Here is a 57,513-nt window from a genome sequence, read left to right on the forward strand (position 1 = left end):
CCATTTCTCGAACTACCGTTCACTCGAAGAGAACTTGTTTCCTTGCGTCTGCAGGCGAGCGAATCAGTCGCAGAGGAAGGTCTAGACAAAACATATGCGGTTATCCAAAAATTTACCGCAAATGGCATGGATGAATTGATCAGGGAGCTAATTAATGATGAGCTGGAAAATAACGCGGGTTGAAGTTTCAAGCTTCAAAGCTTTTAAGCACATTCGGCTGGATTTAGGTTCTTCATCCCTGCTAACCCTCGACGGGCCGAATGGGTATGGAAAGACCAGTGTTTTCGACGCACTTGAGCTTTTGCTGACCGGGCAGATAAAGCGAATTCATAATCTTTTCTCCACGCTGATGACAGCGAATAAAAAAAATTATGATGACAGTCTTTTTTGGAATACTAGGGCCGGAAAAAAAGATCTATCAATTAAAGTTGAGTTCATAAGTGGTGACCGAAAGTTAGTTCTATCGAGGCACGCAACGATCAAGGAACTGGAAACCAAAGCAAACAACCGAGCAGACAAGTTTCAGCATTTCTTTCTATATGAGCTGCCCGATTTCGAATCCGAAGCTTACACGGACGTCAACAAGCGAACCAACGACTTCCTCGATCAAACTTTCGGCAATAATTTCAGAGAGAATTTTTCATTTCTTAATTATCTCGAGCAAGGCCAGAACAAGTTACTCCATACACGGGTAGATGAGCGCAAGGATGCTCTTGGCAACCTATTCAATATTAGCGACATCGCCGCAGAAATTGATAACTGTCGCTCGATGTCAACTAGACTCACGAAGTTCATAGGCGATGAAGCCCGGAAATCCAAGGAAGACACGCTAAAAGCCGAATGCAATGCCTTGCGTGAAATGGTTCAAGCAAATCTCGGCAGTGTTCAATATAAAAAAATATCTAATGTTGATCCCGAACCAGCTTGGGACAGAGAAATACCATTTCCCACTTATGATGCCGGCACTCATGCCCAATATAGTGAATCGTTGCGCAAACTGAGCGAAATGCTCCCCCATAAAGCAGCCGTTCGCATAAGGATCGACAATGAAGCTGTTGAAGCTGACATCAAATTGCATGGGGAATCTCTAGGTGGCCTAGCAAGATTAGGTACGGATATAAGCAAGCTAGAAGAGCTTGACAATGTAAAAACAGAGATCGACAAGCTTGCGCAAGCCACGGCCATCATCAAAAAGGGGGCATCGGCTATTTCTGCAGAGCAAGCTCGTACGCTACCAGGATGGCAAGTAGGTCGGCTGAAGTGGTTTGAGGAGCAAATCGCGACACGCGATCAGCTCCAAATAAAGAACACTGCCAATGAAAGCGTCGCCGCTGAACTCTCTCGTCTGAAACAGCAGCTCGTCGAAGAGCACGCCAAGATTTATCCTGAGGATGAGGCCTGTCCCCTTTGTGGTAGCGACTGGAAATCTCACGCCGCTATGCTTGAAGCTATTGGGGAAAGATCCCAGAAGATCAGCGATGCACTCAGCAAGGATGGTAGAGATTTTGTTTCGCTAATCACCTCGATGAGTAGCGAACTCTCAGCTATTCAAATCCACATCCAAGGCCGCGATGCGATCCTAAAGCCTGTGTACAACGATGCGGTTCATAAAGCATTGATAGCAGTTAGATCCCGCCTGCCCACGATCCAGCAGCTAGGTGAACGACTTCGATCTGAGGGCATCTTTATTAACTTTGGGTTCAGTGACGAAGAAACAGTCGTAGCGGCACGTCTCGAAGGTCTAAGAAATTCGATGCTGGCCAAACAAAAAGTCGAGACCGTAGATCTACCAGACGATTGGCGCCAGACTATCAGAGAAGTCTTTAAGGACTTTCAAGATTTCTATATCTTCAACTCTCAGGAGTTGAAAGATAAAGAGCTCTATATAAAAATCAAGGCTAATGAAGCTCAAAGTAACAGACTTCAGCAGTGTCTTGATGATCTTCAAGAACTTCAACGAGAGAACGAGGCAGCTAACAAAGCAAAAGATAAAGTGATCAAGCTGCGCACCACGCTAGAGAAGGCGGAACAAAGGTATGCTGATCAAACCATCTCAGAAATCGAGCTCATTTTTCACATTTACAGTGGGCGACTCATCCAAAACTATCAACGAGGCCTCGGTCTTTTTATTGAAAGTAGGGATGGTAAACAACTGCGGTTCTTAACGGCTGAAAAATCCGACCACGATGCAGTAATGTCCATGAGTACAGGCCAAGTGTCGGCCCTTAGCCTTGCTTTCTTCCTGTCCCTCAATAAGGTCTACGCTGATGTTCCATTAATCCTTATAGATGACCCGTCTCAGTCTCTAGATGATGTAAATATTGCCTCCTTAACCGATTTGCTTCGTTGTGAGCTGAATCATTGCCAGCTCATCGTATCCTCCCACGAGGAGGATATATCAGCATACATGCGATATCGTTTTGATCGTGCCGGTTTGACGACGACATCTCTGCACATGCAGAGATTAGCAAAAGAGGCGTCTTAACAGGGACGACACTTGTTGATTAAACAGTACGTAAGAATCAACAAGCTTGCACAATTCTTTTTTGTGGGGAAGCCGAGTGCATAGGCTTGGCGTGCATCTTTTTGAAGTCTTCAGCAATTTTCTGAGGCTGGTTGCCCTCCCATCCTCGCGGGCGAGTTGATAGTAAATATGACACGGATAATGCAATAGCTATGACAGAATCAATTAATGCGACATTTCATTATCGCTGCGTTTATGCAGTCGAAGGAGTCATTGATCCTGACCCGGGATTGAACCATCAACTACTGCAAAACGAAAACGTTGAGGTGCGAATTCTCGGGTCAAGCGCTTATGAACAACTAGTCGAGGTGATTATTTCCCAACTGGAACAAAAAGGAAAGGAAGATTCAGGCGAACGAGCGAGAAAGAAACTTGAGCTTCGTCGAAACAGCTTGATCCATCAGGCGGGCCGCCGCGCTATAGTTTGCGTTGAATCAAGTCTACCTGCCGATGTTATCAAAAATTATCATGAAGATAATTCTGAGCTTCCGGCTTATACAAAATCCCCGCTAAAACAAAATGCTGAACGCGCCTTTAAGGTGACCTCAGCAGCAATCACATTAGCAAGAGGGAGTCATCTCTCCAGGAATTATGATTTTATTAATGAGCAGTATTACATCAGAGATCATCAGTCCAGGGTAATCTGCTGGCTGCATCCCACTTCAGTCTCCGATATAGGCCCGATGTCGGAACTGAATATTGCTGAGATCCATGTTGCTGAAAAATTGGCGTCCACACTCTATGGCGATTCAGAAATAACAAAAATACTCGACCTCTACTCAGATTCTCTAACGCCATACAAGAGCGGCCATCTCTACGCGTTTATCGCTGCATGGACTGCACTGGAGATGTTCATTGCTAAGCAATTTAAAGAAATTCAATCGAGCATAACCATAAGCATCAATGGCGCTGAAGCGAATAAGGAATTCTCTGATCGCATGATTTCCGTCATGACGGATAAGTATCGCTTGGTAGACAAGTTTTCTGCTTTATCTGGCTATTACGGCGATACGAATGCGGATAAGGACTTGGAAGAATTAAAGAGTATAAAGAAGATTAGAGATGACTTCTTCCATACAATGAAAGGAGATGTAGCAGATTTGCCATTAAATCGGATCAGGCTATTGATTTCAAAGTATCTTCAGATCTATTTTGAACGAAATCACGATGAATTTGTTTTTCAGAGAGCTTCTGAAGCATAAGTGGTCAGAATGCTGAGCCAGATTGCCGCCCACGAATTGCGCGGCACGCTGGGCTCAGCTTATTCGGCCGCTAGGACTTCTCGCTAGACTGTCGCTGCTCGATCTGCAAACGCGCCCGCTCGGTCGCCTGCTGCAGCTTCTCGCCCAGCACTGCTCGCGGCGGCAAGCTGGTCAGGTACTCGGCGACGTGGATGCCTGACTTGTCCAGTTCCAGCAATTCGATCTGTTCGCGCTTCTTGCCAGTGCAAAGGATGATCCCCAGCGGCGAGGCTTCTTCCGGCTCCCGCTCGTGCTTGTCCAGCCAGCGCAAGTAAAGCTCCATCTGTCCCTTGTAGACTGCCTTGAACTCGCCGATCTTCAATTCCACCGCCACCAGCCGCCGCAGCTTGCGGTTGTAGAACAGCAGGTCAAGGTGGAAATCCTCGTCGTCGATCTGGAGGCGCTTCTGCCGGGCGACGAAGCAGAAGCCCGCACCCAGTTCCAGCAAGAAGGCTTCCATTTCGCGAATGATGGCCGCCTCCAGATCGCTTTCCTGCCAGCTATCCCGCAAACCCAGGAAGTCGAGGATATACGGGTCGCGCATGACCAGTGCCGGCGTCATACGCTGCGCATCGCGCAGTGCTGCCAGTTCCTGCGCGATGGTTTCCTCTGGTTTCTGAGACAGCGCTGTGCGTTCGTACAGCATCGAGTCGATGCGCTCGCGTAGCGTCCGCACGCTCCAGCGCTCGGTGCTCGCCATCTGAGCGTAATAGTCCCGCTGAAGGGGGTCTTTCAGCGGCAGCAAGGCCACGAAATGCGACCAGCTCAATTGTCGTGACAGTGTCACGACAATTGGCTCCTGGGGGTAAGTGGCCGCGAACTGCACCATTCGGCGCAGGTTCTTGTCCGCGAAGCTGCGCCCGTAGTCGCGGACAAGCTGCTCGGCCAGGGACGGCAGGATCTCCTCGCCGTACTCGGCACGCTGTCCAGCCAGCACCTCCGTATGGATGCGCTGGCCTATGCGCCAGAACAGCAAGGTCAGCTCCGCATTGACCGTCGAGGCGACGCGCTGGCGCGATGCTTCGATCAGTGCCCGAATGTCGCCCAGCAGCACCTCCGGCGCTGCTGGGGGAGAGTTGGCAACCTTGCGCCTCCTCATGCTGTCACCTCCGCAGGCAATTGCATGGCACCGGTGATCGCTTTGCGCCGGTTCGCCACCAACTCGGCGGCCTCCCGCACGGGCTTGTCTTCGGTGTGGACGTAGCGCATAAACATCGCCACGGTCTTGTGCGCCGTCAGCGCCATACCGACCTTCACCGGGATGCCAGAATTGGCAATATCCGTCGCCGAACGGTGACGGATGCCGTGCGTGCCCACATGCGTCACGCCTGCAGCTTTGAGAGTACGGCTCCAACCGTTGTAATACTCGCCGTCGGTCAAATGCCGATCAGGGTGACGCGGAGACGGTAATACATGGGGCGTCGTAGCATTGCGAGCCGCCGTCGAAAGAAGCCGATAGGCTTCTTCGCTCATGGGCTTGGACATACCGCCTGTCTTGCTGTCAGGCCACACCACCCGCCGGTTTTCCAGATCAATCCAATCCCATTGGAGTGAGACGATCTCAGAAAGGCGAGCGGCAAACTCGAATTGCAGGCGGATGGCCAACGGGATCACAGCATGGTCCAGCCCTTCCGCCTCCAATTGGTCAAGGTAGCGAAACAACTTGCCCATTTCCTCGTCGCTGATGAGGTGAGTCGCCTTGCCATTCGGGTACATGGGTACATGGCGACATGGGTTGGTGCCGTCAGGACGATAGCCCCATACCTCGGCCAAGTTGAACATCTTGCGCATCACGCTGAACGTGCGGTTCGCATCGGCGGGCTTGTGCGCCATCTTCTTCATCATCGAAGCCACGTCAGGCCGCTTCAGATCCTGCACCTTCATGCGGCCAAGCATTGGGATGATGTTGCGATCAATGACGCTCTGGTAGCCTTCCTGCGTGCTCGGCTTGTTGCGCTGGCTGGAGTAATCCTCCATGAACTTGATGCACAGTTCCTTGACCGTGGGAGCCTGACGCGCCGCAGCCTTCTCTGCAGCAGGGTCGCCACCTCGGCGCACTTGCGCCAGCCACTCCTGCGCCAGCGACCGGGCCTGTTCGACGGTCAGTTCCCCGTACAGACCCAGGGCGGGTTTGCGCCGCTCTCCGGCGTTCGTGCGGTACTGGAGCATGAACACCTTGCGGCCTGCCGGGGTGATCTTGCACAGGAAGCCAGGAACCAGGGTATCGCGCAGTTCGACTGGCTGCGCCTGGGCTTGTGCCGCATCGACTGCGGACTTGGTGAGTTTGATTTTCGCCATGATGACTCCTCGGAAAGCCCGGTTTCCAGGAGCCTGTTGGGAGCCAAGCGGGTGGAAGCCGGGTCAAGTTTCAGAAAGCACCGGCATATGATGAAACCGCCTAAGTTATTGATAAACCTGCTGTATCAGACTATGGCGTAGTCCAGCGAAGTTCGGTGCTGGAGTCATGGTGAAATAAAAAAGAGCTGCCTCCGGGCAGCTCTTTGCATTGGGGTGCCAGGTGCTCAATCCAGCAAGTCGGAGTAGTCGCCCTTGTCGTAGCCTTCGATGGCCTTCCAGGGCTGGGCCAGCGGGGCGGGCAGCTTGCTGGCGGTGACCACGATGCGCTCGGTGCCGTGGGAGTCGCTGCGTTCCACGCGCCGGGCGAACTGGTTGGCCACGTCCCAGTCGATGACGGTGGTCTGCTCGCCTGCCGTGCCGCGGTAGCGCTGCACGCCGTTGTGCGGCTTGCCCACGCGCTCCATGCCTTGCAGCGCGGTGGGAGGCACGATCCAGTAGACGTTGTCGAAGGAGCCGCCGTAGCCCACGTTGCCGTGGTGGGCCAGGTCCACGCTGATGACGCGGCGCAGCTTGGCCAGGATGACTTCCACGCCGACCTTGCCGTCATCGGCGCGGCGGATGGACAGGGGTGCGGCGCGGGCCTCGTCGTGGGCATGGCCGGCGTGCGGGCCGTGGGCATGGTCGTGGCCGTGGTCCTGGCTCTGGCGCAGGGCGGCGGGCATTTCGCGCTCTATCCACAGCCGGGCCTTGCGGCGGTAGACGCGGTTGGTATAGACGCTGCTGCGCTGCACGCCGTCGCTGCCCACGCTCATGGCTTCATAGGTAATGCGCAGGTCGGCTTCGGGCGTGGCCTGCACGGCCGCCGTGGTGCGGGCCACGGAGTCGGTGGCGGCTGCAGTTGCGGGTAGGGCCGTGGGTGCGGTCGCAGGTGCATTTGCAGGCGCAGTCGCAGGCGCGGACTTGGCGGGTTCGGCAGCCCATGCCGCGGTGACGGAGCAGGCCAGCAGCGCGGCGGCGAGGAGGTGGCGCGCCGCGTGCGGCGTAGAGATGGAAGACGTCATGGAATCCAGCCAATGCGAAAAAACCGGGGCCGGGCACACGCATGTGCCACGGCTCCGGCCAGGGGTTGGCAAGCAGCCAACGAAGGAGGAAACAATTACAGGCCAGCGGCTTCGCGGACCTTGGAGAACACCTTGGTGTTGTCCATCGTGCCCTTGAAGATCCTGGCGCCCGCGCCGCCGGCGAACAGCATCACATCGCCGCCGCCATGGGTCTCGGAGCCCGGCGTGCCCAGGTTCAGGCCGACTTCCTGCAGGTAGTTGTCGTCCGTGGTGTCCAGGTTGCTGATGTCTTGGCGCTCCGTGCCGCGAATCGGAGCGATCCAGGGCTTGTTGCCATCTTCGGCATTGACCTGGCTGGAGGCCGTGGCGTTGGGACGTCCGCCGTTGCCGAAGGCCAGCGTGGTGTAGGGCTTGCCGTCCTGGGCCTTGGCCATCTGGCCGCTCTGGTAGTCCTGCACCTTGCCCAGGATGGGGTTGCCGATCCTGGAGTAGCCGTTGAACACCATGTTGTGGTCGTGATCGGCGGTGACGACGATCAGCGTGTTCTTCAGGCCCGGGTCCTTCTTTTCCATGTAGGCCATGGCGGTCTCGATGGCGCGGTCGAAGGCCAGCGTGTCTTCCAGCGCGCGCTTGGCATTGGTGCCGTGCAGTGCGTGGTCGATGCGGCCGCCTTCCACCATCAGGAAGAAGCCCTTGTCATTGCGGCTGAGCACGTCCAGCGCCTTGCCGGTCATGTCGGCCAGGCTGGGCTCATCCAGCTTTTGCTTGACGCGGTCCAGCTCGTAGGCCATTTCGCTTTGCGTGAACAGGCCCAGCAGCTTGGGGGCCTTGGTCGCGTCCAGGGCCGACAGCTCGCTGCCCTTGGCGACATAGGCGTAGCCCTTGGCCTTCATCATGTCCACGAGGTTGGCCGTGTCCGTGCGCTTGCTGCTGGGGTTGACCGACTTGGGCAGGTAGTTGCGCTGGCCGCCACCCATGAGCACGTCGATGCCGTCGCCCAGCTTGGCGTTGTAGTTGGCATGGCCGGGCACGGACTGCTCGGCAATGCTGTTGTAGCCGTTGCGGTTGCAGATGTGGGCGTAGGTGGCAGCCGGCGTCGCATGGCCCACGCGCGTGGTGGAGATGGCGCCCACGGCGCGGCCCTTGGCCTTGGACAGCTCCAGCAGGGTCTGCGCGGGCTGGCCGTTGCCGGCCGGGCAGGTGGTGTCCTCGCCGTTGATGTACTGCTGGCCGTTGGCCGCATAGGCCAGGGTCTCGGCCGACATGGAGATGACTTCGTTGTTCATCTTCACGCCGGTCATGTAGGCCGCCATCGAAGGCGCGCTATCCGTGGTCTGGCCATCGCGCGAGAAGGTCTTGATGCGGCTGGCGTAGGGCAGGGACTGCATGGTCAGCGTGGCGCGCTCGCTGCTGGCCAGTGACGTGGGATTGGCAGCCAGCTGCTTCTCACCCTTGTAGATGCGCGCGGCGGTCACGGTGACCGGGCCCATGCCGTCGCCGAGGAAGAAGATGACGTTCTTGGCCTCGCCGGCCGCATGGGCGGCAGGTGCCAGCAGCGCCAGCGCGCCGGCCGCAGCCAGGGCGAGGGAGGTCTTTTGGAGGATCGGATGCATGTGGAATTCCTTGAGTGCCTTGATTGCAGCGTGCGGCATCACAAGCCGATGCTCTTCTTGATCAGCGTGAAGACGGTGGTGTTGTCGATCACGCCCGAGAACGTATCGGCACCCATGCCTTGCGCGCCCAGGAACACGTCGCCGCCGCCGTGGGTTTCGGAGGCCAGGGGCACCACGGCCTCCTGCAGGTAGTCGGGGCTTTCCAGCGAGGCCGCGTCGATGGGACCACGCGTGGCCAGGCGCCTGGGACCGTTGCCGAAGCCCAGGATGGTGTAGGGATTGCCGTCCACATCGGTGGAGGCCTTGCCGTCCACGTAGTTCTTGACCAGGCCCAGCACGCCGGGCTTGCCGGCCTCGGTCTTGCCGGTGCGCGCGGCATAGCCGTTCAGGTGCAGCGTGTGGTCATGGTCGGCCGTGACGACGATCAGCGTGTTCTTCAGGCCCGGATCGAGCTTGGCCATCTTGTCCAGCGCGGTCTGGATGGCGTTGTCGAAGGCCACGGTGTCCTGCAGCGCGCGGCGCGCGTTGGTGGCGTGCAGCGCATGGTCGATGCGGCCGCCTTCCACCATCAGGAAGAAGCCCTTCTTCTTGGCCGACAGTGCGTCGATGGCCTTGCCCGTCATCTCGGCCAGGCTCGGTTCCTTGGTCGCATCGCGGTCCAGGTCATAGGCCATGTGGTCCTTGGTGAACAGGCCGGCGATCTTGCTGCCGTCCACGGGCAGCTTGTCGAACTCGCTCTTGTTGGCGGCGTAGCTGTACTTTTGCGTCTTGAACTCGGCGACCAGGTTGCGGCTGTCGTTGCGGCGGCCGCCGTCGGCCTTGGGCGTGAAGTAGTAGGAACCGCCACCCAGGATCACGTCCACGCCGTCGCCGAGCTTGCTGTTGTAGCCGGAGCCGCCGGGCACCAGGGCCGCGGCAATGGTGTTCTCCGCATCGCGGTGGCAGACGTGCGAATAGGTGGTTGCCGGCGTGGCATGCGTGATGCGCGCGGTGGAGACCACGCCCGTGCCGTAGCCGGCGGACTTCATCTGCTCGAGCAGCGTGGGAACGGCCTGGCCGTTGCCGCTGGGGCAGGTGCTGTCGTAGTTGGTGTGATAGGCCTTGCCCGCAGCGTCCGTGGCCTTGGTGTCCGGCGTCATGGAGATGACTTCGTTGTTCATCTTCACGCCGGTCATGTAGGCGGCCATCGAGGGCGCGCTGTCCGTCACCTGGGCGTCGTTCGAGAAGGTATGGACGAAGGCCGTCTCGGGCAGCTTGTCCATGGTCAGCTCACCGTCTTCGCCCACGCTGTAGATGCGTGCGGCCGTCATGGTGGTGATGCCCATGCCATCGCCCAGGAAGAACAGCACGTTCTTGGTCGGAGCGGCTGCGGACGAACCGTCGCTGCCGCCACAGGCGCTCAACAGCAGCGAGGCACCAGCCAGCGCGCTGCACAACATCTTCAATTTCATGCGGATATCCCTCTGTAGGCAGGGGACCCCGCAGCACGGCCGCGCCCTCCCCCTGTTGATTGACCCGTGCACTGTAGGAGCGGCCTGTGACGAGCCCGTGACAGCAAGGCAGCAGCGGCAGGCGTATCGTTGCGGGGATGCGCTGCCAGCCGGGGAGCACCCGGCCACCCGCGCGACTGAACAAGGAACCCCATGGACCAGAAAGCCCAAGCCCCGATCGCCTCGCACGCCACGGATGCGCCGCCCAAGCCGGTGCTCGACTACCCGTTCGAGGCGCCACCGCAGCGCGGGCAGACGCTGGAGGTGGCACCCGGCGTGCTCTGGATACGCATGCCCCTGCCCTATGCGCTGGACCACATCAATCTCTGGGCCATCGATGACGGCGAGGGCTGGGCCATCGTCGATACGGGTGCGCGCACCGACGAAGGCGTGGCCACCTGGCGCGCGCTGTTCTCCCAATCCACCGATGGCCGCTCGCTGACGCGCGTGCTGGTCACCCACATGCACCCCGACCATGTGGGCCTGGCCGGCTGGCTGACGCGCAAGTTCCATGTGCCGCTGTACATGACGCGCCTGGAGTACCTCAACTGCCGCGTCGTGGTTTCGGACTGCAGCCGCGAGGCGCCGCCCGACGCCATCGCCTTCTACCGCCGCGCCGGCTGGAGCGAGGGCGCACTGGAGTCCTACCGCGCCCGCTTCGGCAACTTCGGCAAGCACATCCACGCCCTGCCCGACAGCTACCGCCGCCTGCGCGATGGCGAGGAACTGCACATAGGAAAACACCTGTGGCGCGTGGTGGTCGGCAGCGGCCACTCGCCCGAGCACGCCAGCCTCTACTGCCCCGATCTCAAGCTGCTGATCTCGGGCGACCAGGTGCTGCCGCGCATCTCGTCCAACGTCTCGGTCCATGCCATGGAACCCGACGCCAACCCCATGGCCGACTGGATGGAGTCTCTGGAAAAGGTCAGGCGCGAAGTGCCCGACGATGTGCTCGTCCTGCCCGCGCATGGCGATTGCTTTCGGGGCCTGCATGCACGGATCGATTCACTGGCGGCAGGCCAGGAACGCGCCAACGCCCGCTTGCTGGCCGCACTGGCCGAACCGCGTCGCGCCGTCGATGTCTTCGGCGCACTGTTCTCACGCCCCATCAGCGAATCCAGCCCCGCCCTGCTGGGCATGGCCACGGGCGAAAGCCTGGCCTGCCTCAACCACCTGATGCATGCAGGGCAGGTGGAGCGCAGCATCGATGGTGAGGGGATTGCCTGGTACCGGGCGATGCCCGGTGCCGCAGCGATCGGCTAGGAACCGATCAGGCGGGAACGGCCTGTGCGGGGGCCGGCAGATGAGGATAGCGGTGCGCCAGCGTCTGCTCCAGCCCGAACTGCGCCAGCAGGGCATGCAGCCGCTCGGCCGAGCTGCGCTTTTTCTGCCCGGTATGGCGCGCAATGATCAGCTCGTTCTTCATGCTGTGCTCCCAGCCGACCAGCTCGGTCACGGTGACCTGGTAGCCGCAGGCTTCCAGGTACAGGCAACGCAGCACGTTGGTGAGCTGGCTGCCCATTTCACGCGTGTGTATGGGATGGCGCCACAGTTCTGCCAGGGGCGTGCGCGTCAGGCTCAGCGCCTTGGTCTGGCGCAGGCAGGCAGCGACCTCGGCCTGGCAGCAGGGCACCAGCACCATGGCCTTGGCCTTTTTCTCCAGGCCGAAGGCGATGGCGTCGTCGGTGGCGGTGTCGCAGGCGTGCAGGGCCGTGACCACGTCGAATTGCGCAGGCATGAAGTCGGCATGCGTGGATTCGGCCACCGACATGTTGAGAAAGCCCATGCGGTCGAAGCCCAGCTCGGCGGCCAGCTTCTGCGACGCCTCCACCAGCGGCGCGCGCGTCTCTATGCCGTAGATGTGGCCGCGCCCCAGCGGCTTGAAATACAGGTCGTAGAGGATGAAGCCCAGGTAGGACTTGCCGGCACCGTGGTCGGCCAGGGTGACCGCATGGTCGTCGGCCGACAGTTCTTCGAGGATGGGCGCGATGAACTGGTAGAGGTGGTAGACCTGCTTGAGCTTGCGCCGCGAGTCCTGGTTGATCTTGCCTTCGCGCGTGAGGATGTGCAGCGCCTTGAGCAGTTCGATGGACTGGCCGGGCTTGAGGCCCAGCTGCTCGGTCACATCCTGCTCGGGTTTCGCGGCAGGCTTGCCCTGGCGCGCCTTCATTCGGCTGCGCCCTTGGCTGCATGCACCACGGGGCAGCGCGCGCCCACGCCCAGGTCCAGCCAGCCTTCGATGCCGATCTTCTCCAGCGTCTCCATGTTGCGCTCGTAGATGGACTCCGCCTCGGGGAATGCTTCGACCGCCTTGTCTATGCTGTCCTCGCGCAGCAGGTGCAGCGTGGGATAGGGCGAGCGGTTGGTGCAGTTGGTGACGTCGTCCGCTTCGGTGCCCTCGAACTGGAACTGCGGATGGAACGAGGCCACCTGCAGGATGCCTCCCAGGTCCAGTTCCTCGACCATGGCGTCGGCCACTTCGAGGAAGTCGTTGAAATCCAGGAAGTCCTGCAATGCGTGCGGCAGGATCAGCAGCGTGGTGTCGCGCTTGTCGGGCGAAGCCTCGGCCAGGGCTTCCAGCTCGCGGTGCAGGTCCGCCGCCACACCCTCGGCGTCGGTGGCCTGGCTGACCGTGTAGTGGATCTGGCCCTTGATGTGCACGCCCTTGGCGAAGGGACACAGGTTCAGGCCGATCACGGCCTTTTCGAGCCAGTGCACCGTATCCTCGATCACGGTGACAGGCGGAAACTCGGCCGCGCGAATCTCGTGGTTGGTATCGGTCATGGCTGTGCCCTTCAAAAATGCGAACGGGGGCACTGCGCCCCCAGACATTGCGAAACCGTCCAGGAACCCTTCCCTGCCCTGTCACGCAGGGTCCGCATTCTAGCCGCGCCGCCCGGGCGATGCCGGTGCTCGGATTTCTCAGCCCAGCAGGCGCAGGCCTGTCAGCAGCTCATGCTCCCGGGCAGCGTAGCGATCCGTCATCCCGGCGATGAAGTCGGCCACCACCCGCGCACGCGCCGATACATCCTCGGCCAGCATGGCCCGCTGCACGAAACGCGGCTTCATGCGATCGGGCTCCACCATGTAGGCCGCAAACAGCTCGGTCACGACCTGCTGCGCGCCATCCATGGTCTTCATCACCTGTTCATGGCGATAGAGATTGCGGAACAGGAACTGCTTGAGCTGCAGCGACTGCTGCCTCATGGTATCGCTGAAGCCCACCAGGGGGCCAGCCTGTGCGCGCACCTCATCGACCGAACAGGGCCGTGCCTGTGCAATGCGTTGCTGCGTGGCGGCGATCACGTCATAGACCTGGTCGCTGAGCATGCGGCGGATGCTTTCGTACAGCAGGCGCCGCTCGGCCAGGGGCATGCCCAGCTGAGGATGCTCGGCCAGCGTTGCATCGTGATAGCGCGCGAACAAGGGAACGGCCTCGCACAGCTGGGCCATGGTGATCAGGCCGGAGCGCACACCATCGTCCACGTCATGGGCGTTGTAGGCAATGGCATCGGCCAGATTGCACAGCTGGGCCTCCAGCGAAGGCTGCCGGCCCAGCAAAAAACGCTGTGCCACGCCACCGGGCTCCCGCGCCTCCAGGTGTTCGGCATTGGTGCGCGAGCAGTGCTTGAGAATGCCCTCACGCGTCTCGAAGCTCAGGTTGAGCCCGTCAAAGGCCGGATAGCGCTCCTCCAGCCGGTCCACCACGCGCAGGCTTTGCAGGTTGTGCTCGAAGCCGCCATGCGGCTGCATGCAGGCATTGAGCGCGTCCTGGCCCGCATGGCCGAAGGGGGTGTGACCCAGGTCGTGGGCCAGGCAGATGGCTTCGACCAGATCCTCGTCGAGCTGCAGGGACCTGGCGACCGAGCGGCCCAGTTGGGCCACCTCCAGCGAATGCGTCAGCCGCGTGCGGAACAGGTCGCCTTCATGGTTGACGAAGACCTGGGTCTTGTAGACCAGGCGCCGGAAGGCCGAGGAATGCACGATGCGGTCCCGGTCGCGCTGGAAGTCGCTGCGCGTGGGTGCGGGTGCTTCCGCAAAACGCCTACCCCGGCTGAACGCCGGGTTGCAGGCATAGGGGGCCAGGGCCTGTTTCTGCATTCGATCGCCTCATCATGCTGACGAGGCCACTCTAGCAGTTCCTGCTTGGCCCCCGCACTGCGGATCAGGCGCAGCAGGCGTTGATGACCTCGCGCACCAGCGCGTCGGGTGCCGAACGCATGATGGCCTTGCCAGGGCCGTCGATGAGCACGAAGCGGATCTCGCCCGCCTCGGACTTCTTGTCCACGCGCATCAGTTCCAGATAGCGCCCGGCATTGTCGGTTTCGTCCAGGATGGCGCCACGCACGGGCAGGCCCGCACGCGTGACCAGCACACGCAACCTCTGCACAAAGGCCGCATCCACCAGGCCAAGGCGCTGCGACAGCTCGGCCGCCATGACCATGCCGGCGCCCACGCCCTCGCCGTGCAGCCAGTTGCCATAGCCCATGCCGGCTTCGATCGCATGCCCGAAGGTGTGGCCGAAATTGAGAATGGCGCGCAGCCCAGCCTCTTTCTCGTCCTGCCCCACTACCCAGGCCTTGATCTCCACGCTGCGCTTGATGGCATGTGCCAGCGCCGTGCGGTCGCGGGCGAGCAAGGCATCCATGTTCTCCTCCAGCCAGGCCAGGAAGTCCATGTCGGCGATCGGCCCGTACTTGATGACCTCGGCCAGGCCGGCGCTCAGCTCGCGCGCCGGCAACGTGTCCAGAGAGGCCAGGTCGCAAACCACCAGCTGCGGCTGGTAGAAGGCACCGATCATGTTCTTGCCCAGAGGATGGTTGATGGCGGTCTTGCCACCCACCGACGAATCCACCTGCGACAGCAGCGTGGTGGGCACCTGCACGAACGGCACGCCACGCATGTAGCTGGCAGCAGCAAAGCCGGTCATGTCGCCGATGACGCCGCCACCCAGCGCGAACAGCACGGTCTTGCGGTCGCAACCGCCGGACAGCAGGTCGTCAAAGATCAGGTTCAGCGTCTGCCAGTCCTTGTGGGCTTCGCCATCGGGCAGCACCACGGTACGCACGCTGCGGTAGCGCTGTTCCAGCACGCGGCGCAGTGCGGGCTCATAGAGCGGCGCGACCACATCATTGCTGACGATCACGGCCTGGGCCGCAGCAGGCAGGGCGGCATAGGTCGCGGCCTGGTCCAGCAGGCCGGTGCCGATGGTGATCGGATAGGAACGGTCACCCAGGTCTATGGTCACGACCTGGGCGGCAGGCAAGGAGGAAGCGGTGGGCAAGATGGTGTCGCTCCAAGGCAAAAAGAGTGAAAGGAATTGCGCGACACGGCAGCGCGCCCGGCAACCGCCGATCTTAAAGAAAAAGGCCCCGGCAAGTGCCGAGGCCTTTGGCGTTCCAACTGACTGTGCTCAGGCCAGTTCCGCCTGCATGCGTATGCGCTGGGCGGCCTGCGCCACAGACAGACCCGATGTCTGGATCACGAAGTGAGCCGTCTCCAGATAAAGCGGCTCGCGCTGCAGCAGCAGCTCCCGCAGGCGCAGCGCCGGGTCTTCCACCTGCAGCAAGGGCCGCGTCACATCGTTGCGCAGCCGAGCGGCGATGTCCTCCGGCGTGCAGTCCAGATAGAAGACCTGGGTGCGTGCATGCAGATGGCGGCGGTTTTGCTCGCGCAGCACCACGCCGCCGCCCGTGGACAGCAGCAGGCTGGATGTGGAGGCCGACAGCTCGTCAATGACCTGCGACTCCATATCTCGAAAAGCCTGCTCGCCCTCGCGCTCGAAAAACTCCCGGATGCTGCAGCCTATGCGCTGCTCGACCACATGATCCGCATCCACAAAACGCATCGACCACAGGCGCGCCAGCTGGCGCCCTATGGTCGATTTGCCGGAGCCGGGCAGGCCGATCAGGGCCACCCGGGTTACCAAGCCTGAAACATCCATCTGCTGTTACCGCATGGGCCATGGGAAATCGAAATTATCTCCCATGGCCACCTGGCAGAACTTTTATGGCGTTGTGGGCGTTGTGGGCGTTGTTGCCGGCTTGGCCACCGTGATGGTCATGTTCCTCGTGATCACAGTGTTGTCGGCATCCGTGACACGCACGATCATGTTGAAGGTGCCATCCGCCGTTGGAGTACCCGACAAGATGCCGTCGCTGGACAACGCCAGCCCTTCGGGAGTGCCACCCAGACTCACCCACGTGTAGGGAGCGCTGCCGCCGGTTGCCGACAGTGCGTATGCCAGGGCCACATCACGGACGCCAGAGATGGTAGGCGCCGTGAAGGCCAGAGGTGCCTTGGCCGCAATGGTCACGGTCACGGTCTTGTCAACCACGGTGCCCTGTGCGTCCTGCACACGTACCAGCATGTTGAAGGTTCCGACCACGGTCGGCGTACCGGACAGCACGCCGTCGCTGCTCAGGCGCATACCGTCTGGAACACCACCCAGTGTCGACCAGCGATAAGGAGGAATGCCGCCTGTTGCTGCAAAGCCGTACACCAGAGGTTGGTCCTTGACACCCGAAATGCTCAAGCCATCAGCCAGGGCCAGAGGCGTCTTGGCGATCTCATGGTAGACACCCACAACGGTATAGGCCCTGATGGGATCCTGGATGCCATTGCTGACATCGTTGTCCCGGCGGTCCACGGTGGTTTCCAGCACGATGGCGCCGCTATCGGGTCCACTGGAAAGCGACAGCTGTGCAATGCCGTTGAGCGAATTGACTTGCAACGAAGAGCCAGCCTTGGATCCAGAGATCAGGCGCGCACCTTCATAAGCCGAGCTGGGCAAAATCCGAACCTGCACATTGGGACTGGTGCCAGTGACCGGCTGATTGCGGTCGTCGACCACCTTCACTTCCAATGCGACGTTGTTGCGCAGATTGGAGAGGTTGTCTCGGGAGCCCAGATAGCCAGGCGTCTGGGTCACGGCCAGCGTGCTGGCGGGAATTCCCTGCGCTGCACCGCCGACAGTGACGCTGGCAACAGCACTCACCTGGCGCTTGTCACGAGGATCCGTCACCGTGCAGGTCACGCTTGCCACACCGGCCTTGTCGATTGCGTGCAAATGGAAAGTGGCACTGCCAGAGTTGGAACCCAGCACAATGGAGCGGCTGGGCGATAGAACTCCTTTATCGTCCTTCTTATCCGTTCCGTCCAGATAATACAGAACTGCTGAATCAAGGCCTGCAGTCACCGCACATTGGAAAATACCGTCTCCGCCAGGAATCGGCATGCTCCCTTGCCGCGCCTCGACATACATCGTTGTTGTATATGCTGCATCCGCACCAATATTAGGACCAGTATTTCCCAGATTCACCGGAAGCTGCGTTTTATCCGCACGCAACGAAATGGTGTAAGGCTGACTAGTCTCACCAGCACTCCCTCCACCACCCCCACACCCGGCCAGACCGAGTGCCAGCATGGCACCGAACATGATTTTTTGCATGATTATCAATCTCCTACTACATTCAACGAGCACTTCGGATGTCAGCCAGCATCTTCGGCGTAATAAATACCAGCATCTCCCGTTTCTGGGACTCTCTCACGCGGCTTTTGAAAAGATTACCGAGTACAGGGACATCACCCAAAAAGGGAATCTTGTTTTCCGTGTTGGTCTCCTCCATTTCGAAGATGCCACCAATCACAACAGTTCCGCCATTCTGAACAAGAACCTGGGTACGCACATGCTTGGTATCGATGGCGACACCCTGCAGCGTGCTCTCGCCACGCGAATCCTTGTTGACATCCAGATCCAGGATGATATCGCCTTCAGGAGTGATCTGAGGCGTGACCTCCAACTTCAGAACAGCCTTTTTGAAGGCAATGGTCGTCGCGCCATTAGGCGCCGTCACAGAATACGGATACTCAGTACCTTGCTCGATCAATGCCTTGGTCTGGTCGGCCGTCACCAGCCTCGGGCTGGAAATGATCTTGCCCTGACCGTCGGATTCCATCGCAGAGAGCTCAAGTGTGAGGAATCGATTGGCAGCAGCATTGAATATCGACATGGCAAACGTTCCTGAGTTCGTAACGTTTGAGAGCCTTCCAGGCAGATTAACAAAGCTTCCAGATGTATTCACAGACTGCCCGCTTGCGCCAGCGGAAGCATTGGCATTATCAAATCCCGTCCCGATCGCTACACGATTGTCCCCACCGATGCTGTATCCCCCATCGCCACCGCGCTGAGCTCGCAAATCCCCCCCGCCAAGACGCACACCCAGAGCACGGCCAAATGTGTCGCGGGCTTCAACAATGCGGGCTTCAATCAGCACCTGCCGAACAGGCACGTCCAGCGTTGCAAGAAGCACCTTCACCTCCTCCAGCTTCGTAGGTGTATCGGTCACGAACAGCTGATTGGTTCGGGGCTCAGAAATCGCAGAGCCACGCTCAGACAGGAATCTGGTGGAAGCTCCACTCGCCCCACCGCCGCGAGAATTTGCGCTGATCTGCTGAAGAATATCGACTGCTTTCGCATAATTGAGTTGAAAGCCCTGGGTTTTCAGCGGCTCCAGCTTCTGAATCTCCAGTGCAGCCTCGTAGTCACGCTTGGTACGGGCATCAATCTCATCCTTGGGTGCAATCCAGAGCACCGAGCCGGACTTGCGCATGCCCAGGCCCTTGGCATCCATGATGATCTGCAGCGCCTGATCCCAGGGAACATCCTTGAGGCGCAAAGTCAATGCCCCGGAAACCGTGTCCGAGGTCACGATATTGAAGTTCGTGAAATCGGCGATCACCTGCAACAGCGACCGCACTTCAATGTTCTGGAAATTCAGAGAGAGCTTTTCACCGCTGTAGCCAGGCCCCTGCGTCAGCTTGCTCACATCCACCCTTTTCTGGTGGACTTCGATCACAAACTGGCTGTCGCTTTGATAGGCGCTATGCTCCCAGTCTCCTACGGGGGCAATGCGCATGCGGACAGACTCACCCTGCTGCACCGATGAGATGGTCTGCACCGGCGTTCCGAAATCCCCGACATCCAGCTTGCGTCGCAGCCCTTCAGGCAAGGAGGAGCGCAGGAAATCGACCACCAGTTCCTTGCCTTCGCGGCGCAGATCCACTCCAACCTGGCTATTGCTCAGGCCCACGACGATACGGCCCGAACCATCACTGCCGCGGCGGAAATCAACATCCCGAATAGGCTGGATGTCACTACCAGCAGCCGTCTTGGCTTCAAACACTCCCTGCTGCGCGGAAGACCGCACCGATGCAGACGCTGCCACCGGATCCAGCAGGATCAGCAGCGCCTTGCCCTGGCGTTCAGTACGATAGGAAGTCGCTGCCTTCAGATTCAGCACCAGGCGGGAGCGGCCCGATGCCTCCACGATATTGATGGAGCGCAGGTTGCCCTGATTGAGCTCGACCACGGATTTGCCCGTGCCATTGGTGGCACCAGGAAAGTCCAGTGCGATGCGCGCCGGAGACTGGATCGCAAATCCCGTGGGGTCGGCTGCCAGCGCTTCGGAAAGCTCGATGCGCACCACCTCGGTGCCCCCTTGAATCGAGCCGGAGACCGACTCTATCGCGGACTGCGCCCATGCCATGGAGCCGAGCAGCCAACCGCCTACGGCGATTCCCCAGCGCGCCTTGTGCAACATGCTTCGATGTGTGCCCATCATTTCCTTCCCTCCTGCAACTCCAGTGTGCTATTTCTCTCTATCCAGTCTCCGCTGCCGTCCTGGACGATTTCCCGCAACTGGATGGAAGTCTCCGTGATCCGGGTGATCTTTCCGTAGTTCTGTCCCAGGTAATTTCCTGAGCGAACTTGGTACAGCAAGGTCCCTACCTTGATCAGCGCCGTGGGCACACCCTTCTTGTCCAGGCTGCCCACCATCGTCATGGCATCCAAGGGCTCTGCTTCCAAAGGCTCCTTGCGGCGATTGAGCTCTGCGGCAATCAGGGTGGTATTCGCATTGGTCTGTGCGGATTCCTTGCGCAGCACCTGCATCAGCTTCAAGGGATTGAAAGGATCCATGCCATCAGCTCCCAGGTACGCTTGGGGCGTAAAAGCTTTGGGCTCCTCCAAAGGCTTGACACGGGGCTTTGCATTGGCTTTCTCCTGAGCCACCCAGCTCTGCACTTCTTCTTGATCAGAAGAAGAGCAGCCCGAGACGGCCAGGCAGGCCGTCAGCATCAGCAAGCCGCTGAAACGCATGTGTCTCATTTCTTCTTGCCCTTCCCGGCAGCCGCGCGCTGCGCCTGCACTTCGTCGGCATCCAGGTAGCGGAAGGTCCGTGCCGTCGCCTCCATGCTCAGGATCTCGCTTCCGTCCTTGCCCACGGGCACGATCGACAGATTGTTCAAGGTCACGATGCGCGACAGGTAGGCCACATCGGAGGCGAATGATCCGATGTCGTGAAAGCGCCCGGTCACCTTCAAAGCAATGGGCAGCTCGGCGTAGTACTCCTTGACCACCATCGCGCCAGGCCGGAAGGTTTCAAACTGCAGGCTTCGGCCCAGTCCTGCCTGATTGATATCAGAGAGCAGGGCCGCCATTTCCGCCTTGCTGGGCAACTGCTTTTCCAGCTGCGTCACATACTGCTGGACCTGTTCTCGCTGCTTCTTCAGGCCATCCAGGCTGACGGCCTTGGACAGCTTCTGACTGAAGTCCTGGCGCAGCGTGACCTCGGTATTGCGCTCCTGCTCCAGGGTGTCTTCGTAGTCCATGATCAGCACATACCAAAGCACGGCCGCCACGGCCAGCGCAATGGCCACGCACAGCAGCGCCTGCGGCAGCACAGGCCACCGCGACGGGTCATTGGGATCGAGGCCACGGAACTGGCGCTGGATGTTCTCCTGCAGTGCGGAGAAGTCGATGTCTTTCTTTTTCTTCTTGGCCATCACTGGGGTTTTCCTGGGTTGGCCGGCGTCGAAAGGTTCTTTTCCGCCACGCTGGCGCGCGTCAGTAGAAAGCGCAGATTGAACGCAGCAGCGCGGCGCTGGTCCTTGGGCGTGACATTGACCGTCTTGGCCACGATTTCCACCAGTTCAGGCTTTGAAATCCAGGGTGTCCCCTCCGAGAGATTGCGCAGCATTTCAGACACCCGCTCATTGGACTGCGCCGTACCTTGCATGGTCACGACCAGACCATCCTGCCTGATGCTGGTGATATAGACGCCATCGGGCAACTGGGCCACCAGCTCGTTGAGCATGTGCACCGGAAGATTGCGATCGGACTGCAGATCTTCCACGGCCTTCTGCCGAGCGCGCAGGGCCGTGATTTCATCCTCCAGCCCGGCAATTTCCTTGATCTGGGACTCCAGCACGGTAATCTCGGCACGCAGCATGCTGTTCTTTGCCTGCTGGTCCTCAATCATCATCTGGTACCACCAGTACACCACGCCAATGATCAAAAGCCCCACCAGGGCAGACAGGACCATGGTGGCCTGGAATGCTTCCTTGCGGCGCTTTCGTGTTGCTTCTCTGTGAGGAAGCAGATTGATCAGGATCACGAGACAAACCTCCGCATGGCCAGTCCGCAGGCGGTCAGGTAGGCAGGGGCCTCTCGCGACATGCGCTTGAGGCGCACGCCGCTGCCGACTTCCATTCCATCAAAGGGATTGGCAAGGCTGCAGGCAAAACCCGTTTGCTGCGTGATGGCCTCGGACAGGCCGGAAAGTGGGGCCGAGCCGCCGGCCAGCAGGATGTGGTCTATGCGGTTGTGGGGCGTACTGGTGAAAAAGAACTGCAGTGCGCGCGACACTTCCTGCGTCATGCTTTGCACAAAGGGCTTGAGCACGGCGGAGGCGTAGTCCTCCGGAAGTTCGCCGCTGCGCTTCTTGGACTCGGCCTCTTCGAGCGAGAAACCATATTGGCGCGCAATCAGTTGCGTCAGCTGTGCGCCGCCAAAAGCCTGGTCCCGGTCATACAGCACCTCGTCGTCGCGCAGGATCTGCATGCTGGTCGTCATGGCGCCCAACTCGAACAAGGCGACAAGGGCGTTGTTGCCCTGATTGGGCAGGCGCTCGATCAGCCGTGCAGCCGCCATGCGGGAGGCGTGGGGCTCGATGTCGATGACCATCGGCTTGAGGCCGGCCGCCTCGGCCAGGCCCTGGCGGTCCTGGACCTTCTCGCGGCGCGATGCGGCAATGAGCACGTCCACGTCGCCGGGTGAATTCGATGACGGGCCTATGACACAGAAGTCCAGACTCACTTCATCGAGCGAGAAAGGAATGTACTGATTGGCCTCGGATTCGACCTGGACCTCCAATTCCTGCTCGCTCATGCCGTCCGGCAGCGAAATCTTCTTGGTGATCACGGCCGAGGCCGGCAAGGCCATGGCCACGTTCTTGGTCCGCGTGCCGCTTTTTTTGACCAGTCGCCGCACAGCCTCTGCCACTTCGTCGAACTTTTCGATGTTGCCGTCCGTGATCCATCCCCGCTCCAGCGGTTCGATGGCACAGCGCTCCAGCAACAGCTCGCCCGACTTGGCACGAGACAGCTCAACGAGCTTGGCGCTCGAAGAACTGATGTCGATGCCTAGCAAAGGTGCGGGCTGGCGACTGAATAAGGATCCCATAGCAATCAACTTGCCCTCCCTCTTCTTGTGTATGTAAAGAACGCAACAAACCTTCACATATAGGTTGAATGCTATCAGCAAGACTGCGCGCAACTCACCATGCCTGCCGGAGCACGCTTGGCGGTAGTGGCCAAAAACAGACATTGTTGCGGGCCATCAAATGCGACATGAATGCACCCCTGCTTGCATGTCGGCCTGCACGCCTGGCTTAGGATGCGGGGCTTGCGGCCATGCTGGCAACCGTGTGCAGCCGTCTCCTACCGACCTTCTGGGGCACGCATTTTTATAATGCGGCACTCCTCAGCACTCCCTGCGACATGCCGTCTTCAGACTCCCGAGAACCCCAGGCTGCAAAGCCTCGCTCCGCCCCATCCAAGCCCATGCACTGGTTTCCCAAGGCCTTGCTATGGCTGGCGGGCATTGCCGTTGCCGGCGCGCTGGCCTTGATGCTGACCGTGGCCGTGGCCCTGGCCATGGCCTATCCCAACCTGCCCGACGTGTCCGAGCTGGCCGACTACCGGCCCAAGCTGCCGCTGCGCGTGTACTCCAGCGAAGGCGCGCTGCTGGGTGAATTCGGCGAGGAGCGGCGCACGCTGACCCCCATCCAGGACATCCCCAAGGTGATGACCGACGCCGTGCTCGCCATTGAAGACACGCGCTTTTTCGAGCATGGCGGCGTGGACTACAAGGGCATGGCCCGCGCCGCGCTGGCCAATCTGGGCCGCGTGAAAAGCCAGGGCGCATCGACTATCACCATGCAGGTGGCGCGCAATGTCTATCTCTCTTCCGAGAAAACGTTTACACGCAAAATTTACGAAGTCTTACTGACTTTTAAGCTAGAGCATCTGTTGAGCAAAAACCAGATTCTCGAGATCTACATGAACCAGATTTATCTGGGAAATCGGGCCTATGGCTTTGCTGCTGCCTGCGAAGCCTATTTCGGCAAGCCGCTGAAGGACATCACGGTTGCCGAGGCGGCCATGCTGGCAGGCCTGCCCAAGGCGCCATCGGCCTACAACCCGATCAGCAACCCCAAGCGCGCCCGCTCGCGCCAGCTCTACATCATCGAGCGCATGGAGGAAAACGGCTTCATCACCTCCGCCCAGGCCACTGAAGCCAAGGCCGAGCCGCTGAAGATCCGCACGGGCTCCTTCAACACCCGCGTGCATGCCGAATACGTGGCCGAGATGGCACGCCAGCTGATCTTTGCCCAGTACGGCAACGAAGCCTATACGCGCGGACTGAACGTCTACACCACCATCAATGCCGGCGAACAGGAAGCCGCCTACGCGGCGCTGCGCCGCGGCATCATGGACTACGAGCGCCGCCAGAAATACCGCGGCCCCGAGAAGTTCGTGGCCCTTCCGGCCGACGCCGAGGACCGCGAAGACGCCATCGACGACACCCTGGCCAATCACCCCGACAACGGTGATGTGCTCGCCGCCGTGGTGCTGGATGCCAATCCGCGCAAGATCCTGGCGGCACGCGCCGACGGCGAGCAGATAGAGATCACGGGCGAGGGCCTGAAGCCCGCCGAATCGGGCCTGAACCCGAAGGCACCGCCCAACATCAAGATCCGTCCCGGCGCCGTGATCCGCGTGGTCAAGACGCCCAAGAACACCTGGGAAATCACGCAGCTGCCCGAGGTGGAAGGCGCCTTCGTGGCCCTGGTCCCCCAGACGGGCGCCTTGCGCGCACTGATCGGCGGCTTCGACTTCCAGAAGAACAAGTTCAACCACGTGACCCAGGCCTGGCGCCAGCCCGGCTCGGCCTTCAAGCCGTTCATCTACTCTGCGGCCCTGGAAAAAGGCTTCTCGCCCTCCACCATGATCAATGACGCGCCGCTGTTCTTCAGCGCCGGCGTGACGGGTGGCCAGCCGTGGGAGCCCAAGAACTACGACAGCCGCTACGACGGGCCGATGACCATGCGCACGGGCTTGAACAAGTCCAAAAACATGATCTCCATCCGCCTGCTGCAGGCCGTGGGGCCCAAGCAGGGCCAGGAGTGGGTCACGCGCTTCGGCTTTGATGCCGCCAAGCATCCGGCCTACCTGACCATGGCGCTGGGTGCCGGAGCGGTCACGCCGCTGCAGTTGGCCGCCGGCTACTCCGTGTTCGCCAATGGCGGCCACCGCGTCAATCCCTGGCTGATTTCCCGCGTCACCGATCACAAGGGCCGCATCCTGTCCGAATTCACGCCGCCCCCGGTGCAGGAACTGCCCCAGGCCATCGACGCACGCAACGCCTTCATCATGGACAGCCTGCTGCAGGACGTGGCGCGCGTGGGCACGGCAGCGCGCGCGCAGTCCACGCTCAAGCGTCCCGACCTGTATGGCAAGACGGGCACGACCAACGACTCGGTGGATGCCTGGTTCGCGGGCTTCCAGCCCACGCTGGCCGCCGTCTCCTGGATCGGCTACGACACGCCGCGCAACCTGGGCAGCCGCGAGACGGGCGGCGGCCTGAGCCTGCCTATCTGGATCGGCTTCATGCAGCATGCCCTCAAGGGCGTGCCGGTGGCAGAGATGCCAGTGCCCCCTGGCGTCGTGAACATGGGCGGCGAGTGGTACTACGAGGAAAACGCGCGCAACGGCGGCGTCAGCAGCCTGGGCATGGACAGCGCTTCCACGGGCGGCGCTGCAGGCGCCACGCCCCCGCCCGCCACCGAGGAGCGCAACCGCATCCTCGACCTCTTCCGCAACTGACCGCCACACAAGCGGTTGACCACGCAAGAAAGCCCGGCCATGCCGGGCTTTCTTCATGGAGCCTGCCGATAACGGCGGATCAGCGTGCCGAGAACTGCAGCGCCAGACCCGACTGCTCGGTGGCGTAGCGGCTCAGGTTGGCGAAGAACTCGCCCGCGCCCTTGGTATCGAGCCAGGCGCCCTGCGCCGCGTCGTAGCGGTAGTGAAAGCCGCCGGCCTTGGCCGCCAGCCAGATCTCGTGCAGCGGTTTTTGCTGGTTGATCACGATCTGGCTGCGGTTGGCAAAGACCAGGGTCACCATGCCACCCACGCGCTGGGCATCGAGGTCGGCATCGGTTTCATCGTTGATGCGATCGCAGTCCTGCTCCACGGCCAGCAGCAGTCGTTCGGCAAGGTCCAGAAATTCTTGGTCGGTCATTACAATTCGCTTATGTTGAAAGCCTCGCAAATTCTAGTCAGGTGCATTGCCCTTGGCGCCTGTGCGGCGTCCCTGGCCGCCTGCGGCCAGAAAGGCCCGCTGTTTCTGCCCAGCTCGCCTGCGGCCAGCCACCGCGCCACGCTGCCGCAGACCCTGGGCATTTCCAGCCCGGCCGAGCGTGCAACGCCCGCGCCTGCACCCATCACCTTGCCCGCGGGCCCGTCGAGTGCCGCCGTCGAGGAAAGCTCGACCCCCACCGGTACAAGGGATTCCCGCAAGCAGCAGGCCGACTGAGTCGGCGGCCGCGCGGCGGCTTGATGCACATCAACACCGCTGCCAGGCATGGCGCTTAGAGTGACTTTCTCTTGTCCCTCGACAACCCGCCATGCCCGTAGAGCTCTACCGAGACAAAAACCACGCCTGCCTGATGTTCACCGACCTCATCGAGGAAGATGGACAGGCCATACAGGCCAATCAGTTCCTCATCGTCGATGACGACACGGGCGCCATCATCGATCCGGGCGGCAATCTCGCATTCAACGAGCTGTTCATGGGCATGTCGCGGCATTTCGCGCCGCACAAGCTGTCCTATCTGATTGCTTCCCACGCCGATCCAGACATCATTGCCTCGCTGGACCGCTGGATGACCAGCACCAAGGCACAGCTGGTGATCTCGCGCATCTGGGAGCGCTTCGCGCCCCACTTCACCAAGGTCGGCAAGACCGAGAACCGCGTGATCGGCGTGCCGGACGCCGGTGGCCGGCTGCCGCTGGGTCGCCATGAACTGCACCTGCTGCCGGCCCACTTCCTGCATGCCGAAGGCAACTTCCACTTCTACGACCCGGTCAGCCGCATCCTCTTCACGGGCGACCTGGGCGTGTCCCTGATGAACGGCATCGAGGCGCAGGTGCCCGTGACCGACCTCGTGCCGCACATCGCGCGCATGGAAGGCTTTCACCGCCGCTACATGGTCTCCAACAAGATCCTTCGGCTGTGGGTGCAGATGGCGCGCCAGCTGCCCATCGACATGATCGTGCCCCAGCACGGCGCGCCCATCATGGGCGCCAAGGCGATTACCGACCTGTTCAATTGGCTCGAAGGCCTGCAGTGCGGCATCGACCTGTTCGACCAGCGCAACTACCAGCTGCCCATGGCGGACATCGACCCCGTGACCCGCCAGCTGCGCCCTGCCCTGCGCGCCGTGGCCGGCTAGCTTCTGGCGCGCCGGCGGCGCAGTGCATGGACCACGCGCCAGGCCAGCAGCAGCGCAAGAATGGCCGCGTACACGGCGACCTCGGCAAAGTTGTTCTTGCCCGCGCGCATCCAGAAGAAGTGCAACAGGGCCAGCGGCGCGACGGCATAGATACAGCGGTGCAGCCATTGCCAGCGCCTGCCACCCATGGCGCGCATGACACGGTGCGGCGAAGTCACCGCCAGTGCGGTCAGCAAGAGCAGCGCCGCAAAGCCCACCAGGATGAATGGCCGCTTCGGGATGTCGAGCACGATCTCGCCCCAGTCCAGCCCCATGTCGAACCATGCATAGCACAACAGGTGCAGCAGGGCGTAGAAGAACACATACAGGCCCAGCATGCGCCTGAAGCGCGCCAGTGCCGTCAGTCCCAGCGCCTGGCGCAGCGGTGTCACGGCCAGCACCACGCACAGAAAGCGCAAGGTCCAGTCACCGGTGGAGCGCAGCAAGGCCTCGGCCGGATTGGCGCCAAGGGTGTTCAAGATGGCTCCAGCCAGCAGCCACGCAAACGGCAGCAGGCACACAAGAAACACCAGCGGCTTGGCCGTCCGGCGCAGCAAAAAACGCTGCACCGCCGTCATTGCATGGGCCACATCAATAGAACTTCTTGAGGTCCATGCCCGCGTAGAGCTGGCCCACCTGGGCTTCGTAGCCGTTGAACAGCTGCGTCTTGCGCTTCTTGGCGAACAGGCCGTCTTCGCCAATGCGCCGCTCCGTGGCCTGGCTCCAGCGCGGGTGCGGCACGTCGGGGTTCACATTGGAATAGAAGCCGTACTCGTTGCGCGCCGCCTTGTTCCAGGCCGTGCCCGGCTCCTTGTCGGTCAGGCGGATGGCGACGATGCTCTTGGCGCTCTTGAAGCCGTACTTCCACGGCACGACCAGCCGCACGGGCGCGCCATTCTGGTTGGGCAGCACTTCGCCATACATGCCAAAGGCCAGCAGCGTCAGCGGGTGCATGGCTTCATCAAGGCGCAGCCCCTCGGTATAAGGCCAGTCCAGCACGCCGCTGCGCAGGCCCGGCATCTGCGCCTTGTCGGCCAGGGTCACGAATTCCACGTACCTGGCACTGCCCAGCGGCTGCACCTTGCGCAGCAGCTCGGCCAGGGAATAGCCCACCCAGGGAATCACCATGGACCAGCCCTCCACGCAGCGCAGCCGATAGATGCGTTCTTCCTGCGGCGCGAGCTTGAGCAGCGCATCCAGGTCCAGCGTCTGCGGCTGCTGGACCAGGCCCTCGATCTTCACCGTCCAGGGGCGGGTCTTGAGCGTGTGGGCGTTCTTGGCGGGATCGTCCTTGTCCAGCCCGAATTCGTAGAAGTTGTTGTACTGGGACACATCGGCATAGGCCGTGACACGGTCCATGGTGTTTGCGCCCACGACCTGGGAAGGCACGGAGGCCAGCGCCGCCAGCTTGCCGGGGCGCTGCACGCCCGCCGCCCAGCCGGGCAAGGCCGCGCCGGCCGAGCCTGCGGCCAGGTACTGCAGCCAGGCACGGCGCTTGAGGTAGCCTGCCCGGGGCGTGATCTCGCTGCCTTGCGGGTGTTGGAAGCCGTTGTCGTGGGAACGGATCAGCATGGGAATCTCCTGGTGTGCCGGCGGGCACGAGGCGCCATTGCTGGCGATATGGCGATTGGGAGCCGCGCAGGCGCGCGCAAGTTCCCTGCGGCACCGATGCGATCGTGCACGAAAAAGCGGCATGCGCCTGAACGCATGCCGCTGCCCTTGTCTTGCCACTGCCACTGCAGTGGCTCAAAGCTCGCCGTAGCTGTGCAGCCCAGAAAGGAACATGTTCACCCCCAGGAAGGCGAAGGTGGTGATGGCCAGCCCACCCAGCGCCCACCAGGCGGACACCGTGCCGCGCAGGCCCTTGACCAGGCGCATGTGCAGCCAGGCCGCGTAGTTGAGCCAGACGATCAGCGCCCAGGTTTCCTTGGGGTCCCAGCTCCAGTAGCCACCCCAGGCCTCGGCCGCCCACAGCGCGCCCAGCACGGTGGCGATGGTGAAGAAGGCAAAGCCCACGGCGATGGACTTGTACATCACATCGTCCAGCAACTCGAAGCTGGGCAGGCGCTCGGCAATGCGCTTGCGCGCCAGCAGGATGCCGGCCACGATCAGCGCCGAGATGCCGAAGTAGACCATCCAGTAGCTGCCGCCGTTCTGGGTCGCGCCCTGGCGGAAGACGATGGGCTCGAAGCACAGCACCACGCCCAGCATCCACAGCGGCGCGAGCTTCCACCAGCGCGTCTCCGTGGCCTGCTGCTTGATCAGGTAGGCAAAGGAAACCATGGCCGCCAGCGCAAAGGTGCCGTAGCCGATGAAGTTGGCCGGCACGTGCAGCTTCATCCACCAGCTCTTGAGTGCCGGCACCAGCGGCTGGATCTCGTGCGCCTCGCGCACCAGCGTGTACCACAGCAAAAAGCCCACGGCCGCGCTGACCACCAGCATCACGAAGCCGCCCAGGGCGCGCGTGTCGTAGTGCTGCTCGTAGTAGAGGTAGAAAAGCGCCGTCATCCAGCAGAACATGACGAACACTTCATAGAGATTGCTGACCGGGATGTGGCCCACATCGGGGCCGATGAGATAGCTCTCGTACCAGCGCACCATGGTGCCCACCAGCGCCAGCGTCACGGCCAGCCAGGCCAGGCGCGAGCCCAGCAGCGACAGCGCCGTGCCCTCGCCCCGCGCAAACATGCCGATCCAGTAGAAGACGGTGCTCATGAAGAACACCATGCTCATCCAGAGGATGGCCGACTGGCTGGACAGGAAGTACTTGAGGCCGAACACCGTGTCCGAACGCGCCAGTTGCGCCCCTTCAGGCCCCTGGTAGAGCCCGATGGCCAGCAGCGACAGCCCGGCCACCACCAGCATCAGCCCGCGCAGCGGGCGCCAGAACCAGCCCAGCCAGATGGCCGAGGGAATGGTGCCGACCAGGATGCACTTCTCGTAGACATCCATGTACGCGCCATAGCGCTGCAGCGCATACAGCAGTCCCGCCGCCACCAGGGCCGCGAACACCCAGTCGAACCAGTTGCGGCGGGCGAAGAAGCCCTCGTTGAGCGTCAAAGTCGTCGTGGTAGTGGCGGTGTTCATGCGGAACCTCCGGGGGGTTTCTTGTCAAGACTTGCGCAAACAGGATGCGACAACGTGCTGTGCCCCGTGGCAAACCGTTCGCTTTGTTCCTTCTTGCGCAAGTCGTACTTGTGGATGGGCTCGGCGCCTATCAGCTTGCCGGCCAGCATGGCGAATTCTCTATCACCATCGAGTGTCTTGCGATTGGTGGACAAGGCCATTTCGGCATGGCTTTGGCCATCGCGGGGCGTGAGCCAGATCCAGAGGCGGCGGTCGCGCACGTACAGCATGCAGAACACGCCGATGATGAGGAACAGGCAACCCAGATACACCACGTTCTTGCCCGGGGCACGCGCCACCTGGAAGACGCTGGCCTGCACCTGCTTGAAGTCCTGCAGCATGAAGACCATGGGCATGGGGTAGAACTGCGCATCGCTGAGCGAGAACACGGCCTGGGTCATGAAGGACTGCGTCTGCTCGCTGGGCTCCAGGGGCGCCTGGCCCGCCTGCGTGCGCACGATCTGGGCCAGCTCGAACAGCACGCCGTTGAGAATGCGCACCAGCACCTCGCCCGCGCGTTCGCGCTCGGCCGCAGGCACATTGCTTTCCATGAAGTCCGAGATGGCCTGCAGCCCGCCCAGCGGCTTGCCGTCCGGCCCCTTCTTGTCGGTCTGGCCCGCGAACAATTCCAGCGCCTTGGTGGCCGACTGCGCCAGCGCGCCACTGAGTTCGGCACGCGAGGCGTCGATGGCCTTGGCCACATAGGCCTTGGCCGCCTGCTCGCGCAGCCTGGGGTCCTGCAGCGCGCTGCGCAGGCGCAGGAAGGTGTCCATCTCGCTTTCGGGATCGGCGGGAATGCGCAGATAGCGCATGGCATCGGCCTGGTTGTCGCGCACGCCCAGCAGGAACACGCGCTGGCCGTCGCCCGTGTCCACGGGCAGCATGTAGTTCTGGAACTCGCGCGCCTGGCCCGAGGCATCGCGCAGCTTGTAGCGGATGCTGGGGCCGATGTTGCGCAGCTCCTTCTTGGTCACGGTCTTGTGGGCCGCGCCCAGGCGCTCGTCGATGGCCTGCTTCAGGTCCACCTTGCGCACATCGGTGCCGCTGCCATTGGCCCCGCCGCCACCGCCGAAGTTCTCCACGTTGATGGTGCGCAACTCGGCAAACTCCAGCGTCACTGTCTCGTCCTTGCCGTCCGGGAGCTTGCGCACGAACTGGTCCGATCCGCCGATCACGCCCTCGACATCAAAGGGCTTGGCTCCCGCCTCCAGCGGCACGGCGCGCAGCTTCACCGACGAGCCGCCGTCGTCAAAGCTGGACTGGTAGATCTCGATGCCACGGTAGCTGGCCGGGTGGTTGACCTCGATGCGTTTTTCCAGCTTCTCGCCCGTGGCCTTGTCGTGGATGACGACCTCGCTGGCAAACAGCTTGGGCATGCCCGTGGAGTAGTACTCCACGATGAATTTCTTGAGTTCCACCGCAAAGGGCAGCTCCTGCAGCAGCACGCCGTCGGACTGCGACAGGATGGCCGTGCCTGCCGTGCCGCCTTCGGTCACCAGCAGGTTGCCTCGGAAGGTGGGGTTGCGCTCGCTCAGCCGGTGCTGCTCGGACACCTCGGAGATCAGGCCACCGCCGGTATAAGGTGTTTTGCCTCCCAGCCACATCTGGGCGCGCACGATGAGGTCGCCATCGAACAGCCCGCCCAGGCAGATCAGCACGATGGCGCTGTGGGCCGCGATATAGCCCAGCTTGTGGGCCGCGCCCGCCTTGGCCGCCAGCATCCAGCCCGTGCCGGGTCCGGTCGCCGTATCGCGCTGCTGCAGCCGCACCTTCCAGCCGCCCGACACCAGTTGCTGGCCCAGGCGCCTGGCGGCCTCTTCCGTGCTGCCGGGCACCAGGTTCTGCGCACGGTGGCCGAACGCCTTGAGGCTTTGTTCGCGAACGTTTTCCTTGTAGCTGCGCAGATCCGCCAGGTACTTGGGCGCATGGCGTGCCACGCACAGCGAGGTGCTGATCACCAGAAATGCCAGGATCAGCAGGAACCACCAGGCGCTGTAGACCGCATTGAGCTTGAGCGCGAGGAACAGCTGGGCCCAGAAAGGCCCGAACTGGTTGACGTAGTTGCCCACCGGCTCATGCTGCTTGAGCACGGTGCCGATCACCGAGGCAATGCAGATGACCGTCAGCAGCGAGATCGCGAAGCGCATCGATGCCAGCAGCTCCAGGGTCGCGCGCGCGGCCTGCGGGCGGGAGGGAGCAAGAGCGGCACCGGAAGAGTTGTCTGACATGAAGAACGAAAAGCCAAAACCCGAATGAAAAAAGCGGGACCATCTGCATTCATGCGATGGACCCGCCTGGCTTGGGGTGTCTATAAAGCAATAGGTTCCCGGTGATTACCCTGGGAACCGCGTCGGCCCCGGGATCGCATCAACGCAGGCCAGCGATGTAGTCTGCCACGGCCTTGATTTCGCGATCGTTAAGCTTGGCAGCAACCTGCGTCATCTGAATGCTATTGCCGCGCTTGCCGTCACGGAAGGCCGTGAGCTGGGTCGTGGTGTAGTCGGCATGCTGGCCCGCCAGGCGCGGGTACTGGGCCGGAATGCCGGCGCCGTTGGGGCTGTGGCAGCCCGCGCAGGCGGCAATGTTGCGCTCCTGGATGCCGCCGCGGTAGATGCGCTCGCCCATGGCCACCAGGTCCTTGTCCTTGGCAAAGCCGTCCTTGGGCTTTTGCGTGTGCAGCCAGGCGGCGATGTTCTTCATGTCAGGCTCGCTGAGCATGCTGGCAAAGCCCTTCATCACAGGGTCCTTGCGCTTGTCGTCCTTGAACTCCAGCAACTGCTTGACCAGGTACTCGGGATGCTGGCCGGCCAGCTTGGGCTGCAGCGGGATGGTGGAATTGCCGTCGGCTGCATGGCATGCCGCGCAGACTGCGGTGTAGCTGGCCTCGCCCTTCGCCAGGTCGGCCTTGGCCGCCTTCGGCTGTGCCGGGGCAGCAGGTGCCTCGCCAGCGGAGAAAGCGGGAAAGGCGGGGGCTGCAGCAAGAATGGCAGCCGTCAGCAAAGAGGCAAGCAACTTCATATCGAGGGCGTGGTTCTGTTGTTGAAAGCGCAAAATTCGGCGGATTCTACAATGGGGTCCCCTGTGATTGATATCGTCAGGAACCCTGGTTTCGCCCCTGCGCACAGAGGAAAACACATTCCTTGATCGTGGTCACGAACTGGCCACGGATCCGGTGCGGAACATGTGTTTTTCACAGCCCAGCATATCGATCTGTGCCAGCGCGGCAATAAGGGCTCTACCCATGTGGCGCGCAATACCACACCGCTTTCTTCCCGAATTCCAGGCCCCTCGCCCGCCTCAGCCCGCGCCGAAGCGGCTTTCGGCCTGCCTGCGGAATTCCGAGGGTGTCATCCCCTTGATTTCCAGAAAGCGCCGGTTGAAGTTGGCCAGATTGCTGAAGCCGACCTGAAAACAGATATCGGCGATGAAGCAATCGGTCTGCATGAGCAGATGGCAGGCACTGTTGATGCGCACGCGGCTGACAAATTCGGTGAAGCTGTTGCCTGTGGCGCGGCGAAAGAAACGGCTGAAGCGGCTTTCGCTCATGCCCAGTTCGGCCGCCACGCCCGCCAGGCTCAGCGGCTCGTTCACGCGCGCCATGATGCGGTTGACCACCTCGTTGATCTGGTCCACCTGCGCCTCGGCCTGCACACCCTGCATCTGCACCGCCGACAGCAGCCGGTAGTCCGTGCATTCGGAAAGATCGCACAGCAGATCACAAAAGGCCGCGAAGCGGCGCATGCCGCGCGCACCCCGGACCGCCTCCCAGTGCATGCGCGCTGCCTCGGCCATGTCGAAGAACTCGATACCGTGGCGCGCGCGGTCCAGCAGTTGCAGCACCTCGCGCATCTCGGGAATCTGCTCGGCCGCACGGGCAATGGGATCGTGGTTGAACAGGATGACGAGATCGCGCTCGGGCGCGCCGGCCTCGGGCACGTCGAACGATATCCAGTTGTGCGGCAGGCGCGGGCCGCAGAGCACGAGGTGGCCCGGCTCGAACGGCCCTATCCAGTCCCCCACGAAGGCGCGGCCCGAGGTGTGGGTAATGAGGTGCAGCTCATACTCGTCATGGAAATGCCAGCGCACCAGCGGGCTCGGAAAACCATGCGCCAGGCAGCGCACCAGGCCACTGCCGTCCACGTCTTCATAGCCCAGGGCGGGCGTGCGGACAAAATCGCGCTCCAGCTCGGGGTGGCGCTGGCGGGGCGGGCGGCGGCGTGTGCTGGGCATGGCAGTCAATCAATCAGGGACGATGGAGACGGGCACAAAGAGCACGGCATCACCGGCTGCCACTACGCCCTGTCCTGCTGCGCTTGCGCAGCATCCAGGCCCGCAAGCGCAGCATCCAGCTCCGCACGCCAGGGCGGCTGGGCGCCGGCGCGCGTGCAGTTGAGCGCGGCAGCCGTGGCCGCAAAGCGCAGCACCTCGCGCCACGCGGCATCGGGCAGGGACTGCAACTGCTGCGCCTGCTCCACGCCACGCTCGAGCAGTGCCACGGACAGTGCCGCGCCAAAGGTGTCGCCCGCGCCGATGGTGTCCGCCAGCGGCACCACAGGCGGGCGCACCGACAGCGGCGCGTGGCCTGCGCGCAGCAAGGTGGCGCCCTCGGCGCCCTGCGTGAGCACCACGGCCCTGGGCCCCCGCGACAACCAGCTACCGGCAGCCTCCAGCACCGGCTGACCAGGCGCGATGAAGGCCGCATCCTCGTCGCTGAGCTTGATCAGGTCGGCCAGCGCCAGCCAGTCAAGGCAGTCGCGCCGGAAGGCCTGCGCATCGCGGATCAGCGAGGGGCGCACATTGGGGTCGAAGACGATGAGGCGCCGACCGCGCTGCGCGGCCACCAGATCCAGGATGCGCGGCCCGGCCGGCGCATGCAGCAGCGCGATGGAGCCGAATTGCAGGATGCGGCATTCGTCCGGCAACTTCGGCAGCTCGGCAGGCGACCACAGCGTGTCGGCCGTGCCCTGCATGTAGAAGGCATAGCGGTTGGTGTGTTCGCCGCGCTCCACAAAGGCCAGCGTGCTGGGCGCGCTGCAGCGCTGCACCAGGCGCATGTCCACGCCGTTGCCCTGCAGGTGCGCGAACAGGCGCTCGCCAAAGAGATCCTCCGAGAGCTGCGAGACAAGGCCCGTGGCCTGTCCCAGCCGCGCCGCCGCAATGGCGCCATTGGCGGGCGCCCCGCCCTCATGGCCCTGGAAGGCCAGGCCACCCGTGGCGGTGAAATCGATCAGGGCCTCGCCCACGATGGCTATGCGCATGTCAGCTCCGCCTTGTGCATCTTCAGTTCCTGTCCACAAATGCCCGTACCCGCTCCATGGCCCGGCGCACCGACTCCACCAGCTGCGGATGGCCTGCCACCTCGCCCCACAGCTGCGGCTCGGCGCACAGCGAGGCCACGGGATCGGGCGCCGCGCAGATGGCATGCGCCACCGCCGGGTCCATGGCCTGGTCCTGGTACGCATAGGGCAGTGTGCCCTGGTGCCAGCGCTGCAAGAAGGCCAGGAACAGCGCTGGCAGCATGGCCACGGCATCGATGGCGGCGTTGTGCGCCAGCCGCTCGCGCAGCGTGGGCGCGATGAAGCCGGGGATCTTGGCAAACCCATCGGCCGCCACCCGCTGGTTGGTGTCGCGCAGGGCCGCATTGCCAAAGCGCTCCAGCACCGTATCACGGTAGGCCGGCAGGTCCAGCGGGCCGGGCCGGCCCGGTGCGCAAAGGCAGGCAATCACATCCCGGGTCACATAGTCCCAGGCCATCTGGCGTATCGCGGGCACGGCGCAGCCTTCGTGGATATGCTCCAGGCCCGCCAGCGTGCCGGCCCAGGCGATGCAGCTATGGCTGGCGTTGAGGATGCGGATCTTGGCCTCTTCATAAGGCGCCACCGAGGGCACCAGCTCAACGCCCACGGTCTCCCAGGCGGGGCGCCCGGCAATGAAGCGGTCCTCGATCACCCATTGCGTAAAGCGCTCGGCCATCACTGCTGCCCCATCGTCGCGGCCGGTGGCGGCCAGCACGCGCGCACGCAGCTGCGGTGGTGGGCGGGGAGTGATGCGATCGACCATGGCGTTGGGGCAGCTGGTGTGCCGCTGTGCCCAGTCGGCCAGCTCATGCAGCTGCGCCTGGCGCATGAAGGCCAGCAGGCCGGCGCGCAGGCGGTCGCCGTTGTGGCGCAGGTTGTCGCAGCTCAGCAGCGTGACGGGGCCGGCATCCGTGGCACGGCGCACCTGCAGGATGGCGCAGAGCACGCCATAAATGGTGCTCCCCGCCTCGCCACGGTGCGCGCGCTCCAGGTCCTGCGCCAGATCGGGATGCGCAGCGTCGAGCACCCCCTGGCCATCCAGGCAGTAGCCGGCCTCGGTGACCGTGAAGGAGATGATGCGGGTGGCCGGCCGGGCGCCCCGCTCCACGACGGCGGCCAGCCCGGGCGCGTACGGAATCACCTCGCTCAAGGCATCCAGCCACTGGTAGCGCACCGTGCCGTTGGGCGCAACCGTCTCCAGCGTGTAGGCCCCGCCCTGCCGCACCAGGGCGTCCAGCGTCTGCGCCATGTCAGGGCGCAGGTTGGCGCCCACCAGCGCCCACTGCGTGTCGCCCGCGTCCATCAACCGCTGCTGGTAGGCAGCCTGGTGCGCGCGATGAAAAGAGCCCAGTCCCAGGTGCAGCACCGTGGGGCGGGAGAGGGAGGGTGCAGTCGCGTTCATGGTGTCCCGGACAAAGGGATGGGAGAGACGGAAAGAAGAGGGCAGCGCGCGGCCGCCAGGCTCATCAGGCAGCCAGCGCACGGCCATCGCGGTCGAACAGATGGAGCATGCAGCCCGGGTCGAGGGACACCCTCACCCCATCGCCCACGGCCAGCGGCATGCGCTCGGTCTGGCGCGCCACCAGCGGCACGCCCGCCACGTCCACATGGACCAGCGTGTCGGCACCCAAGGCTTCGATCAGGTCCACGCGCCCCTGGACGCCAGCACCGTCACCGTGGCCTGCTTCGGCCCGGGACAGGCGCAGCGCCTCGGGGCGTATGCCCAGCGTGCCGTCCGGCGGCAAGCGCCCGTGCGCGCTGGCAGACAGGCCCGGCACGGCATGGGCCGCCAGCAGGTTCATCGGCGGCATGCCGATGAACTGCGCGACAAAGCGGTTGGCCGGGCGGTCATAGAGCTGCAGCGCAGAGCCCACCTGCTCGATGGCGCCGTCGCGCATCACCACCACGCGGTCGGCCAGGGTCATGGCCTCCACCTGGTCGTGCGTCACATAGATGGTGGTGGCGCCCAATGCGCGGTGCAGCTTGAGGATTTCCACGCGCGTGTTGCCGCGCAGCGCCGCATCCAGGTTGGACAGCGGCTCGTCGAACAGGAAGACCTTGGGCTCGCGCACGATGGCGCGGCCGATGGCCACGCGCTGGCGCTGCCCGCCCGACAGCTCGCCCGGGCGGCGCTCCAGGCAGGCCGTGAGATCGAGCGTTTCCGCGGCCCGGCCGACCTTGCGCAATATCTCCTTGCGCGGCACGCCCGCCAGGCGCAGCGCAAAGGACATGTTGTCGTACACGCTCATGTGCGGGTACAGCGCATAGCTCTGGAACACCATGGCCAGATCGCGCTGGCCCGAGGGCATGTGCGTGATGTCGTGCCCATCGAGCCGCAGGCGGCCCGCGCTGACGGACTCCAGCCCCGCGATCAGGCGCAGCAGCGTGGATTTTCCGCAGCCCGAGGGGCCGACGAAGACGATGAACTCGCCGCGCTCGATGGCGAGGTCCACGCCACGGATGATGTGCGCCTCGCCAAAGCTCTTGCGCATGTCTTGCAGTTGCAGATAGGCCATGGTTTTCTTGGTTTGAAGAGCGGCTACTTGACGGCGCCGAAGGTCATGCCCTGCACCAGCTGCTTCTGGCTGAACCAGCCGAACACCACGATGGGCGCGATGGCCAGCAGCGATGCCGCCGAGAGCCGGGCCCAGAACAGCCCCTCGGGGCTGGAGTAGGAGGCGATCAGCGTGGCCAGCGTGCCGGCGCGCGCACTGCTGAGGTTGAGCGACCAGAAGGTCTCGTTCCAGCTCAGCACCAGACACAGCAGGCCCGTGGAGGCAATGCCGCCCAGCGCCAGCGGCAGCACCACATGGCGGAACTCGGCCCACAGGCCGGCGCCATCCATGCGCGCGGCTTCGAGGATCTCGTGCGGAATATCCTTGAACGCGCTGTAGAGCATCCACACCATGATGGGCAGGTTGGACAGCGTGAAGACCACGGTCAGCACCGTGAGCGTGTCCAGCAGGCCGGCGCCCTGGGCCAGCACGTAGATGGGCAGCAATGCGCCCACGGCGGGCATCATCTTGGTGGACAGCATCCACATCAGCACATCGCGTGTGCGCCGCGTGCGAAAGAAGGCCATCGAATAGGCGGCAGGCACGGCGATGGCCAGGCCCGCCAGGGTGGACCCCAGGCTGGTGACCAGGGAATTGCGCGCGTGCAGCAGGTAGTTGCTGCGCTGCTGCACCTCGCCGAAGTTGTCCAGCGTGGGCTCGAACACGAACAGCGGAGGCACGGCAATGGCCTGCAGCTCGGTCTTGAACGCGGTCAGGAACAGCCAGCCCAGCGGAAAGAACAGCAGCAGCGCCAGCGACCAGGCCGCGGCGGCACGCAAGACGGTGGAAAGTGAAGCGGCCGTCATGCGTTCAGTCCAGGCTCTTGCCGACGATGCGGATCAGGAAGATGGCAACGATGTTGGCCAGCACCACGGCGAACAATGCCCCCGCCGAGGCCACGCCCACGTCGAAATGCATCAGCGACTGCTTGTAGATGAGATAGGTGAGGTTGGTGCTCTCGTTGCCCGGGCCGCCCGCCGTGGTGATGGCGATCTCCGCAAACACGCCCAGCAGGAAGATCATCTCGATCATCACCACCACCGCCATCGGGCGGGCCAGATGGGGCAGCGTGAGGTGGTGGAAACGCTGCAGGGCATTGGCGCCGTCCATGCGCGCCGCCTCCATCTGCTCGCGGTCAAGCGACTGCAGCGAGGTGATGAAGATCAGGCAGGCAAAAGGCAGCCACTGCCAGGACACCATGATGATCACGGACAGCAGCGGCACCTCGGTCAGCCAGTCCACAGGCTCCAGGCCCAGCGCCCTGCACAGGCTGGCCAGCACGCCGTAGATGGGATTCATCATCATGTGCTTCCACAGCAGCGCGTTGACGGCGGGCATCACGAAGAAGGGCGAGATCAGCAGCACGCGCACCATGCCCCGCCCCGGAAATGGCTCGTTGACCAGCAGCGCAAGCAGCACGCCCAGCACCACGGTGATCGACACCACGCCGGCCAGGAAAACCAGGGTCTGGCGCACGGCGGGCACGAAGTCCGGGTCGGTGACGAAGAACTCGTAGTTGCGCAGGCCCACGAAGGGGTGGCCGCCCGGCTGCAAGAGGTTGTAGTCGACGAACGAGAAATACACCGTCATCAGCAGCGGCACCAGCATCCAGCACAGCAGCACGGCCACGGCGGGAGCCATGAGCGCGCGGGGCAGCAGGCGCGTCATGGGCACGGGGCTTGGTCGAAGCATCGGGGCAGCCATCACTTGTAGTAGCCGCTTTTCCTCATCTCGCGGTCCGCCAGGGTCTGCGAGGTCTTGAGCGCCTGCTCCACCGTGGCCTTGCCCGACAGCGCCGCACTGACTTGCTGTCCCACGGCAATGCCTATGGCCTGGAACTCGGGGATGGCCACGTACTGCACGCCGATGTAGGGCGAGCGTGGCTCGGTCGCATCGCTCAGGCTCACGCTGTCGATGGCGTGTTTTTCGGCGCCGGCAAAGTCCGCGACCTTCTGGAACTCGGCACTCGCATAGGTGGACTGCCGCGTACCCGTGGGAACGGCTCGCCAGCCATGCTCGCGCGCCACCAGCTGCACGTACTCCTTGGAAGTGGCCCATTTGATGAAGGCCTGGGCCGCATCCACCTTCCTGGAGCCGGCGGGAATGGCCAGGTTCCAGGTCCACAGCCAGGTCGCCCCCTTGGGCGTGGAGGCCACGGGAGCGGCCGCATACGCCACCTTGCCGGCCACCTTGGACTGCCGTGGATCGCCCACGAACGAGGCCGCAATGCTGGCATCGACCCAGGCTGCGCACTTGCCCTCGTTGAACAGCGCCAGATTCTCGTTGAAGCTGTTGGCCGATGCGCCGGGCGGCCCGTAGGCCTTCAGCAGTTCCACATAGAAACCCACGGCCTTCTTCCAGGCCGGGGTGTCCAGCTGCGGCTTCCATCGCATGTCGAACCACTGGCCTCCGTGGGTGTTGACCATGGTGGTGACCAGGGCCATGTTGTCGCCCCAGCCCGGCTTGCCGCGCAGGCAGATGCCATAGACGCCAGCCTTGGGATCATGGACCTTGGCGGCAAATTCCCGCACCTGCTCCCAGCTCGGCTGCGCAGGCATGGTGAAGCCCGCCTTTTCGGCCAGATCACGGCGGTACATGAGCATCGATGCCTCGCCATAGAACGGCAGGGCGTGGAGCCTGCCCTCGTACGACAGGCCCTTGCGGATGGAGGGCAGCAAATCGTCTGCGTCATAGGCGGCATCGGTGGCAATCGGCAACAGCCAGCCATTCCTCGACCAGATCGGCACCTCGTACAGGCCCACCGTCATCACATCGAACTGGCCGCCCTTGGTGGCGATGTCGGTGGTCACGCGCTGGCGCAGCGTGCCTTCTTCCAGCGTGACCCATTTGAGCGTGATGCCGGGGTGGGCCTGCTCGAAGCGGGCAGAGAGTTTCTGCATCTCGATCATGTGGCCGTTGTTCACGGTCGCGATCACGAGTTCGGTGTCGGCCTGTGCGCCTGTGACCGATGCGGCCACGGCCAGCGCCGCGCCCGCCCTGATCAAGCTGTGCATGTCTGTCTCCTTCTTGCCTGGTCGTTTTGAAATGCCGGATCACCGCGCCTCCCGTCCCGGCAGCGGATGGACCATTGTGGCAACGGCCCCCTTCCCGGACTGGTACGCCAGGCCTGCACCCCAATACTTTTATGCACAGGCGAGGCGGCAATATCCCGTAGCAGGTGCATCAAACCATCTGCCAGCAGGACGGCGCCTCCTCGCCCTCTAGAATCGGGCCGTCCATTCCCCCCGGAGCAGACCATGGCCGTGCAGCGCATTCCCGTCCCGCCGAGTGCCCTCGGCGAGTCACCCTTCTGGCATCCGCTGGAGCGCAGGCTCTATTGGTGCGACATCCAGGGCCTGCGCATCCATTCCTGGGATCCGGCCAGCGGCCTGCACCGCAGCTGGGCCACGCCCAGCGAGCCGGGCTGCTGCGCGCCCACGGACCAGGGCCGCATCGTCGTGGGGCTGCGCGACGGCTTCGGCCTGCTGGACACCGCCACGGGCCACACCGCCATGATTGCCCTCCTGGAACATGACCCGCGCCAGTTCCGCCTCAATGACGGGCGCTGCGACCGTGCGGGCCGCTTGTGGGCCGGCTCCTTGTTCTCGCCCAAGACGGGGCCCGATGCCGCGCTGTGGTGCCTGCGCGCTGACGGCTCCGGCGGCTACGCCGTGCAACGCATGGCCGGCGACTGCACCACCGCCAACGGCCTGGCCTTCAGCCCCGATGACCGATCCATGTATTGGGCCGACACGCCGGCCCACCGCATCGACCGCTTCGCCTTCGACCTGGACTCCGGTACGCTGGGCACGCGCTCGCTCTGGAAGGCCTTTGCCCCCAGGACCGACGGCCGGCTGTACGGAGGCCGCCCCGACGGCGCCAGCGTCGACGCCCGGGGCAACTACTGGGTCGCCATGTACGAAGGCGGCTGCGTGCTGCAGCTGAGCCCCGAGGGCGAGGTGCTGCAGCGCCTGGACACGCCCGTGCACTGCCCCACCATGGTCTGCTTCGGAGGCGAGGACCTGCGCACGCTGTACATCACATCGGCCGGCCACGGACGGCCCGAGCAGGAACATGCGGCCGAGGTGCCCGCGGGCGCGCTGATGCAATGCCGCGTGGACGTGCCGGGGCTGCCGGTGAACTTCTTCAGGCAAGCTGCAGCACGCCAGCCACGCTAGCCGCGTCATCAATCAAATACTCGGCGCAAGCCCGCCGGCCGGGGGGTGCAGTGCAGTGCAGGAGCCCCGGGTATTGCCGAGCCTGGAGCTCGGGGGAAACCATGAATCCATTCTTGCCTAACCACGGCCAAAATCATCCCATCAATAGAATGACCTATTGATGATCATATTCCTGGTGCATGGCCTCTCACCCGCGTTGCGAGAACGAGAGGCGACCCGCGCCCAGGCACTTCGTCAGCCACGTTGCGCCAAGACAGGCGCATCCCGCCTGGATCGACTCATCAAGGGGAGGAAGCCCATGAAAACCATCGACTCCAGTTGCCACGCAGGTTCCGCAACGATGCGGCGACCAGTGCCTGGCGTGGCCCTGCCATGGCGGTTTTCTGCTCTGGCGGCGCTGGCGCTGTGCATGCCATTCGCGGCGGCATCCGGCCAGGACTATCCCAACAAGCCGATCCGCATCATCATCGGCTTCGCGCCAGGCTCCAGTGGCGATGTACAGGTTCGGCTGGTCGCCCGCAAGCTCACCGAGGCCTGGGGGCAACCCATCATCATCGAGTCCAAGCCAGGGGCAAGCGGCAGCATCGCTGCGGGAATGCTCGTGCGCGCCGCGCCCGATGGCTACACGCTGCTCTACTTTCCCGCAGCGCTGGCCGTCAACCCCAGCCTGTTCCCGAAACTCCCGTATGACCTCGCCAGGGATTTCAGTCCCGTCGCGCTGCTCAGCAAATTTCCCCTGGTGATGGCCGTCACCAGCACCCTGCCCGCTAGAAGCGTCGCCGAGGTCATACGCCTGGCGAAGGCGAAGCCCGGCAGCCTGAGCTATGCATCCCTGGGCAACGCAAGCCCGCCGCACCTGGCAGGGGAGCTCTTCAACCAGATCGCCGAGGTGAAGCTGGTCCATGTGCCCTACAAAGGCTCCGGACTTGCGCAAAGCGACCTGATCTCCGGACACGTGCAGGTCATGTTCGACACGGCGGTGGCCACGACTCCGCATGCGGCAGCCGGCCGGACCCGCGCATTGGCGGTCACCACCAAGCAGCGCTCCTCCCTGCTGCCAGAGTTGCCAACGCTGCACGAGTCCGGCATCCCTGGATACGACCTCTATGGCTGGGGTGGAATCGTGGCTCCGGCAGGAGTCGCCCCTGAGATCATCAGCAAGTTGAATACGGAGATAGCAAAGGCCCTCGGTGACCCGGGCGTTGCGCATCGCCTCGCATCGCTCGGGGCCGAGACTGCCGTCATGAGCCCCCGGGAATTCGGTGCCTTCATCCAGGACGAGGCGGCGAAATGGAAGGACCTGGTGCTCAGAACCGGCGCCAGGCTGGATTGAAGAGCCATCATGACCGACAGACGCATGAAACTTCACACGCTGGGGACGGGAGGGCCGCGCCTCGATGCCGAGCGATCCTCTTCTTGCCACATCCTGGAAACAGGGGGCCAGTACCTGATTTTCGACATCGGCCGGGGCGCCATTCAGCGCATCGCGCAAAAGAGGCTGCCGATCGCAAGCCTGGGCCCCTTGTTTATTTCACACCATCACGTTGACCACATCGGCGAATTCGCCAACTACCTCATCACCAGTTGGATCGAAGGGCGCCGCGCACCGCTGTGCGTCTATGGACCGCCGGGCACCGCCGCCATCGTCGACATCCTCATGGCTTCGGTGTACGACCGCGACATCGCCTTCCGCACCCAGGGGGAAAAGGCCTTTGGCCCTTTCGTGGGCGCGCAGGTTATCGAATTGCGAGGCGGAGAGGTGGTCGAAGGCGATGGCTGGCGCGTGAGGTGTGCGGAAGTCGAGCACGGGCACAAGCTGCCTTTCAGCAACGTCTTCCGAAGAGGATGGATCTGCCACGCCTACCGCGTCGAATGCGAGGGAAAGGTTTTTTCGTACAGTGGGGATGCGGTGATGTGCGATGCACTCGCAGGCATCGCCGAAAACGCCGATCTGCACCTGCAATGCTGTTACATGCCACGCTCCGCGTTCACGCGCAGCACGCACCTTCAGGACGTCAGCCGGTATACGCTGGCATGTTCGGATACCGCCGGCAAGATCGCTGCCCGGGCGGCCGTGAAGCAGCTGGTCCTGACGCACTTCAAGCGGCTATCGGTCGAAGAGCTGCTCGAGATCGAACGGGATGTTCGTGCCGATTTTTCCGGGCCGGTCCACTTGTCACGCGATCTGTCCGAGTACGATTTCTAGAGCGTGTCATGCACTTTCCAGGCGGACGTACGGGCCTTGCGGCTTCTCGGCCCGCATCCGCAGCAGCAACCCTGCGGTCGATGCGTCCAGACCCGCCATGTTGCCGCTGGCCAGGCGCGGCTGCAGGTCGCGCGCCAGCAGCTTGCCCAGCTCCACCCCCCACTGGTCGAAGCTGTTGAGGCCCCACAGCGCACCCGCCACGAACACGCGGTGCTCCTGCAAGGCGATCAGCGCACCCAGCGCCGCCGGAGTGAGCGCATCCAGCAGTACGAAGGTGCTGGGCCGGTTGCCCGGGAAGTGGCGGTGGCCATCATCGCAGGAACGCCCCTGCATCAAGGCCTGGGCCTGGGCCAGGGCGTTGGCCAGCAGTTGCTCGTGGTGGCCCTGCAGGCCGTGCGAGGGCCGCTGCACGGCGATGATCTCCAGCGGCACGATGTCCATACCCTGGTGCAGCATCTGGAAGAAGGCATGCTGCCCATCCGTACCAGGCTCGCCCCAGAGCACGGGGGCCGAGCCCAGTGCCAGCGGCCGGCCCTGGCGGTCCACGCGCTTGCCGTTGCTCTCCATCTCCAGTTGCTGCAGATAGGCCGGTAGGCGCCGCAGGCCTGCATGGTAGGGCGCGATGCAGCGGCTGCCAAAGCCCAGCAGATTGCGGTTCCAGATGTCGAGCAGCGCCAGGCGCACGGGCAGGTTGGCCTGCAGCGGTGCCGTGCGGAAGTGGTGGTCCATGGCATGCGCGCCGGCCAGCAGGTCGCGGAATGCCGCGGCTCCCACGGCGACGGCCACGGGCAGCCCGATCGCCGACCACAGCGAATAGCGCCCGCCCACCCAGTCCCAGAAGCCGAAAGTGGTGGTGATGCCCATCTGAGCCGCCGCCGAGGCATTGGTGGTCAGTGCCACGAAATGCCTTGCCACATCCGCTCCACCGCTGCGTGCCTGGAACCATTGCAGTGCGCTGCGCGCATTGGTCAGCGTCTCCTGCGTGCTGAACACCTTGGAGGCCACGATGAACAGCGTGCTGCGTGGCTGCAGCCCATCGAGCACCGATTGCAGCTCATGCCCATCCACGTTGGAGACGAAGTGCATGCGCCGCCGTGCGTCGCACATTCCCTGCAACGCCTGCACGGCCATCTGCGGCCCCAGGCCCGATCCGCCGATGCCCATGCACACCACATCGGTGATGCCGGCATCGGCCCTCACGCGCTCGGCATAGGCCAGCATGGCATCCAGCGTTTCGTGCACCTGGCCCAGAGCCCATGCCAGCCCCGGCTGCGCATCGCCACGCGGGCAGCGCAGCAGCGCGTGCAGCACGGCGCGGCCCTCGCTGCCGTTGACGTGCTCGCCGGCGAACATGGCATCGCGCTGCTGCTCCACTGCGCACTCGCGCGCCAGACGCAACAGCAGCGCCTCGGCCGGGGCATCCCAGAGGTTCTTGGACAGGTCTGCAAAACAGTGTGGCGCCTCCTGGCTGAAGTGCGCGAACCGGCCGGGATCATCGGCAAAGGCCTGGCGCAGATCGAAGCCCTTGCGCAGGGCCAAGGCATGTTGGTGCAGCGCAGGCCAGACAGTGGCATGGTCGCAGCGCGGGGGCTGGGGAATGACGGACAGCATGGGATGAAAGTAATCTGATTACCAAATCGACAACACATCTCTGGAACAAGACCTCAATACCTTCCTATAATTTATCCGATTCTTCAAAATTTTGGTAACCAAGTTACCAAAAATAGATGCACCAACTTGTGGAGACAGCATGGGTTTCGATCTGGTTTTGTTCGGTGGCACGGGTGATCTCGCATGGCGCAAGCTCATGCCCGCGCTGTTCCAGGCGTTCCGCCACGGCACCCTCCCCGAGGGGGGACGCATCCTGTGCGTGGGTCGCGATGATCTGGGTGACGACCAGTACCGCGCGCTCATCCAGGGCCGCTTCGAAAAGGTGGAACTGTCCAAGCGCCCCAGTCCAGAGGAGTTCTCGCGTTTCGCGGCCCTGCTGCACTACCTGCGCATGGACCTGTCGCAACCCGCCGACTACGAGCGCCTGGCCACGGCGCTGAACACGCGCGGCGCCGAGACGGTGGTGATGTACCTGGCCACTGCGCCCAGCCTGTTCACCACGGTCTGCGAGCAGATCGCAGCCGTGGGCCTGAATGGCCCGCAGACGCGCGTGGTGCTGGAAAAGCCGCTGGGCCACGATCTGGCCTCCAACCAGGCCATCAACGCCTCGCTGCGCAAGGTCCTGCGCGAAGAGCAGGTGTTTCGCATAGACCACTACCTGGGCAAGCCCTCGGTCCAGAACCTGCTGGCCCTGCGCTTCGGCAACGCACTGTTCGAGCCGCTGTGGCGGCGCGAGACCATTGCCAACATCCAGATCACCATTGCCGAGGAACTGGGCGTGGAAAGCCGTGGCGCCTTCTACGACCAGACCGGCGCGCTGCGCGACATGGTGCAAAACCATGCCCTGCAACTGCTGTGCGCCATCGGCATGGAGCCGCCCATCAACGCCTCGGCCCACGCCATCCGCGACGAAAAGCTCAAGGTGCTGCAGTCGCTCAAGCCCTGGACGCCGGAAGCGCTGGGCCAGCATGTGGTGCGCGGCCAGTATCTGGCCGGCGCCAGCCAGGGCCAGCCCGTGCCCGCCTACCAGCAAGAGAAAGGCGTGGCGGCCGGCAGCCAGACCGAGACCTTCGTCGCCCTGCGCACCGAGATCTGCAACTGGCGCTGGGCCGGCGTGCCCTTCTACATCCGCACCGGCAAGCGGCTGGCAGGACGGGATGCGCGCATCGTCGTGAACTTCCGGCCCGTGCCCCATCCCATCTTCCGCTCGCCCCTGTCCGAAGCCAACCGGCTGGTCATCAACCTGCAGCCCAAGGACGGCCTGGAGCTGCACCTGCTGGCCCAGGGCGCCACCCAGCAGCAGGCCGAGCCTTCGCTGGCCCCCGTGCACCTGAACCTGGACTTCGACCAGCGCTTCGGCGCCAAGCGCGTGGGCGCCTACGAACGCCTGCTGCTGGACGTGATCGCCGGGCGGCTGAACCTGTTCGTGCGCAGCGACGAGCAGGAACAGGCCTGGCGCTGGGTGGAACCCATACTGCAGCACTGGCGCAACGATCTCTCGGGGCCGCGCGGCTATGCGGCTGGCGGCTGGGGGCCCAGCGCGGCCAGCGCCATGATTGCGCGGGATGGGTTTTGCTGGAGCGAGGAGGTTTGAGGCTCCCCCTGAGGCGCTGCGCGCCTTCCCCCTCTCTCGCTGCGCGGGAGGGGGACGACACCCTCGGTGCGGGGCGGCCCTTCCTCGGTGTCCCTGGGGTGGGCCGCGACAGTTTCATACGCCGCGCCTGCATATGGCGCCACGCAGTTGGCATATGGCCCGTGAGAAACGCTGAATCATGGGGGAACCTACAATGAGGCCCCGAGAGACTGACCACACCATGAATCCTGCTGCGCCGGCTGCCGATGCCGCCCCCACCTCCTCCCTGATCGATCCCAAGCTCGCCATGGGATGGATGCACACGACACGCTTTTTGACGACGGCTGCGCAACTGCACCATCTTCCCAAGGTCGATGTGCCCGAGATCGCGTTCGTGGGCCGCTCCAATGCCGGCAAGTCCACCTGCATCAACACGCTGACGCAGCAAAAGCAGCTGGCCTTCGCCTCGAAGAAGCCCGGCCGCACGCAGCACATCAACCTGTTCTCCCTGGGCAAGCAGGGCGTGACCGATGCCGTGCTGGCCGATCTGCCCGGCTACGGCTACGCCGCCGTGTCGCGCACGGACAAGCAGCGCTGGCAGCGCGTGATGCTGAACTATCTGGTCAGCCGCGAGAGCCTGACGGGCATCGTGCTGCTGTGCGATCCGCGACTGGGCCTGACCGAACTCGACGAAGCCTTGCTCGATGCCCTGCGCCCGCGCGTGCAGGAGGGCCTGAAGTTCCTCGTGCTGCTGACCAAGGCCGACAAGCTCACGCGCGCCGAGCAGGCCAAGGTGCTGTCCATCACGCGGCTCAATGCCGGCGGTGGCGAGGTGCGCATGTTCTCCGCGCTCAAGAAGCAGGGCGTGGACGAGGTGGCCCAGCTGCTGTGGCACTGGAGCCATCCCGAAGGACTGGCCCAGCCGGCAGCGGCTGCACCGCAGGCGGACGTCGCAGCCGCGACGCCCGGCGAGAGCGACAGCCCCCAAGATTAGCGCCCGGAGGCGCTCGTGTAGCCAGCGCCCCGCAAGGAGCGCAACATGGTGAACACCTGCATTCGCGAGCTGCCTCACGGCATCCATCTGCACTGTCGCGTCAGCGGCGAACCCGGCCGGCCGCTGCTGCTGTTCCTGCACGGCTTTCCCGAGGGCAGCTTCATCTGGGAAGGCATGCTGGAGCAGTTCGGCACGCAATGGCGTTGCGTCGCCCCCGATCTGCGGGGCTTTGGCCGTTCCAGCCAGCCGGCCGGCGTGGAGCAGTACAAGGCCAAGCACCTGCTGCAGGATCTGGCGGCGCTGATCGCCATCGAAAGCCCTGGCGCACCCGCAGCCTGCGTGATCGCCCACGACTGGGGCGGTGCCCTGGCCTGGGGTCTGGCCAATCGCCATCCCGGGTTGATGCAGCGGCTGATGATCCTCAACGCCCCGCATCCAGGCGCCTTTCTGCGCGAGTTGCTGGACAACCCCGTGCAGCAGGCTGCAAGCCAGTACATGCATTTCCTGCGCCGCCCCGACGCACCCGCCCTGCTGGCCGACAACGGCTGGCAGCGCATGCTGGGATTTTTCCGCACACCGCAGGGCGAGTTGCCCGGATGGCTCACGCCGCAGTTGCAGCAGCGCTACCGCGAGCACTGGGACCTGGGCGTGCAAGGCTCCTGCCACTACTACGGCGCCAGTCCCCTGGTGCCGCCCCGGCCCGAAGATCCGGCCTCAGCCGACGCACTGCGCAACCTGAGGCTGCCGCCCGAGATGCTGGACATCGGCGTGCCCACGCATGTGCTCTGGGGCGACAGCGACCCGGCACTGCAGCCTGCCTTGGTCGAAGGTCTGGAGCCGTGGGTGCCGCGCCTGACGGTGCAGCACCTGGCAGGCACTTCGCACTGGGTCGTGCACGAGCAGCCCGATGCGGTGCGGCAAGCGCTGGAGCAGTTCCTGTCCCGCCCCGTTCAGTAGATCGAGGGCTCGCCCTCGGGCCGGGTCTTGAAGCGCCTGTGCACCCAGTAGTACTGGTCTGGCATGGTGCGAATCGCCGCTTCCAGCTCGCGGTTCATGCGGGCCGTATCGGCCTCGGCATCGTCGGTAGGAAAGTCCGTCCACGCCGGCGTGATCTCGGCCACGTAGCCCGTGGGCGTCATGCGCGTGTACATGCCCAGCACCTTGGCCCGGCCCAGGCGTGCAAAGCGCGACAGCGAGGGGATGGTGGCCGCGTTCACGCCGAAGAAGGGCACGAAGACCGAGTCGTTGCGGCCGAAGTCCATGTCGGGCAAAAGGTACAGCAGCCCGCCCTTGCGCAGGCTGGAGATGATGGGCTTGACCCCGTCGGCGCGGTTGAGCATGCGCACGTCGCCAAAGCGCTGGCGCCCCGACATGAACCACTCATCGACCGCAGGGTCCGGGTGGGTGGAAAAGATCGAGGTGAAGGGCCGCGTGGTGTGCAGCGGCAGCGCCAGGCCACCCGCGTCCATGCTGTAGAAATGCGGCGCGAACAGGATGGTGGGCGTATCGCCATCGAGCTCATGCACGGCGCCCTGCAGCTTCACGCGCTCAGCCACCACCTCGCGCGGCGCGGCCCACAGCCAGCTGCGGTCCAGCCAGGTCTGGCAAAAGACGATGAAGTTGCTGCGCGCCAGCTCCACGCGCTGCGCCTCGGTCAGCTCGGGAAAGCACAGCGCAAGATTGCGCAGCGCCACCTTGCGGCGCGGCGCCGCCAGCACGAACAGCACACGCCCCAGAAACGCACCCAGACCCCGCAGCCACGGCAGCGGCATCCAGGCCAGCGACCGCATCAGCCACACGCCGATGCGCCCGCTCATGCACCCACCTCGCCGGCAGCTGCTTCACGGCGCGGCTGCTTGTAGCGCGCATAGCCCCACAGGTACTGCTGCGGACATTGGCGGATGGTGTGTTCCATCGCCTCGTTGATCTGCTGCACCGCAGCTTCCAGATTCTCGGACAAGGGCACGGGCAACTCCTCAAGATACAGCGCATAGCCCCGCCCCCAGGACAAGCGCTCACAACGGGCCACGATCACCGCGGCCCCCGTCTGCAACGCCAGGCGCGCCGCCAGCGTCATCGTATAGGCATCGCGGCCGAAGAACGGCGACCAGACGCCCTGCCCCTCGGGCGGGACCTGGTCGGGCAGCAGCCCCACGGCCGTGCCCTTGCGCAGCGCCTTGATCATCTGCCGCACGCCGGCCAGCGTGGTCGGCACGGCCTGCACGCCGGGGCGGTTGCGCGCCGTCTCCATGACGCGGGCCAGCCAGGGCTGGCGCGCGGGGCGGTAGAGAATGGTGATCTCGCCATGCTCGGCCGACCATTGCCGCGCCGCCTGCTGCACAGACAGCTCGAAGCAGCCCAGGTGCGGCGTCAGAAAGATGATGCCGCGCCCGGCCGCGTAGGCCCGGCGCACGCATTCCTCGTTGTGCATCTCGCAGCTCGGCTGCCTGCCCATCCACATGCGCGGCAGCTCCGCCACCATGCGCCCCGCGTGTCCCACGGCCGGCGCCACGGCGCCGAGACCGTAGCCGGCCTGCCGGGCGTTGGCCAGAAAGCGGCGCCGGTACGTGGTGGAAGCAGCGAACGCCACCCAGCCCATGAGCGCGCCAAGGGGGTGCAATAGCCACAAAGGCAGTGCAGCAAACAGTCGGAACAGGGATGGCATTAAAATGATGGGTGTCGCTGAGTTAACTGAGCAACTTGCAGAGCGACGTTAAACAATTTCTGCTAAAGCGTTCGCCAGAGCTCCTGCAGCTTGGGCAGCGCCCAGCAAAAAAGCTGCAACCAAGGAGTTTATTCATATGGCGAACGACTTTCTTTTCACCTCGGAATCCGTCTCTGAAGGCCATCCGGACAAGGTGGCTGACCAGATCTCTGACGCGATCCTGGACGCCATTTTCGCCCAAGACCCGTACAGCCGCGTGGCGGCCGAGACGCTGACCAACACGGGCCTGGTGGTTTTGGCAGGTGAGATCACCACCGGCGCAAACGTCGACTACATCCAGGTCGCACGCGACACCATCAAGCGCATCGGCTACGACAACACCGACTACGGCATCGACTACAAGGGCTGCGCCGTGCTCGTGGCCTACGACAAGCAAAGCCAGGACATCGCCCAGGGCGTGGACAAGGCCAGCGATGACGAGCTCAACACCGGCGCCGGCGACCAGGGCCTGATGTTCGGCTACGCCTGCGACGAGACGCCCGAGCTGATGCCCGCGCCGATCTACTACGCGCACCGCCTCGTCGAGCGCCAGGCCCAGCTGCGCAAGGACGGCCGCCTGCCCTTCCTGCGCCCCGATGCCAAGAGCCAGGTGACCATGCGCTACTTGGACGGCAAGCCCCACAGCATCGACACCGTGGTGCTGTCCACCCAGCACAGCCCCGACCAGTCGGAAACCGCCACGAAGATGAAGGCCAGCTTCACCGAAGCCATCATCGAGGAAATCATCAAGCCCGTGCTGCCCTCCGAGTGGCTGCAGGACACCAAGTACCTGATCAACCCCACGGGCCGCTTCGTTGTCGGCGGTCCCCAGGGTGATTGCGGCCTGACCGGCCGCAAGATCATCGTTGACACCTACGGCGGTGCCTGCCCCCATGGCGGCGGCGCCTTCAGCGGCAAGGACCCGACCAAGGTGGACCGCAGCGCCGCCTACGCCGCGCGCTATGTGGCCAAGAACATCGTGGCCGCCGGCCTGGCGCGCCAGTGCCAGATCCAGGTGGCCTACGCCATCGGCGTGGCACGCCCGATGAACATCACGGTCTACACCGAAGGCACGGGCGTCATCCCCGACGCCGAGATCGCCAAGCTGGTGGCCGCCCACTTCGACCTGCGCCCCAAGGGCATCATCCAGATGCTGGACCTGCTGCGCCCCATCTACAGCAAGACCGCCGCCTACGGCCACTTCGGCCGTGAAGAACCCGAGTTCACCTGGGAGCGCACCGACAAGGCAGCCGTGCTGCGCGCCGCGGCCGGCCTGTAAGCCAGCCGCAGGGGGCTTCACGCCCCCGCATCAGGCACACAAGACCCCATGCCGCGCGAATCGCGGCATGGGGTCTTTTCCATTGCGCGCCTTCTCACAATGCTCCCGGCTCACGAGGGCATGCCACCAACTCTCGGCTGTTAAACTGCCAGCGCTTTTCCCAGAGCGAGGCCATCTCCGTGGCCGATCCATTCGAAGTTCGCCACGTCCGAGAGAAGACAAGAAGCAATGGCAGCCTCCTCCAAAGCCATCTACTGGTTCAGCACTCTTTTGTTGATCTCGGTACTGGCCGTCTATCTTCCAGGCCTGAGCAATGGCCTGCTGTTCGACGATATGCGCCTGACGGATGGCACCATTTTCGGAAGCTATGGCAGCCTGCTGCAATTCAAGCAGCGAACCTTGTCATATGGCAGCTTTGTCTGGATCGAGCAGGTCTTTGGAGCCGGCTGGTGGAAGCAGCGTGCCTTCAATGTCGCCCTGCATCTGGCCACGGTGGCGGCCCTGTATGCACTGTTCAAGGCCTTGATCGCACATACGCGCTTTCCCCAAGACATGGAGGAGCAGCCCCATTTCCCGGCATCCCGCGATGCGGCCTTGCATCTGGGACTGGTACTTTTCGCCCTCAACCCCGTTGCCGTCTATGCCGTCGCCTATCTCATCCAGCGCTCCATCGTCATGGCGACGCTGTTTGCCGTGCTGGCGTGCTGGTCCTTCGTACGAGGCCTTCAGAGCGGACGGGTCGCATGGCATGCGGCGGCCCTGGTGTGCTATCTGCTCGCCGTGCTTTCCAAGGAGCATGCCTTCCTGACCGTCGCGATGGTCGTCCCGCTCTACCTCTTCATCCGCCGCCCAGGCCTGAAACCCGCCCTGGCCATCATCGGTGCAACCTTGCTGCTGCTGGCCATTGCCTCGGCAGCGGTCTTCCATTTCTTCGGCCAACTGGTAGGCCAGATCTTTGACGAGCAATCCCTGGGCTATGCGCGGCAGCTGGAAGCACTGCACCCCGGCATCACCTCCAGGATCTACCCACTGAGCATTTTGAACGAGGCAGCCCTGTTCTTTGCCTATGGCTTTCTGTGGGCCGTTCCCTATGTGGGCTGGATGTCCGTCGATCTGCGACCGGCATTTCCCCTGGGCCTGGGCTCTGCCTGGCATCTTGCAGGCGCATTGGGCTATCTGGCTTTGCTGGCCTGCTCAGTCTGGGCCTTGCTCAAACGCCCGGGCGTCATGGGCCTGGTGGCCCTCTGTCTTCTGTTTCCGCTGCTCTGGTATGCCACTGAATTCGCGACGGTCTGGCTGCAGGATCCCTTCGTGCTCTATCGCAGCTACCTGTGGGCCATCGCCATCCCGGGATTGGTGGCCATTGCACTGACGGGGGTCAAGCCTCGCACCATCTATATCGCAGGCATCTTCATCGGCATTGTGTTTGGGGCCCTGTCTTTTGAGCGGGTGCTGTCCCTGCAGGACGCCGGCACTTCCTGGGCGGATGCCGCCGAAAAGATCGACAAGAAAGCCCCGGCCAATGCCGTGGGCCGTGGCCGCGCCTTTCTCAACCTGGGTACCGCGCACGCAGACAAAGGCATGCTGGACCAGGCCGTACAGGATTTCGCCACAGCCAATGCCCTGGGGGACCTGGGCGGCAATGCACTGTTCAACATGGGGGCCATTCTTTCCCAGCAAAGGAAGTTCACCGAAGCCTTGAATGCCTTTGATGCAGCGCAGTCCAAGGGCTTCAAGGGACAGGCTTTGCACTATCAGAAGGCCGAGGCCATGATGGCCATGGGCCAGTTGCGTCCCGCATTCGAAGCCTACTCGCTCGCGCTGAATGAGCCTTCCGAGGACAGCGACAACGCCAGGCAGATGGAGCAGGCCACGCGCCTCAAGCGCGCGGAGGTCGCCATAGGCCTTCAGCAATACGCCATCGCCGCCGATGACTTCCGCCGTCTGCTGCAGGCATCGCCGAACGCTCCCCGCCCGACCGTGGGACTGGGGCTGGCCCTTGTGGGCCAGGGCGACAGCGCGCAGGCCAAACAGTTGCTGGACGCCCTGATCTCCCGCAGCCCCAGCGCGCCGGCCTACTATGGCCGGGCCATGGCCCACCGCGGTCTGGGCCATCTGCCCGAGGCGCTCAAGGATCTGGATCAGGCCATTCGCCTGGAGCCACAGAATCCGCAGTATCGACAGATCCGCAATCAACTGAGCCCGGCGCCCGCAGCGAAGTAGGCAGCCCGCACGATGGCGCTACGCATCCTCCACGTCGGCAAATTCTTTCCTCCCTACCGGGGCGGAATGGAAGTCTTTCTCGCCGACCTGGTCCATGAGCAGCGGCGACAGGGCATAGATGCCCATGCCCTGGTCCATGGCGATCCACTGCCGGATGATCCCTCCTGGCTGGAACGTGTCCCCGTCCAGTTCAACCTGGTCTATGCGCCGATGGCCATCGGCTTTCGGCGCGCGCTGGGCCGCGCCATCGAACGCGTCCAACCCGACGTGCTGCACCTGCACCTGCCCAACAATTCAGCGTTGTGGGCGCTCACGCTGCCGATAGCCAGGCGTGTGCCCTGGGTGATCCACTGGCACTCGGATGTGGTGGTGTCCAACATCAAATGGTCGGTGGCCCTGGCCTACATGCTGTACCGCCCTTTCGAACAGGCCCTGCTGGAGCGGGCCCAACAGGTATTCGCCACTTCGCCGCCCTATCTCGAGGCCAGCAACGCCCTGCGCGCCTGGCGCGGCAAATGTGAGATCGTCCCGCTGGGCCTGGACCTTCGAAATATTCCTCCTCCTGTGGCGCTGTCACCCGGCCAGGGCTGGCGCTCAGAAACGAGACTGCGCCTGCTCTCCATAGGCCGGCTCACTTACTACAAGGGTTTTGAAACACTGATCCGTGCCGTGTCGACCATGCCTGGCGTGGAGTTGCTGATCGCGGGCGAAGGCGAGCTGCGCACATCGCTGGAGGCACTGATCCGCCAATGCACCCCCGAAGGCAGACCCACACCCGTGCGACTGACGGGTGCCGTCTCCGACGGGGAAAAACATGCGCTGTTCGCCAGCTGCGATATCTTTTGCCTTGCTTCACGCGAACGCACGGAAGCTTTCGGCATCGTCTTACTGGAGGCCATGCTGCATGGCAAGCCCTGTCTTGTCACCGACCTCCCAGGCTCGGGCATGCCCTGGGTGGTTGCGCATGCTCACGCCGGCCTGCATGTTCCCTTCGAGGACCAGGATGCGTGGCGCAGCAGCATCGCGCGCCTTCAGCACAATACCGCCCTGCGACAGCGGCTGGGCCAGTCGGGGAACAAGGCCTTGCACCGTTTCTTCAGCATCGGCCCCTGCGAGCAAAGCGTGGCACGCCACTATCGCAGCCTGGCACCGGATACCCGCCCTGCCAAGCCACGCCAGGATCTGCTGGTCGTCATCTCCACACGCAACAATGAAACCGAGATCGGGCATCTGATACGCCGTGTACATGCGCTGGTGAAGGCCTCGGTTCTGGTCGTGGACAACCGCAGCACCGATGCGACCTGCCATGAAGCAGAAGAATGCGGGGCCCGGGTGCTGCGCCCATTGCTGGCCATGACCAATTGGGGCAGTTTGCAGACCGGACTGCGCTATGCGCAGACCCACGGCTTCCAGACCGTCGTCACCATCGACGCCGAAGGCCTATATGAAGTCGAGGAGCTGCCCGCCCTGCTGGCGCAGCGTGAACAGGCAGACATGGTCGTTGCCTATTTTTCCGAGCGCAACAGCCTGGTACGACGCATCGCGTGGCAGTGGTTTCGATGGCTGACCGGCTTTGGCCTGCGGGACTTCGTTTCCGGCTTCCGCCTATACAACCGACAGGCCCTGGAGACGGCAACCTCCACGCAAGCCACGATGCTGGACTACCAGGACATAGGAACCTTGCTGCTCATGCGCCGGCAAGGCCTGCGGATAGCAGAAGTGGCCCTGCCATTGCATACGGCAAGAGTGAATCGTTCCAAGATCTTCAGATCATGGGGCAATGCCGTCCGCTATGCCGCAGTCTCTTCCCTGTTGAGCATTGCCCATGGCAGAGCCAGGCAAAGACCGCTTCGCCCGCCACGCTAGCCGTCACACCAGTTGCGCGACCCGGGCGTAGATGCCTACCGTACGCTCTGCGCACTTCTCCCAGGAAAACTGCGCGGATCGCGCCAGCCCCAGCGCCCTGGCCTGCTCTTGCCATCTTTCATCAGCAAGACAGACCTCCAGGCCATGCGAGATCTCCTCCAGATCGAGAGGATCCACCAACCAAGCCGCGCCACCCGCGACTTCCGGCATGCAGGACACCCTGGATGTCAGCACCGGCGTACCACTGGCCAAGGCTTCGACAATGGGCAGGCCAAAGCCCTCATAGAGCGATGGATAGGCCATCAATCGTGCACCCGCATACAAGGCAGGGAGCCAGGATTGGTCAACGTAGGAAATATAGCGTGCCCACCCTTGCGCCTGCGCCTTCTCAATGCATGCATGAATGGAATCTGAATTCCATCCTCTGGCCCCGGCAATCACCAATGGCCAATCGCTTCTCATTCTCTCCGGCAGCATTCCATAGGCCTGAACGAGGCGCTCCACATTTTTTCTAGGCTCCACGGTCCCCACAAAAAGGCTATATTCCCCGGCCCTCAGGCCCAAGGCCGTCATGGCAGGCTCCAGCATTTTTGAGGAGTGAGGAAAAAAATCACTCCCTGCGGCCAAATGAATGGCAGTGACTTGCTCCGGCGGCATCAAACCGTGTGCCAGGACTTCCTGCCGGACTGTTTCGGATACGGTGATGACATGGTTGGTCCGTGCCAGACTGTCGCCCAGGGCCATATTCATATATTCCACCCGAGCCCGTGGATGGA

General features: G+C 63.2%; 49 protein-coding genes (2 of these 49 only partly in view). 16 read left to right on the forward strand and 33 right to left on the reverse strand.

The window, feature by feature from the left end:
• The 3 genes from A9976_RS13605 to A9976_RS13615 all read left to right on the forward strand — a co-directional run.
• Positions 1–183 carry the 3' portion of an ABC-three component system middle component 1 gene (locus tag A9976_RS13605; RefSeq protein ID WP_183019439.1) on the forward strand. The gene continues 483 nt to the left of window position 1, outside the view, so only the last 183 of its 666 coding nucleotides appear in the window; its start codon lies beyond the left edge, outside the window; its stop codon occupies positions 181–183.
• Positions 155–2,485, forward strand: coding sequence for an AAA family ATPase (locus A9976_RS13610; RefSeq protein WP_220808642.1), 2,331 nt, complete (start codon positions 155–157; stop codon positions 2,483–2,485). The genes A9976_RS13605 and A9976_RS13610 overlap by 29 nt, the downstream gene beginning before the upstream one ends.
• Before the next feature lie 191 nt (positions 2,486–2,676).
• The gene (locus A9976_RS13615; RefSeq protein WP_183019440.1) at positions 2,677–3,726 is read left to right on the forward strand and encodes a hypothetical protein; all 1,050 of its coding nucleotides are present in this window, start codon (positions 2,677–2,679) and stop codon (positions 3,724–3,726) included.
• A gap of 70 nt (positions 3,727–3,796) precedes the next feature.
• Here the strand turns inward: A9976_RS13615 and A9976_RS13620 are convergent, their stop codons facing one another.
• The 5 genes from A9976_RS13620 to A9976_RS13640 all read right to left on the reverse strand — a co-directional run bounded on the left by A9976_RS13620 (position 3,797) and on the right by A9976_RS13640 (position 10,188).
• Positions 3,797–4,864 (reverse strand): YhcG family protein, encoded by a 1,068-nt coding sequence (locus tag A9976_RS13620; RefSeq protein WP_183019441.1) that lies wholly within the window; start codon positions 4,862–4,864, stop codon positions 3,797–3,799.
• The gene (locus tag A9976_RS13625) at positions 4,861–6,063 is read right to left on the reverse strand and encodes a site-specific integrase (protein ID WP_183019442.1); all 1,203 of its coding nucleotides are present in this window, start codon (positions 6,061–6,063) and stop codon (positions 4,861–4,863) included. The genes A9976_RS13620 and A9976_RS13625 overlap by 4 nt, the downstream gene beginning before the upstream one ends.
• Before the next feature lie 224 nt (positions 6,064–6,287).
• Complete coding sequence (locus A9976_RS13630) at positions 6,288–7,124, reverse strand: hypothetical protein (protein WP_183019443.1); 837 nt, start codon at positions 7,122–7,124, stop codon at positions 6,288–6,290.
• Between the two features lie 95 nt (positions 7,125–7,219).
• On the reverse strand, positions 7,220–8,737 hold the full coding sequence (locus A9976_RS13635) for an alkaline phosphatase (protein WP_183019444.1): 1,518 nt from the start codon (positions 8,735–8,737) through the stop codon (positions 7,220–7,222).
• 38 nt (positions 8,738–8,775) lie between these two features.
• Entirely contained in the window at positions 8,776–10,188 is a 1,413-nt protein-coding gene (locus A9976_RS13640; RefSeq protein WP_183019445.1) for an alkaline phosphatase, read from the reverse strand.
• Between the two features lie 192 nt (positions 10,189–10,380).
• Between A9976_RS13640 and A9976_RS13645 the strand changes: the two genes are divergently transcribed.
• Positions 10,381–11,490 (forward strand): MBL fold metallo-hydrolase, encoded by a 1,110-nt coding sequence (locus A9976_RS13645; RefSeq protein ID WP_183019446.1) that lies wholly within the window; start codon positions 10,381–10,383, stop codon positions 11,488–11,490.
• 7 nt (positions 11,491–11,497) lie between these two features.
• On the opposite strand, the gene A9976_RS13650 is transcribed toward A9976_RS13645, so the two are convergent.
• The 11 genes from A9976_RS13650 to A9976_RS13700 form a co-directional block, all read right to left on the reverse strand.
• Entirely contained in the window at positions 11,498–12,397 is a 900-nt protein-coding gene (locus A9976_RS13650) for an SAM-dependent methyltransferase (RefSeq protein WP_183019447.1), read from the reverse strand.
• A complete protein-coding gene (locus A9976_RS13655; RefSeq protein ID WP_183019448.1) occupies positions 12,394–13,011 on the reverse strand; it encodes a DUF1415 domain-containing protein in 618 nt (205 codons plus the stop codon). The genes A9976_RS13650 and A9976_RS13655 overlap by 4 nt, the downstream gene beginning before the upstream one ends.
• Positions 13,012–13,149: 138 nt before the next feature.
• The gene (locus A9976_RS13660) at positions 13,150–14,328 is read right to left on the reverse strand and encodes a deoxyguanosinetriphosphate triphosphohydrolase (RefSeq protein ID WP_183019449.1); all 1,179 of its coding nucleotides are present in this window, start codon (positions 14,326–14,328) and stop codon (positions 13,150–13,152) included.
• A gap of 64 nt (positions 14,329–14,392) precedes the next feature.
• Positions 14,393–15,511 (reverse strand): 3-dehydroquinate synthase, encoded by a 1,119-nt coding sequence (aroB, locus tag A9976_RS13665; RefSeq protein ID WP_183019450.1) that lies wholly within the window; start codon positions 15,509–15,511, stop codon positions 14,393–14,395.
• 129 nt (positions 15,512–15,640) lie between these two features.
• Positions 15,641–16,171 (reverse strand): shikimate kinase, encoded by a 531-nt coding sequence (locus A9976_RS13670; protein ID WP_183019451.1) that lies wholly within the window; start codon positions 16,169–16,171, stop codon positions 15,641–15,643.
• A gap of 63 nt (positions 16,172–16,234) precedes the next feature.
• On the reverse strand, positions 16,235–17,677 hold the full coding sequence (locus A9976_RS13675; RefSeq protein ID WP_183019452.1) for an Ig domain-containing protein: 1,443 nt from the start codon (positions 17,675–17,677) through the stop codon (positions 16,235–16,237).
• Between the two features lie 22 nt (positions 17,678–17,699).
• A complete protein-coding gene (gene pilQ, locus A9976_RS13680) occupies positions 17,700–19,850 on the reverse strand; it encodes a type IV pilus secretin PilQ (protein ID WP_183019453.1) in 2,151 nt (716 codons plus the stop codon).
• On the reverse strand, positions 19,847–20,395 hold the full coding sequence (locus A9976_RS13685; RefSeq protein ID WP_183019454.1) for a pilus assembly protein PilP: 549 nt from the start codon (positions 20,393–20,395) through the stop codon (positions 19,847–19,849). The genes pilQ and A9976_RS13685 overlap by 4 nt, the downstream gene beginning before the upstream one ends.
• On the reverse strand, positions 20,392–21,072 hold the full coding sequence (locus A9976_RS13690) for a type 4a pilus biogenesis protein PilO (protein ID WP_183019455.1): 681 nt from the start codon (positions 21,070–21,072) through the stop codon (positions 20,392–20,394). The genes A9976_RS13685 and A9976_RS13690 overlap by 4 nt, the downstream gene beginning before the upstream one ends.
• Positions 21,072–21,683 (reverse strand): PilN domain-containing protein, encoded by a 612-nt coding sequence (locus A9976_RS13695; RefSeq protein ID WP_183019456.1) that lies wholly within the window; start codon positions 21,681–21,683, stop codon positions 21,072–21,074. Before A9976_RS13695 ends, A9976_RS13690 begins: the two co-directional genes overlap by 1 nt.
• Positions 21,680–22,759, reverse strand: coding sequence for a pilus assembly protein PilM (locus A9976_RS13700; RefSeq protein ID WP_034347621.1), 1,080 nt, complete (start codon positions 22,757–22,759; stop codon positions 21,680–21,682). Before A9976_RS13700 ends, A9976_RS13695 begins: the two co-directional genes overlap by 4 nt.
• Positions 22,760–23,130: 371 nt before the next feature.
• On the opposite strand from A9976_RS13700, the gene A9976_RS13705 reads away from it, so the two are divergent.
• Entirely contained in the window at positions 23,131–25,455 is a 2,325-nt protein-coding gene (locus tag A9976_RS13705) for a penicillin-binding protein 1A (RefSeq protein ID WP_183019457.1), read from the forward strand.
• A 79-nt stretch (positions 25,456–25,534) separates the two neighbouring features.
• Here A9976_RS13705 and cyaY read toward each other — a convergent pair whose 3' ends face one another.
• Positions 25,535–25,873 (reverse strand): iron donor protein CyaY, encoded by a 339-nt coding sequence (gene cyaY / locus A9976_RS13710; RefSeq protein ID WP_012207381.1) that lies wholly within the window; start codon positions 25,871–25,873, stop codon positions 25,535–25,537.
• 12 nt (positions 25,874–25,885) lie between these two features.
• Between cyaY and lptM the strand changes: the two genes are divergently transcribed.
• Complete coding sequence (lptM, locus tag A9976_RS13715) at positions 25,886–26,167, forward strand: LPS translocon maturation chaperone LptM (RefSeq protein ID WP_183019695.1); 282 nt, start codon at positions 25,886–25,888, stop codon at positions 26,165–26,167.
• A 91-nt stretch (positions 26,168–26,258) separates the two neighbouring features.
• Positions 26,259–27,086, forward strand: a complete 828-nt coding sequence (locus A9976_RS13720) for an MBL fold metallo-hydrolase (protein ID WP_183019458.1) — start codon at positions 26,259–26,261, stop codon at positions 27,084–27,086.
• Here the strand turns inward: A9976_RS13720 and A9976_RS13725 are convergent.
• From A9976_RS13725 to A9976_RS13780, 12 genes are all read right to left on the reverse strand, one after another.
• Entirely contained in the window at positions 27,083–27,703 is a 621-nt protein-coding gene (locus tag A9976_RS13725) for a sulfite oxidase heme-binding subunit YedZ (protein ID WP_183019696.1), read from the reverse strand. The two genes, A9976_RS13720 and A9976_RS13725, sit on opposite strands and share 4 nt — an antisense overlap.
• A 13-nt stretch (positions 27,704–27,716) precedes the next feature.
• On the reverse strand, positions 27,717–28,697 hold the full coding sequence (gene msrP / locus A9976_RS13730; RefSeq protein ID WP_183019459.1) for a protein-methionine-sulfoxide reductase catalytic subunit MsrP: 981 nt from the start codon (positions 28,695–28,697) through the stop codon (positions 27,717–27,719).
• 174 nt (positions 28,698–28,871) lie between these two features.
• Complete coding sequence (gene ccsB / locus A9976_RS13735) at positions 28,872–30,212, reverse strand: c-type cytochrome biogenesis protein CcsB (protein WP_183019460.1); 1,341 nt, start codon at positions 30,210–30,212, stop codon at positions 28,872–28,874.
• The gene (locus tag A9976_RS13740) at positions 30,209–32,479 is read right to left on the reverse strand and encodes a cytochrome c biogenesis protein ResB (RefSeq protein ID WP_259649203.1); all 2,271 of its coding nucleotides are present in this window, start codon (positions 32,477–32,479) and stop codon (positions 30,209–30,211) included. Before A9976_RS13740 ends, ccsB begins: the two co-directional genes overlap by 4 nt.
• 139 nt (positions 32,480–32,618) lie before the next feature.
• The gene (locus tag A9976_RS13745; RefSeq protein ID WP_183019461.1) at positions 32,619–33,269 is read right to left on the reverse strand and encodes a cytochrome c; all 651 of its coding nucleotides are present in this window, start codon (positions 33,267–33,269) and stop codon (positions 32,619–32,621) included.
• Between the two features lie 279 nt (positions 33,270–33,548).
• The gene (locus A9976_RS13750) at positions 33,549–34,481 is read right to left on the reverse strand and encodes an AraC family transcriptional regulator (protein ID WP_183019462.1); all 933 of its coding nucleotides are present in this window, start codon (positions 34,479–34,481) and stop codon (positions 33,549–33,551) included.
• A gap of 62 nt (positions 34,482–34,543) precedes the next feature.
• The gene (locus tag A9976_RS13755) at positions 34,544–35,509 is read right to left on the reverse strand and encodes a carbohydrate kinase (protein ID WP_183019463.1); all 966 of its coding nucleotides are present in this window, start codon (positions 35,507–35,509) and stop codon (positions 34,544–34,546) included.
• Positions 35,510–35,531: 22 nt separating this feature from the next.
• Positions 35,532–36,950 carry a D-arabinitol 4-dehydrogenase gene (dalD, locus tag A9976_RS13760; RefSeq protein WP_183019464.1) on the reverse strand — a complete coding sequence of 473 codons (1,419 nt, stop codon included), beginning with the start codon at positions 36,948–36,950 and terminating at the stop codon, positions 35,532–35,534.
• Between the two features lie 64 nt (positions 36,951–37,014).
• Positions 37,015–38,064 (reverse strand): ABC transporter ATP-binding protein, encoded by a 1,050-nt coding sequence (locus A9976_RS13765; protein ID WP_183019465.1) that lies wholly within the window; start codon positions 38,062–38,064, stop codon positions 37,015–37,017.
• A gap of 23 nt (positions 38,065–38,087) precedes the next feature.
• Positions 38,088–38,909 (reverse strand): carbohydrate ABC transporter permease, encoded by an 822-nt coding sequence (locus A9976_RS13770; RefSeq protein WP_183019466.1) that lies wholly within the window; start codon positions 38,907–38,909, stop codon positions 38,088–38,090.
• A gap of 4 nt (positions 38,910–38,913) precedes the next feature.
• The gene (locus A9976_RS13775; protein WP_183019697.1) at positions 38,914–39,771 is read right to left on the reverse strand and encodes a carbohydrate ABC transporter permease; all 858 of its coding nucleotides are present in this window, start codon (positions 39,769–39,771) and stop codon (positions 38,914–38,916) included.
• Between the two features lie 35 nt (positions 39,772–39,806).
• A complete protein-coding gene (locus A9976_RS13780; RefSeq protein WP_183019467.1) occupies positions 39,807–41,117 on the reverse strand; it encodes a sugar ABC transporter substrate-binding protein in 1,311 nt (436 codons plus the stop codon).
• A gap of 243 nt (positions 41,118–41,360) precedes the next feature.
• Here A9976_RS13780 and A9976_RS13785 point away from each other — a divergent pair, with 243 nt between their 5' ends.
• From A9976_RS13785 to A9976_RS13795, 3 genes are all read left to right on the forward strand, one after another.
• Complete coding sequence (locus A9976_RS13785) at positions 41,361–42,281, forward strand: SMP-30/gluconolactonase/LRE family protein (protein WP_183019468.1); 921 nt, start codon at positions 41,361–41,363, stop codon at positions 42,279–42,281.
• 298 nt (positions 42,282–42,579) lie between these two features.
• Positions 42,580–43,614 (forward strand): tripartite tricarboxylate transporter substrate binding protein, encoded by a 1,035-nt coding sequence (locus A9976_RS13790; RefSeq protein ID WP_183019469.1) that lies wholly within the window; start codon positions 42,580–42,582, stop codon positions 43,612–43,614.
• Positions 43,615–43,623: 9 nt separating this feature from the next.
• Complete coding sequence (locus tag A9976_RS13795) at positions 43,624–44,487, forward strand: MBL fold metallo-hydrolase (protein WP_183019470.1); 864 nt, start codon at positions 43,624–43,626, stop codon at positions 44,485–44,487.
• A 6-nt stretch (positions 44,488–44,493) separates the two neighbouring features.
• On the opposite strand, the gene pgi is transcribed toward A9976_RS13795, so the two are convergent.
• The gene (pgi, locus tag A9976_RS13800; RefSeq protein ID WP_183019471.1) at positions 44,494–46,098 is read right to left on the reverse strand and encodes a glucose-6-phosphate isomerase; all 1,605 of its coding nucleotides are present in this window, start codon (positions 46,096–46,098) and stop codon (positions 44,494–44,496) included.
• A gap of 139 nt (positions 46,099–46,237) precedes the next feature.
• On the opposite strand from pgi, the gene zwf reads away from it, so the two are divergent.
• The 3 genes from zwf (at position 46,238) to A9976_RS13815 (ending at position 49,622) form a co-directional block, all read left to right on the forward strand.
• Entirely contained in the window at positions 46,238–47,692 is a 1,455-nt protein-coding gene (gene zwf, locus A9976_RS13805) for a glucose-6-phosphate dehydrogenase (protein ID WP_183019472.1), read from the forward strand.
• Between the two features lie 220 nt (positions 47,693–47,912).
• Entirely contained in the window at positions 47,913–48,665 is a 753-nt protein-coding gene (gene yihA, locus A9976_RS13810) for a ribosome biogenesis GTP-binding protein YihA/YsxC (protein WP_013800744.1), read from the forward strand.
• A 45-nt stretch (positions 48,666–48,710) separates the two neighbouring features.
• A complete protein-coding gene (locus tag A9976_RS13815; protein ID WP_183019473.1) occupies positions 48,711–49,622 on the forward strand; it encodes an alpha/beta fold hydrolase in 912 nt (303 codons plus the stop codon).
• Here A9976_RS13815 and A9976_RS13820 read toward each other — a convergent pair.
• A complete protein-coding gene (locus A9976_RS13820) occupies positions 49,616–50,482 on the reverse strand; it encodes a lysophospholipid acyltransferase family protein (protein ID WP_183019474.1) in 867 nt (288 codons plus the stop codon). The two genes, A9976_RS13815 and A9976_RS13820, sit on opposite strands and share 7 nt — an antisense overlap.
• Entirely contained in the window at positions 50,479–51,330 is an 852-nt protein-coding gene (locus A9976_RS13825; RefSeq protein ID WP_183019475.1) for a lysophospholipid acyltransferase family protein, read from the reverse strand. The genes A9976_RS13820 and A9976_RS13825 overlap by 4 nt, the downstream gene beginning before the upstream one ends.
• A gap of 136 nt (positions 51,331–51,466) precedes the next feature.
• Here A9976_RS13825 and metK point away from each other — a divergent pair, with 136 nt between their 5' ends.
• From metK to A9976_RS13840, 3 genes are all read left to right on the forward strand, one after another.
• On the forward strand, positions 51,467–52,648 hold the full coding sequence (gene metK / locus A9976_RS13830) for a methionine adenosyltransferase (RefSeq protein WP_183019476.1): 1,182 nt from the start codon (positions 51,467–51,469) through the stop codon (positions 52,646–52,648).
• Between the two features lie 228 nt (positions 52,649–52,876).
• Complete coding sequence (locus tag A9976_RS13835) at positions 52,877–54,871, forward strand: tetratricopeptide repeat protein (RefSeq protein WP_183019477.1); 1,995 nt, start codon at positions 52,877–52,879, stop codon at positions 54,869–54,871.
• Between the two features lie 12 nt (positions 54,872–54,883).
• Positions 54,884–56,737, forward strand: a complete 1,854-nt coding sequence (locus A9976_RS13840; RefSeq protein ID WP_183019478.1) for a glycosyltransferase — start codon at positions 54,884–54,886, stop codon at positions 56,735–56,737.
• 3 nt (positions 56,738–56,740) lie between these two features.
• Here A9976_RS13840 and A9976_RS13845 read toward each other — a convergent pair whose 3' ends face one another.
• Positions 56,741–57,513: the 3' portion of a glycosyltransferase family 1 protein gene (locus tag A9976_RS13845; protein ID WP_183019479.1), read on the reverse strand. Its footprint extends 403 nt past the window's final position; 773 of the gene's 1,176 nt are visible here — the last part of the coding sequence; its start codon lies beyond the right edge, outside the window; its stop codon occupies positions 56,741–56,743.

It is taken from the genome of Delftia sp. UME58 (assembly GCF_014170385.1).
Lineage (GTDB): Bacteria > Pseudomonadota > Gammaproteobacteria > Burkholderiales > Burkholderiaceae_C > Comamonas > Comamonas acidovorans.

Bases quoted from the DNA above. Each gene is read 5' to 3' on its own strand.
- A9976_RS13740 (WP_259649203.1), bottom strand. From the start codon at position 32,479: ATGTCAGACAACTCTTCCGGTGCCGCTCTTGCTCCCTCCCGCCCGCAG.
- A9976_RS13820 (WP_183019474.1), bottom strand. From the start codon at position 50,482: ATGAGCGGGCGCATCGGCGTGTGGCTGATGCGGTCGCTGGCCTGGATG.
- A9976_RS13650 (WP_183019447.1), bottom strand. From the start codon at position 12,397: ATGAAGGCGCGCCAGGGCAAGCCTGCCGCGAAACCCGAGCAGGATGTG.
- A9976_RS13835 (WP_183019477.1), top strand. From the start codon at position 52,877: ATGGCAGCCTCCTCCAAAGCCATCTACTGGTTCAGCACTCTTTTGTTG.
- A9976_RS13725 (WP_183019696.1), bottom strand. From the start codon at position 27,703: ATGACGGCGGTGCAGCGTTTTTTGCTGCGCCGGACGGCCAAGCCGCTG.
- A9976_RS13610 (WP_220808642.1), top strand. From the start codon at position 155: ATGATGAGCTGGAAAATAACGCGGGTTGAAGTTTCAAGCTTCAAAGCT.
- A9976_RS13720 (WP_183019458.1), top strand. From the start codon at position 26,259: ATGCCCGTAGAGCTCTACCGAGACAAAAACCACGCCTGCCTGATGTTC.
- ccsB (WP_183019460.1), bottom strand. From the start codon at position 30,212: ATGAACACCGCCACTACCACGACGACTTTGACGCTCAACGAGGGCTTC.
- A9976_RS13690 (WP_183019455.1), bottom strand. From the start codon at position 21,072: ATGGCCAAGAAGAAAAAGAAAGACATCGACTTCTCCGCACTGCAGGAG.
- A9976_RS13615 (WP_183019440.1), top strand. From the start codon at position 2,677: ATGACAGAATCAATTAATGCGACATTTCATTATCGCTGCGTTTATGCA.
- A9976_RS13790 (WP_183019469.1), top strand. From the start codon at position 42,580: ATGAAAACCATCGACTCCAGTTGCCACGCAGGTTCCGCAACGATGCGG.
- A9976_RS13655 (WP_183019448.1), bottom strand. From the start codon at position 13,011: ATGACCGATACCAACCACGAGATTCGCGCGGCCGAGTTTCCGCCTGTC.
- A9976_RS13780 (WP_183019467.1), bottom strand. From the start codon at position 41,117: ATGCACAGCTTGATCAGGGCGGGCGCGGCGCTGGCCGTGGCCGCATCG.
- A9976_RS13785 (WP_183019468.1), top strand. From the start codon at position 41,361: ATGGCCGTGCAGCGCATTCCCGTCCCGCCGAGTGCCCTCGGCGAGTCA.
- A9976_RS13645 (WP_183019446.1), top strand. From the start codon at position 10,381: ATGGACCAGAAAGCCCAAGCCCCGATCGCCTCGCACGCCACGGATGCG.
- yihA (WP_013800744.1), top strand. From the start codon at position 47,913: ATGAATCCTGCTGCGCCGGCTGCCGATGCCGCCCCCACCTCCTCCCTG.
- A9976_RS13825 (WP_183019475.1), bottom strand. From the start codon at position 51,330: ATGCCATCCCTGTTCCGACTGTTTGCTGCACTGCCTTTGTGGCTATTG.
- cyaY (WP_012207381.1), bottom strand. From the start codon at position 25,873: ATGACCGACCAAGAATTTCTGGACCTTGCCGAACGACTGCTGCTGGCC.
- pgi (WP_183019471.1), bottom strand. From the start codon at position 46,098: ATGCTGTCCGTCATTCCCCAGCCCCCGCGCTGCGACCATGCCACTGTC.
- A9976_RS13775 (WP_183019697.1), bottom strand. From the start codon at position 39,771: ATGACGCGCCTGCTGCCCCGCGCGCTCATGGCTCCCGCCGTGGCCGTG.
- A9976_RS13625 (WP_183019442.1), bottom strand. From the start codon at position 6,063: ATGGCGAAAATCAAACTCACCAAGTCCGCAGTCGATGCGGCACAAGCC.
- A9976_RS13635 (WP_183019444.1), bottom strand. From the start codon at position 8,737: ATGCATCCGATCCTCCAAAAGACCTCCCTCGCCCTGGCTGCGGCCGGC.
- A9976_RS13630 (WP_183019443.1), bottom strand. From the start codon at position 7,124: ATGACGTCTTCCATCTCTACGCCGCACGCGGCGCGCCACCTCCTCGCC.
- A9976_RS13640 (WP_183019445.1), bottom strand. From the start codon at position 10,188: ATGAAATTGAAGATGTTGTGCAGCGCGCTGGCTGGTGCCTCGCTGCTG.
- A9976_RS13795 (WP_183019470.1), top strand. From the start codon at position 43,624: ATGACCGACAGACGCATGAAACTTCACACGCTGGGGACGGGAGGGCCG.
- A9976_RS13765 (WP_183019465.1), bottom strand. From the start codon at position 38,064: ATGGCCTATCTGCAACTGCAAGACATGCGCAAGAGCTTTGGCGAGGCG.
- A9976_RS13755 (WP_183019463.1), bottom strand. From the start codon at position 35,509: ATGCGCATAGCCATCGTGGGCGAGGCCCTGATCGATTTCACCGCCACG.
- msrP (WP_183019459.1), bottom strand. From the start codon at position 28,697: ATGCTGATCCGTTCCCACGACAACGGCTTCCAACACCCGCAAGGCAGC.
- zwf (WP_183019472.1), top strand. From the start codon at position 46,238: ATGGGTTTCGATCTGGTTTTGTTCGGTGGCACGGGTGATCTCGCATGG.
- A9976_RS13675 (WP_183019452.1), bottom strand. From the start codon at position 17,677: ATGCAAAAAATCATGTTCGGTGCCATGCTGGCACTCGGTCTGGCCGGG.
- A9976_RS13745 (WP_183019461.1), bottom strand. From the start codon at position 33,269: ATGAAGTTGCTTGCCTCTTTGCTGACGGCTGCCATTCTTGCTGCAGCC.
- dalD (WP_183019464.1), bottom strand. From the start codon at position 36,950: ATGAACGCGACTGCACCCTCCCTCTCCCGCCCCACGGTGCTGCACCTG.
- A9976_RS13660 (WP_183019449.1), bottom strand. From the start codon at position 14,328: ATGCAGAAACAGGCCCTGGCCCCCTATGCCTGCAACCCGGCGTTCAGC.
- A9976_RS13750 (WP_183019462.1), bottom strand. From the start codon at position 34,481: ATGCCCAGCACACGCCGCCGCCCGCCCCGCCAGCGCCACCCCGAGCTG.
- pilQ (WP_183019453.1), bottom strand. From the start codon at position 19,850: ATGATGGGCACACATCGAAGCATGTTGCACAAGGCGCGCTGGGGAATC.
- A9976_RS13705 (WP_183019457.1), top strand. From the start codon at position 23,131: ATGCACTGGTTTCCCAAGGCCTTGCTATGGCTGGCGGGCATTGCCGTT.
- A9976_RS13770 (WP_183019466.1), bottom strand. From the start codon at position 38,909: ATGACGGCCGCTTCACTTTCCACCGTCTTGCGTGCCGCCGCGGCCTGG.
- metK (WP_183019476.1), top strand. From the start codon at position 51,467: ATGGCGAACGACTTTCTTTTCACCTCGGAATCCGTCTCTGAAGGCCAT.
- A9976_RS13620 (WP_183019441.1), bottom strand. From the start codon at position 4,864: ATGAGGAGGCGCAAGGTTGCCAACTCTCCCCCAGCAGCGCCGGAGGTG.
- A9976_RS13670 (WP_183019451.1), bottom strand. From the start codon at position 16,171: ATGGATGTTTCAGGCTTGGTAACCCGGGTGGCCCTGATCGGCCTGCCC.
- A9976_RS13815 (WP_183019473.1), top strand. From the start codon at position 48,711: ATGGTGAACACCTGCATTCGCGAGCTGCCTCACGGCATCCATCTGCAC.
- A9976_RS13840 (WP_183019478.1), top strand. From the start codon at position 54,884: ATGGCGCTACGCATCCTCCACGTCGGCAAATTCTTTCCTCCCTACCGG.
- lptM (WP_183019695.1), top strand. From the start codon at position 25,886: ATGTTGAAAGCCTCGCAAATTCTAGTCAGGTGCATTGCCCTTGGCGCC.
- A9976_RS13685 (WP_183019454.1), bottom strand. From the start codon at position 20,395: ATGAGACACATGCGTTTCAGCGGCTTGCTGATGCTGACGGCCTGCCTG.